Genomic DNA, 57,671 nt, shown 5'->3' with positions numbered 1-57,671 from the left:
TGCGGGTAGTGGCCGTGCTGGGCGAGCGGGCCGCCGAGGCCGGAGCCGAGGGCGCTGCCGACGAAGAGGGAGGCGACGAACAGGGCGACGGCGGTGCCGCGGGCCGCGGGCACCAGTGTGGTGGCCCAGTTCTGCAGTGAGGAGTGGAAGAAGGACCAGCCGCCGCCCAGCAGGATCGCGGCCGCGCCGATTCCTGCCACGTTCAAGCTGGCGGAGGCGACCAGGAAGCCCGCGGTCATCATCACGCCGCCCGCGGCCAGCAGCTGCCACGCCGGGCGCAGCGCCACCCGCTTGAGGAGCCGGGAGAAGCCGAGGGTGCCCGCGCCGTAGAGAGCGGTCACGCCGCCCGCGCCCAGCGCGCCGATGCCCCGGTTCTCCAGGGCGGGGGCCAGGAAGGTGAAGCAGCCCAGCAGGACCGCGCCTTCGATCAGTCCGAAGCCCATGACCAGCCAGGACCACCGCAGCCGCAGCACGGAGGCGAGTTGTTCGGACGGCCGGCGCAGGGTGGTGGCGGTGCGGGACTCGGACAGGCGGCGCAGGGCGAGGAGGGTGATCACGGCGAGTACGGCGGACAGGGCGAGCATCGCCCGCCAGCTGGAGACCGCGGCCACCGCGCCGGCCACCACGGTGGCGGCCGCGGTGCCGATGGCGAGGGCCACCTGCAGGTCCGACAGGGCCCGCTGGCGCAGGGCCGCGGGGACGGTGTCTCCGACGTAGGTGAGGGAGGCGGGTACGACCGCTCCGAAGAACGCCCCGGTGACGATGCGCAGGATCACCAAGGCGGTCAGGGTCGGGGCTGCTGCGGAGGCCAGTGCGCACACGGCTGCGGCGCCGAGGGTGAAGCGGATGACGCGCATGCGCCCGTAGCGGTCGGACAGCATGCCCCATAACGGCTGGGCGCATCCGTAGGCGAAGAAGTAGCCGCTCGCCACGAGTACGACCTGGCCGAGGCGTACGTGGAAACCGGTGGCGATGGCCATCAGCAGGGGGGTGATGGCGAAGCGGTCGAAGTTGCTGAGGAAGCAGGCCGCAGCGAGAGCCGGTGGCACCCGCGCGGCCGTCTGCGGCTGCGGTGGCGCGCCGGCGGCCGGCACGTCGGCCGGCACGCCGGATCCGGTCGTGGCGGGCTGTACGTCTTGGGACATCGCTGGGCCTTTCTGCGGCGTGCGCTTGAGGGGGCTGACTCAAGGGTCGGGTGTCGGGGGGCCAACAGCCAGGAGACAAAAACTCCCCGCCTTGCGGCAGTTGCGGGAAGCGGTCTTGCGGGGGGGCGGGCCGGCGTCCTGGGACCGTTCGGCTTCGGCCAGGTATCCGCTTTTTTGCGCCACCTGAATTCATTCGCCAAAAGTGCACGCCAAAGCGATGCAAACGTTCGGCAATGAATCATTGTGTTTGCGGGCGGTCTCATCTGTTCAACCGCTCATAAAGAACAGTTGAACAAGCGCGGAACGCTTTCGGTGGCCCTGCCCGCGCATTTCGGAATGATTCTCCTGGCCGGATCGGATTCGGTCCTGCCGGGCGTTCCGGGACGGCCCGCCTTCGGCTGCTAGCCTGGGCCGATGGCAGCCATGACGGGTTTTGCGGACACCGGCCGCCGTACGCTCGGGGCGTTCGTCAGGTCACGGCGCGAGCGTCTGTCGCCCGACGAGGTGGGCATCTGCGACTCCTCACGCCGGCGCACTCCCGGGCTGCGCCGCGAGGAGGTCGCCTCGCTGTCCGGGGTGAGCCTGAGCTGGTACACGTGGCTGGAGCAGGGCCGGGACATCAAGGTCTCCCGTCAGGTCCTCGCCTCGCTCGCGCGGGCGCTGAAGCTGTCCGCACCGGAGATCCGGCACCTGTACCGGCTCAGTGACGAACTGCCCCCGGACATCGGCGAGGTGCGCGGCTGCCCCGGCCGCGACGAGCAGCTCGAAGCCATGCTGCACGCCCTTGAGCCCAACCCGGCGCTGCTGCTGGACCACCACTGGGACGTCGTGGCCTGCAACGCGGCGGAGGCGGCCTTGTTCACGGACTTCGACGCGCTGCCCGTCGAGCGCCGCAACATGCTCTGGGTCATCTTCGGCTGGCCGCCGGCGCGTTCCCTGATGACGGACTGGGAGGCCCAGGCCACGCAGGTGCTCGCCCAGTTCCGGATGCGCGCCGACGAGGAGCCCGCGGACCCCCGCTACCGGGCGGTGGTGGCCGATCTGCTGGCCCACGCACCCGACTTCGCCCGGTTCTGGCAGCGGCACGAGGTCGCCGACTACCGCAGTGTCCACAAGCGCTTCGCGCACCCGAGGGCAGGACGGCTCACCCTGCGCCAGTCGAAGCTGATCGTCGCGGACGACCCCCGCCTCCACCTGCTGGTCCGCCTGCCGGCCGACGAGGCGACGAAGGACGCGCTCGCGCTGCTGCGTTGACGCGGTGGGACGACGGGGAGCGCGCAAGAGCCCCCTCGGACCGGGTGCGGTCGAGGGGGCCCGGGTGCGGGTGCGGGGGTCACTGCTCGTGCAGGAACTCCCGGATCGGGTAGCCGACATGACGCTGGTCGGTGAGCGCGTAGCCGAGGATGACGTCGCCCGGCTTCAGCTCGGTGATGTTGTGGACGCTGCCGCCGGGGCCGAGCACCCGCACATGCCAGTCGTCCTGGGCGATCACGTTCACCTTGGCGCCCGAGGGCGACTCGGCCTCGATCAGCAGCATCGGGCGGCTCTCCATCTTGATGCGGCCGACCACGACACGCCTGGTGCGGCCGTCGGTGTCCACGGCCAGCAGCTCGGAACCGGAGCGCAGTTCGGCGAGGTAGCGCGTGCGGTTGGCCGGGGTGAGGCTGTAGGAGTGCAGCGCGGCCGCGTTCACCCGGAACGGGCGGGTGGGCATGTAGGGCAGGGGGTGCGTCTCGCTGCTCACCAGGATCATGCCCGTGGCGTGCGAGCCGACCAGGATGCCCTCGTTCTGCCTGAAGTGGGAGCAGGTGTCCACGCACACCCGGTCGCCCAGGCCCACATGGGCCAGCCGGGTCACCGTCAGCTCCTCCAGCTGGAGCTGCTCGGTGCTCTCCTGGCAGATGTCGGTGAGCCGGGTCGCCTCGCCCACCGCGGCGGGCTTGAGCAGGACGCCCTCGGGGCCGCGCTCCAGCACGGTGAGGGTGATCTCGGCGTCCTCCAGGTCGGTGACCACCGTGATCAGGTTGCCCTCGGCCTTGTCGGTGGCGCCGAGCAGGATCTCCAGGGGGATCTTGCTGGGGTCCTGCTGGAACTCCACCACCGTCCAGGCGGCGCCGGAGGCCACCTGGCAGGCCACGTCGAGGGACTCCTCGCCGGTGACGGTGACGAAGACACCCTTTTGCGCGTCGGGCGAGGCGGGCTCGTACTGTCCGGCCAGGGTGTGGTCGACGATCAGCAGGTCGGCGGTCTGCGCCAGCTTCTCGGCGGCGGGCTTCGGGGTGTCGGGGAGGATCAGGCCGACCCTGCGCTTGTTCGGCGGAATCGAGACCAGCAGTTCCGGGTCGTCGGAGACGAAGGCGTCGACGCCGACGTGCACGGCCTCCTCGATCACGGGGGCGGTGATGTCCTTGAGACCACGGACGTCGATCCAGGTGAGCTTCACTGCGAACTCCTCGGCAACTCGGTCAGGTCTGGACTGGCTCGGGAAGGGGCGCGGTGCGCACCTGCGCGGCGGGGGCGTGGGCACGCTCGCCGGTGCGGCCCGCGGCCGGCTGGTGCAGGGCGGCGGCGATCCGGCGCACGGTGGCCGCGACGTCCGGCGAGGCCCACACGTTGCGGCCCATGGCCACACCGAGCGCACCCGAGGCCACGACCTCGCCGACGGTCCGGGTCAGCTGCCGGTCGCCCACCGGGGCACCGCCGGCGGTGATGACGCCGATCGGGCAGCTGCGCACGACCTCGGCCATCGTGACCGGCGAGCCGGTGTAGGGGACCTTCGCGATGTCGGCGCCGATGTCGGCGGCCAGGCTCGCGGCATGCGCCACCAGCGCGGGGTCCCTCGGGTCGCCCACCCGGGGCCCGCGCGGATAGACCATGGCGATCAGCGGCAGGCCCCAGCGGGTGCAGCCGTCGGCGGCCCGGGCCAGGTCGCCCAGCTGCTCGGCCTCGGTGTCGGAGCCCATGTTGATGTGGATGCTGACCGCGTCGGCCCCCCGCTCCAGGGCTTCTTCGACCTCGGCGAGCCGGACCTTGGCGTTGGCGTCGGGGGCGTGCCGGGTGATGCCGTTGAGGTGGATCACCAGGGCCGTCTCGCGCAGTACGTCGGTCGGCAGGAACCGGATGCGGCCCTTGTGGACCAGCAGGGCGTCGCCGCCGTTGCGGGACACCGCGCGGGCGATGTCGCGAAAGGCCGGCGCGGAGGCGACCGGGCCGTCGGCGACCGAGTGGTCAAGAGGCACCACGAAGGTCCGGCCGGACACCGGATTGATCAGGCGGCTCAGCCGCAGGCTCTTTCCGGAGGAGTGGTGGACCACTTCCATGGGGACTCCTCTCACGCCGGACAGGACCGCGTGGCGCAATTGAGGCCGTCGCGGCGGCAGATGGATGCGAGAACGTCCCGGAACGGTGCGCACGAACGCCTGGTCGACGGGACGTGCCTCAAGGAAGTCGTAATGATTGAGGAAAGTCAAGTTCCCATCAATGGCGTCGAGTTGAGCGTCCGGGAGGCGATTGACACGGTACTTGGCGTCCGTATCGTTGGTCCCTGCCGAATTGCGCTGCACTGGCCGCCCCTCCCCCATTGGCAGCCGTTTGGAAAACGACGTGCAGGAGATCTCGATGAGTGCGTTTGCGCAGAACTATTGGTATGTCGCCGCCTGGAGCAAGGAGGTGGGCCGGACGCTGGTGAGCCGGACGATATGCGGCGAGCCGATCGTGCTCTACCGCAGCCGGGACGGACAGCCCGTGGCCCTGGCGGACCGCTGTGTGCACCGCCGCTACCCGCTGTCGCTGGGCCGGCTGACGGACGACTCCATCGAGTGCGGCTACCACGGCTTCGTCTTCGACTGCTCCGGAACCTGCACCTTCGTGCCGGGCCAGGACCGTGTTCCGCGCACCGCGCGGGTGCCGCGCTACCAGCTGGTGGAGCGGGACAAGTGGATCTGGATCTGGATCGGCGACCAGAGCAAGGCCGATCCCCGCCTGGTGCCCGACGCGCACTGGCTCGACGATCCCGCGTGGGCGTCGGTCGAGGACATGGCGCACTCACCGTTCCGCCACAGCCTGCTGGTGGACAACCTCATGGACCTGTCCCACGAGACCTACCTGCACGCCGGCCTGATCGGCACACCGGAGGTCGCCCGCACCCCGTTCACCACCCACGTCGACGACGAGCGTGACCAGGTCACGTTCTCCCGCCACATGGAGGCCGTGGCGTGCCCGCCCTTCTACGAGAAGACCACCGGGTACACCACACCGATCGACCGCTGGCAGGACGTGTTCTTCCAGCCGCCCGCGTTCTGGGTGAACAACGTGCGGGTCGCGCCGCACGGCACACCGGTCGGCCCCAGGGGGGACGAGGGCGGCGCCCACGTCAAGATCGTGCACGGTCTGACCCCCGAGACCGAGAACAGCACCTGGGACTTCTGGGCGGTGGTCCGCGACTTCGCCCTGGACGACGACTCCGTGAGCCAGGCGCTGCTGACGATGAACAGGGAAGTGGTGCAGCAGGACCTGGACGCCCTGACCGTCCTGGAGCAGGTCGTGGCCGGCGAGCCGGCGGGGACGCAGGAACTGAGCGTCGCGATCGACGCGGGCGGCCTGGCGGCACGCGAGATGATCCGCAGGATCAGCCGGTAGCCGGCCGGCGGACGGCCGGCGGGGAGCCCCGAAGGGGTGGGTGGAGGACATGGCCGACGACACGTTCGAGGTTAGGGTCGGCGAACGCGGCGAACTCGCCGCGGGCGTGGTGGGGCTGGAGCTCGTGGCCGCCGACGGCGGCGCACTGCCCGCGGCGCCGGCGGGAGCCCATATCGATCTGGTGCTGCCCTCCGGGCTCGTGCGCCAGTACTCCCTGTGTGCCCGGGAGGACCGGCCCGGCACCTGGCGCATCGCCGTGCTGCGCGAGGCCGGCGGGCGCGGCGGGTCGGCGGAGCTGCACGACGAGGTGGTCGAGGGGACGCGGCTGCGGGCCGCCGGCCCGCGCAACCGCTTCCCCCTGCTGCCCGCGGACGACCTGCTGTTCATCGCGGGCGGCATCGGCATCACCCCGCTGCTGCCCATGCTCGCGCAGGCCGAGCGCGACAAGAGCCGCTGGCGGCTGGCCTACGGCGGCCGGACCCGGGCGTCCATGGCGTTCCTGCCCGAACTGGCGGCCTACGGCGAGCGTGTCACGGTCCATCCGCAGGACGAGTGCGGACCGCTCGACATCGACGCGCTGCTGTCCCCGGCGCCTGCGGGTGCGCGCGTGTACTGCTGCGGCCCCGAGCCGCTGCTCGCCGCCGTACGGGAACGCTGTGCGGCCCTGCCCCGGCTGACGCTGCACACCGAGCGGTTCGCCGCCGCGGCGCCCGCCGCCGCGCCCGCGGGGGCCGACGCGGGCTTCGAGGCCGTCCTCAAGCGCAGCGGCACGTCGGTGCTGGTCCCTGCCGGGACCTCGGTGCTCAGGGCGGTCCGGGAGGCGGGGGTGGCCGTGCTGGCCTCGTGTGAGGAGGGCACCTGCGGTACCTGTGAGACCACCGTGCTGGAGGGCGCTGTGGAACACCGCGACAGCCTGCTGACCGAGCAGGAGCGGGCGGCCGGTGACCTGATGCTCATCTGCGTCTCCCGCTCCCGCGGACCCCGCCTGGTGCTGGACCTGTGACGGGGTGTGCGGGGGTCTTCGGGAGGGGCGGCGGCCGGGCGGGGCCGGCTCAGGTGGTGGGCAGCAGGCCCTTGTCCGGGTCACCGGTGGGCACCGGCTCCAGTACCGCGACATCCGTCGGGCCGGCCAGCTCGCCCGCGATCTCCCCGCCCAGGGCGGCCAGCGCCGCTCCGGCCGAGTGGGCGTCGAGGGCGGCCTGGTCGGCCCAGTTCTCCACGACGGTGACACGGTCCTCGCCGGCGTGGACGGCGTAGAGCAGGCAGCCGGGCTCGGCGTGCACGGCGGGAGCGTGCCGACGGAACGCCGCGAGCACTTCGTCCCGGCGGCCGGGCTTGGTCCGCAGGGTGGCGACGACGATGGGCACGAAGACTCCTCGGGTTCCTGCCTGTCCGCGTCACGGACATGATCGAGTCGGTCAGCACCACCCTATGCCAGGCACGCGCCGGGACCGGTCTGTGGTGCGGCGTGGGAGAAGTCGTACACGGTCCATGCGGCGACCGGGACGTATCCGATGCGCTGGTAGAGGGCGTTGCTGGTGGGGTTGGCCGGGTCGGCGAAGAGCACGACGTCCTTCGCGCCGGCGGCCAGCGCGGCCCGGCTCACCTCCGCGGTCACGGCGCCTGCGTAGCCGCGGCCCCGCAGGTGGGCGGGGGTGTAGACGGGGTCCACCCGGACCATGCCGGCGATCATCGACGTGGCGGCGGCCATGGAGACGGGGGTGCCCTGCGGTGTCTGCCAGAAGGTGAAGTGGCGGTCGGCGAAGCGCGAGCCGGCCCAGGAGGCGGCGTCGACGGCGGGGACTTCTCCCACGGTGTCGACGAACTCGCCGCACCAGCGTACGAGTTGGTCGTGGTCCTGTGGGCCGGCGGTGCGGGCGCGGCCCTGGGGGGCCGGTTCGGGTGGGGTGAGCGTGTCGAGCCGGTAGAGACGGATCCGTGTGCCGGGTGTGGGCGTTGCGCCTGTGTGCCGCTGCCAGGCGTCGGCGAAGGCGGTGGCGGTGTCGTGGTCCGCGCTGACGCCGCGAACGCGGTGGCCGAGGTGGGCCAGGCGGGTGGCGAGTGTGTCGGCCTGCTCGCGGGTGAGGGGGGTCGGGCTCAGGGGGCCGGTGGGGGTGCGCTGGTAGAAGGTGGCGTGGACTTCGCCTGCGTGCTCCAGGCGGCCGAACAGGGGGGTTTCGGCGGCCGGTGGGTTCGTTCGCAGTTTCTCGGTCACCGTGAGCGGCATGGTGTGCAGGGCGGGGCGCGAGCGCAGGAAGGTGCCGGCTCGGGCGAGGAAGTCGTCGACGTCTTGTGTGAGGTGCCAGTCGTGCGGGCGCATGTCTCATGATGGCTGGTGTGCGCGTGGTGTGGGGGGACTTGGCCGTGGATCGGCGGGGGGTGTGGCTGGTGCGGCGTCTGCCGGCCCGGTGGGGCGGGGCCGGGTCTTGGGGGCGGGTCAGCGGGGCGGGCGGCGGCGGATGGTGGCGAGTTGGGCGAGCACGATGCCCAGGAGCATCAGCAAGGATCCGATCAGCTGTGCCGGTGTCAGGACCTCGCCGAGGACGAGGTAGGCGAGGACGGCTCCGGCCACCACTTCGAGGGTGAGCATCAGGCTGGCCGAGGTCGGCGGCAGGCGGCGCTGTGCGGCGACGGCGAGCGCCAGTCCTGCGGCCATGCCGATCGCGCCCACCCAGATCACCAGCACCCACAGGGGCACGGACCAGCCGTTGAGGGGGGAGGTGCGGTCAAGGGCGTCGAAGGGGAAGGGGTCGAAGAGTCCGACGAGTGTGAGGGTCGCGGCGCCCACGGTGGTGCCCCATGCCGACATCACCAGCGGTTCGTATCTGCGCAGGCCTCGTTCGGCGAGCAGGAAGCGGCCGGCCAGGGTCAGTGCGGCGAGCAGCGCCAGCGCCAGGCCGAGGCGGTCGGGGCCGCCGCCGGAGAAGACCTTCCCGGTCAGCGCCAGGCCGCCGAGGGTGAGCGCGATGCCCGCCCAGACGAGGCCGGAGAGCTGTTTGCGCTGGACGAGCCGTACCCAGAGGGCGACCAGCACCGGGGAGAGGTACTCCACCAGCAGGGCGATGCCCACCGGGAGCCGGGTCACGGCCATGGTGAAGGCGACCTGGTTCAGGGCGAGGCTGACCGTGCCGTACAGCAGGACCAGCCACCAGTCGCGCGGGTGGATGCGCAGGCGTTTGCGGTGCACCGCGGCGGCGAGGAGCATCAGCAGCGCGGCGCCCACGACCGCCCGGGCCTGGATGATGTTGACTGCCGACAGACCGGCCGCGCCCAGGGCCTTGAGCGCCGGTGCCGCGCCGCCCATCGCGACGGCGGCCGCGACCGCCAGGGCGAGCCCGGGGAGGGTTTGGCCCTCTTCGGGCTCGCCGCGGGTGCCCACGGGCGAGGGGGGTGTACCGGTGTGTGTCTTCGAAGCCGTCACCGCGCTGTTGCTTCCTCGGGTCTTCGTGGGCCGGGTCAGCCGGCGGCCACGGGCGCCAGGCGGCGCGCTGCGGTCACGAACGTCTCGTCCAGCTGGTCCACCGTGGTGATGCCCAGCTGCAGCAGGGCGTCGCTGAACTCGGCGTGCAGGATGTCCAGTACGCGTTCCACCCCGTGCCGGCCGCCGAGTCCGAGGCCCCAGAGGTAGGGTCTGCCGATGCACACGGCCCGTGCGCCGAGCGCGATCGCCTTGGCGAGGTCGGTCCCGGAGCGGACTCCGCCGTCCAGGAGCACCGGGTGATCTTCCGGTACCGATTCGACGACCGCGCGCAGGGCGAACAGGGCGGGTACGACGCCGTCCAGCTGGCGGCCGCCGTGGTTGGAGACGATGGTCGCGTCCGTGCCCAGTTCGAGGCAGCGCTTGGCGTCATGGGGGCGCAGCACGCCCTTGACCAGCAGGGGCAGGCGGGTGCGGCCGCGGATCCACTCCAGGTCGGCGAAGGTGAGGGGGAGCTTGTCGTGCCGTCCGCCGGCCGGTGGGGCGCCCTGCAGGATGCCCAGGGTGCGCAGGGTGCCGTAGTCGACCGTCTCGGGCAGCCGGTACCCGGCCCGGCGGGTGGTCAGCCGGCGCGCTGCGAACGACGCGTCGACGGTGACGACGATCGCCGAGGCCCCGCAGGTCTCGGCGTACTCCAAGGTGGCCTCGACGTCTCTGCGGGAGCGGTAGGCGAACAGCTGGAACCAGGTCCGTCCGGGTGCCGCCTGGGTGATCTCGGCGTAGGGGTAGTGCGAGTCGGTGCTGACGAGCGAGAGCAGGCCGTGCCCGGCGGCTGCGCGGGCGGTGGCCAGTTCGGCGTCCGGGTGCACCAGCCGCTGGGGGCTCGTGGGGGCGAGCAGCAGCGGCATGGTGAGGGTGTGGCCCAGCACCGTGACGGAGGTGTCGAGTGCGTCGGGGCCGTCGTGCAGCCCTCGTGGTTGCAGCCACACCTCGTCGAACGCGGCGGTGTTGGCGGCGACCGCGCCGTCCGAGCCGGCCCCGCCCGCCACGTACTGGGCGATGGGCGGGTCGGCCTCGGCCATCCACCGCTGCTCGAAGTCGGCGAGTGAGAGCAGCGAGTCGAGTTCGTTCACCGGTGTCTCCTGCCCCTTCACCAGATGCCGTTGATCGCCGGGATCGGCGGGATGACGCGCGATCCGTCCATCATGTGCAGCACGGAGCGGGGAATGGACTTGATCGCGTAGAAGCGTCGCAGCCACCGGTCGTGTCCGTCGTAGCGGGGGGTGAACGCCGAGCGTCCGTGGGCGGCGACGTGGTTGTCCAGGAGGGCGCAGTCGCCCGGCTGCATGATGACTTCGTGGCAGACCTCCTCCAGTGCCTCGGCCAGCGCGCGCAGGGCGGTGCGGCCCGCTTTGCTCAGGGAGACGGTGTTGTGGGAGTTGAAGCGCATGAACGGCTTGTCGGCGTTGCCGAAGAGGACCGGGTGGGGGCCGGCCGGTGCGGGTTCGACGGTGGTGTCCCTGGTGAAGGAGCCCGGGTAGTTGCTGTAGAACTGGCACTGCCGCAGTGTTTCGAGCGTTTCGGGTTTGAGCAGTTCGACGGCTTCCCGGCAGGAGGAGATGCGGGTGGCGGCGACGCGGTCGTGGTCCTGTCGCAGGCAGATCAGGCCGATGAAGTCGGGGCGCAGCGCGTGGTGGACGTTTTCGATGTGGAAGTCGAACGCGACCGATCCGGAGCCCTCGATGCGTTGTTCCTCGCCGGGCAGGGGCTGCACGTTGTGGACCAGTTCACCGCTTTTCTCGTCGGCGTAGCCGATCATGGTGCCGAGGGTTTCGGCGATGAGCATGCCCAGGCCGGCGGTGCCGTGGTGCGGCAGGGTGGCGGGGTGGCCGCCCTGGTGGGTGGGCGGGAGCTGGCCGATCTCCAGGCCGCGCAGCAGCAGGTAGCCCGTCTTGCCCGAGTCCTCGCCGAAGCGCTGGACGGTGTGGCGGATCCGTGCGGGCAGGGCGTCGGCGCCGGCGGCCTGGGGGCCGTGGTGTACGACGTCTTCGGCCCGGTCCCACAGGACAGTGCGTTCCTGGTCGGTCAGTTCCAATAGCGGCGCAGTCATCGGGTGCCTCGCAATTCCCCTGCGTCGTCGGCAGGTGGTCAACAACGGGTGCTCCTGGTGCCATGCCGCGGGTGGGTGTGAGGCGGCGTGGTGGCCGACCACCAATCGAAAACCGACCGTGTGGTTCTGTCAACTGGCCGCGCTGCACACTTGATCGGCGTACTTCCGGGCGTTCCGGGGGCGTCCCTGACGGAAACGGCCGGTATCCACCCTGGCGCCTCCTCGGCGAACCTCCCCTGACCCAGGATTAAAACCGACTATCCGGTTGTCTTTTGTGATCGGTCTGACTACCGTCAGCTGGCGGCGGAGCGCCACAGGGGTGCGACGACGCGGAGGGGAAGGCCCGGCCATGGCACGCTTATCACCCGTTCTCAAACAGGCGACCCCGGTGACCGTCAGCCGTGCCAGAGGGCTGGAGGTGTTCGGGGAGGACGGACGGCGGTATCTGGACTTCACCGCGGGGATCGGCGTCACCAGCACGGGACACTGCCACCCCGCGGTGGTGAGCGCGATAGCGGAGCAGGCCGGCAAGCTGATCCACGGTCAGTACGTGACCGTGCGGCACCGCCCGCTGCTCGATCTGTGCGAGCGGCTGGGACAGGTGCTTCCGGCCCGCCTGCAGTCCCTGTTCTTCGCCAACTCCGGCAGTGAGGCCATGGAGTCGGCGCTGCGGCTGTGCCGGCAGGCCACGGGGCGTGCGAACGTCATCGTGTTCCACGGCGGTTTTCACGGCCGTACGGTGGGCGCCGCGTCGATGACCACGTCCAGCCCGCGTTTTCGCACCGGATACGCGCCGCTGATGGGCGGGGTGAACATCGCGCCGTTCCCGGCCGCCTACCGGTACGGCTGGAACGAGGAGGAGGCCACCCGCTTCGCGCTGCAGGAGCTCGACTTCCTGCTGGCGACGGTGACGGCCCCCGAGGACACCGCGGCCCTCATCGTGGAGCCGGTGCTGGGCGAGGGCGGGTTCATCCCGGCCAACAGCGCCTTCCTGCAGGGGCTGCGCGAGCGCGCCGACCGCCACGGATTCCTGCTCGTGATGGACGAGGTGCAGACCGGGTTCGGCCGCACCGGACGGTTCTGGGGGCACCAGCACTTCGGTGTCGAGCCCGACATCCTGGTGGCGGCCAAGGGAATGACCAGCGGGCTTCCGCTGTCCGTGATGGCCACCTCGGACAAGCTGATGAGTGCGGCACCCGCGGGCTCCCAGGGCGGGACGTACGGCGGCAACGCGGTGGCGTGCGCGGCGGCGCTGGCCACGCTGGACGTCATCGAGCAAGAAGAGCTGGTGGCGAACGCGGCCCTGAGGGGCCGCGCGCTCGCCGACGGCCTCAGGCGTATCGCAGCCGACCACGACATCACCGGCGATGTGCGCGGGCTCGGCCTCATGCTCGGCTGGGAGCTGTCCACCGCGGACGGGCAGCCGGATCCCGCCGCGGCGCTGCGCGTGCAGCAGGAGGCGATCGGCCAGGGGCTGCTGCTGCAGATCGGCGGGCCGGTGCGCAACGTGCTGCGGCTGCTGCCCGCGCTGACGGTGAACGCCGACCAGGTCGACGAGGCCCTGCGGGCGCTTGGCCGGGCCGTCGCCACAGCCACCCCACTCCCCCACGCGCACCGGGCGAAGGAGCGAGCATGAGCGTGCAGGCCACCACCACGCGAGCGATGAAGATGCGGGCGGTCCCCGGAGCACGGCTGGCCAGGCTGCCGCAGGTGCAGCGGCTGGATGACGCCGTCCGCCGGGACATCGAGATCGTCAGCTCCGTCCTGCCGTTCAAAGTCAACAACTACGTCCTGGAGGAGTTGATCGACTGGGACCGGGCTCCGGACGACCCCCTCTACCGGCTCACCTTCCCCGACCGCGGCATGCTGCCGGAGCCGGTCTACGAGGAGATCGCCGCGCTGGTCGGCAGGGGGGCCGGCCGGGAGGAACTGCGCGGCGCGGTCGACCGGGCACGCCGGCAGCTCAATCCGCATCCCGGGGACCAGCTGCAGGCCAACGTCCCCCAGTCGCAGAGCGGGGCGCTCAACGGCCTGCAGCACAAGTACCGGGAGACCGTGCTGGTCTTCCCCGGACAGGGCCAGACCTGCCACGCCTACTGCGGATACTGCTTCCGCTGGGCCCAGTTCATCGGCGTCGCGGAACTCAAGCAGGCCGTGTCCGGACCGGAACAGGCGCTCGGCTACCTCGCCCAGCACCCGGAGGTCTCGGACGTGCTGTTCACCGGCGGCGACCCGATGATCATGTCCACCGACCGGCTGCGGGCCTACCTCGCGCCGCTGCTGGAGCCCCGCTTCGAGCACATCCGCAACATCCGCTTCGGCACCAAGGCGCTGTCCTACTGGCCCTACCGGTTCACCACCGACGACGACGCCGAAGACCTGCTGCGGCTCATGGAGCAGGCGAGCGCGCGGGGCAGGCACGTCGCCGTGATGGCGCATTTCTCCCACCACCGCGAGCTGGAGACCGACGCCTGCCGGCAGGCCGTCCGGCGCATCCGGGACACCGGTGCGGTCATCCGGGCGCAGGCGCCCCTGGTGCGTCACGTCAACGACGACGCCTCGGTGTGGGCACAGATGTGGCGGACGATGACCGGCCTCGGTGTGGTGCCCTACTACATGTTCGTGGAGCGGGACACCGGGGCCAGCCAGTACTTCGAGCTGCCGCTGCACCGGGCGGTGTCCGTCTACCGCGACGCGATCAGCCAGGTCTCCGGGCTGGAGCGCACCGCACGCGGGCCGGTCATGTCCGCCTCACCGGGCAAGGTGGTCATCGACGGCATCGTCCAGGTCGCCGGCCAGGACGTCTTCTGCTGCCGGTTTTTGCAGGCACGCAACCCCGACTGGGTCGGGCGGCCCTTCTTCGCGAAGTTCGACGAGCACGCGGTGTGGTTCGACGACCTCAAGCCCGCCTTCGACGAGCCGTGGTTCTGGCAGAGCGACGCGCCCGCCGGCGCCGGGGCGCCGCTGTAGGAAGGACACCGAGAAGGTGCAGGACGAAAGGCCCGGGCCGTGCGGCCCGGGCCTTTCGTCCTGCACCTTCTCATTGCGCCGGTACCGGTTCGCTGTGCATGTCGGGGACCGGTGTGCGCCGGACCGTCACCGCGAAGCGCACGAACGCGGCCACCAGCAGGGCCACCGCGATCCACAGTCCGGTGCGCGCGCCGAAGAGCGAACCGAGGCCGCCGCCCAGCAGCGTGCCGGCGCTGAGCGGCCCGTAGGCGACGAGCCGGGTGGTCGCCGCGACCCGGCCGCGCAGCCGGTCGGGGGTCAGGCGCTGGCGGGTGGAGGTGCTGAAGACGTTGTAGACGGTCAGGCCGAAGCCGTACAGCACGAAGGAGGCCGACCAGATCGTCACGGTCAACGGGGTCGGGTCGGCGGCGAGGGGGATCAGCACCGGCGCCAGGGACGCGATCGCCATGCTCGCCACCACCACCCGCCTGAGCCCCCATCTGCGTTCGGCCTGCGCGGCGGCGACCGCGCCGAGCATGGAGCCGATGGCGCCGAGCGTCACCGTCAGGCCGAGCAGCGCGGGCGTGATCCCGACGACGGAGGCCGCGTACACGGTGTAGAGGGTCAGCATGGCCTGTTCGAAGAAGTTGAACAGCGCCGCCTGCCCGATCAGGGTCCGCAGCAGGGGCGCGGACAGCAGGAACCGTGCTCCCGCCGCGATCTCGGCGCTGATCCGCTCACGCGTGGGCGGTGCGAGGACGGGGGGCTCGCGTCTGGTCACGCTGACCAGGATCAGCGCGGCGACCAGGTAGAGCACCGCGCCGGTCAGCACCGCGCCGGAGCCGCCCAGCCAGTTCATCAGCAGGCCGCCGAGACCGGGCGCGGCGACCACGACCAGGGTGAACACCGCTTCCAGCCGGCCGATCGCCGAGACCAGGTCGGACTCCTCGACCAGGCTGGGCAGATACGCCTGCGCGCAGACCTCGGCGATCGCGACCAGCGACCCGAAGGCGAACGCGACCGCGTACAGCACGCCGATACGGAACTGGTCCAGGCCGCTGAGCACCGGTACGACCAGCAGCGCCGCCCCGCCGGCGACGTCGGTGAACAGCAGCGTGGGCCGTCTGGGCCGCCGGTCCAGCCACATCCCGATGAACAGGGTCACCACCAGCACCGGCACGTACTGGGCGGCCGCGACCACGCCCACCTCGAAGGGCGAGGCCGCGAACGAGAGGGTGGCCAGCAGCGGGAAGACCATCGTCATGCTCTTCGAGGCGACGCTGGTCAGCACCTGGCTCACCCAGAAGCGGCCGAAGTCCCGGTTGAGCAGCAGGCGGGAACTCAACAGAACTCCAGCCAGTCGTCCTCGACCACTGCCTTGGCCACCGCCGTGGAGGACTCGGTCAGCTCGCGCAGCTGCGCGGCGTTGTAGGCGCGCGCCGCGTCGTTGCCGGTGCCGTCGCCGAACACGTCGATCATCCACAGGGGGCGGATCTCGGCGCCGCGCATCGCCTTGGTGTCGGTGGAGGCGATCCCGGCGTGCAGCCGGCGCCGGCCGGCGCGCAGCGCGTCGCGGATCGGCTCGTAGTACACGAGGTTGAAGTACTCCGCGACGCCGACGAGCCGGTCGTAGTGGAATCCGGCGCCCTTCAGGTACGTCGCGTCGCCCCAGCGGTAGAACAGCAGGAAGCCGACCGGGCTCTCGCCGTCACGGGCGCACATCAGCACGCGCGCGGCGTCGCCCATCGCCTCGGCCTGGACCCGCAGGGACTCGGCGAGCACCTCCACGTCCGCGGGCTGTCCGTAGCGGGCCTGGGTGCCGCGGGACATCAGGGCCGCCTCTTCGTAGCACTCCGACAGCGGCTTTTCGAGGAAGTGGTAGCCCGCCTCGTCGAAGCGCCGCTGGTCCCGGCGGATCAGTTCACCGCGCCGCTTGGAGGGCAGCGTGCGCATCCAGCCGTTCCAGTCCTCGCCCTCGGTCCGGATCCAGGCGTCGGCGGCGCACAGGACGGGCTCGGCGCGTACCCCGGCCGCGCGCAGTGCCCGTACGTCGGTGCTGTCGAGGAACATGCCGTGGCACGGGATGCTCTGCGGCCGGGCGTCGTCGAACAGCCGCTGCGCGCCGGCCTGTCTGCGCAGTGCGGCGAGTTCGTCCAGCAGGGCTGCGGCCGCTTCGGTCCGGTCGGTGCCCTCGCTGACGAGCAGGTTCGTCTGGTAGCCCCGGTGCGGGCCGACGAGCAGGCCCTGGGGGGCCGCCGGGGGCAGGCCGGCCCGCTCCAGGAGCCGGCTCCACTGGTAGAAGGCGTTGTTCTCCTCCCAGACGGCCGTGACCGGGACCGCCGCCATGCCGCCGTCGGACAGCCGGGTGTGCACGTTCCCGGTGAGCGTGCGCCCGCCGGGATCGTGCACGCAGAAATCCAGCCATCCGCTGGCGGCGTAGAAGTGGTTGCCCGCCAGCCGGTCCCACTCCTCGGTGTCCACTCCCTCGGTCGGGCAGCCGAAGCCCGTCAGGTGCGGCCTGTTCACCGTCACAGCCATCTCGCCCTCCCCCGTCTTCACGCGCTGAGCGCGGTCGCGGGGAGCGTCAGCGTCCGGACCTGCTTGCCGACCCTGGTGCGCAGCACCACCCGTCGCTGCCCGGCCTCGTCGACGACCTGGACGGTGCGTTCGTCGGTCCAGCCCTGGAAGCGGAACTCGTTGTCGCCGGTGTGGACCAGTCCCGCGTAGGGCGCGCCGTCGTAGTGCAGCACCAGGCCGTCGTCCTGGGCCCTGATCTCGGCGCCGACCGTCGGCTGGTCGTTGAGGAACTGCCCGTCCTCCTCCTCCCAGTCGGTGAAGGACTTCGGTACCTCGAAGGCGACCTGGTGCAGCGGGGCCGGCCGCAGGGGCTGCTCCGCGCGGTTGACCATGATCTTGTCGAAGGGCAGTGCGGCGCGGACCTGTGCCGGGAACAGGTCGAACAGCGCCTCGGTCACCTGCACGTCCAGCACGAGGTGCACGCGGTGGGTGCGGCCGCTGTTCTCGATGCGGTGCGTGCGGGCGAAGTTGCCGAACCACAGCGAGCCGGCCTCCCACACGTACGGGGTCTCGCCGAAGAACAGCTTCGCCTCCGGCAGCGTGATCACCGGCACGTGCAGGCGGGCGATGCCCCAGGTGAGCGCGTACTTGTTGTCGAAGTGGTCGGGGCCGTAGGTGTCCGGGCCCAGCGCCATCAGACGTACCGAGCGCAGCGGCGAGGGGATCGCGCGCATCACCGAGTGCAGGTAGGGCGCGTGCTGGACGTGGGCGGTGTCGGCGAACGGGGCCAGGCCGGGGCCGCCGGGGTCGGTGCGCGTCTTGTCGCCGCCGGTGCTGCGCAGCGGCATGATGTGCCAGTCGAGTTCGGTCTCGATCAGGTGGTCATCGGTGACGAAGGTGTTCTGCAGTTTCCAGTCGGCGGCCTGTTCCGTGCGCAGCGACTTGACGTCGCGTACCAGGCAGGCCACGTCGAACTTCGGGGTCAGGCGGACCACATCGGGGATCCCGGCCTGTGCATCCGCAACGGTTTGAGCAGACACGGCTGTTTCCTTCCATCGCTTCCTGCGACTGACAACGCTCGTGAAATAGCTGTTCGAGGCGACCGACCCCACTCCCACATAAAAACCAACCAAGTGGTTTGTGTCAATCGGTTCGACTTGCGGCCGGCCCGGCAACTTGTCCTGCATGTCGGGTCATTGACGGGAACTTCGCAGGCATTTACCCTTTTATTTAAACCGACCATCCGGTTGTGTATGGGGGCGGTGTGGTGATGATCAGCAGGCCAGGCAGGCGGGGAGGACGCCCCCGTTGTGCTCCGCCATCTCCGCGAAGACCGGCGGCAGTTCCAGGGGCCTGCCCAGCGCGCCGCCGTCGAGTTCGGCGTAGGCGCGGTGCAGGTTGCCGACGATGCGCTCGGCGTCGAGCAGATGGCCGAAGTCGCCCGCTCCGGCCTCCCTGGCGGTCTCCATCGGGGTCAGCCCCTGCTGCCAGCCCTCCATCGCGATGATCTGGACCCAGCGCAGATAGGCCTCCGTCTCGTCGAGGACCTCCGGGCCGCAGACGGGACCGCGCCCGCAGACGATCGTGCGGGCGCCGAAGGCCCGCAGGGTCGCCACGGCCCGCAGCGCCCCCTCCACCGACCCCGCCAGGGTGCACGGGGTGGCCCCGGACAGCGCCACGTCCCCGGTGAACAGCACCCCGTCGTCCGGCAGCCACGCGACCACGTCGTTGGTGGTGTGCGCCGGTCCGCAGAAGACGAGTTCGATCCGGCGGTCCCCGCTGTACAGGGTCAGGCGCTCGTCGAAGACGACCGACGGCAGGACCAGACGGATCTCGCCCCACTCCGCGTCGGGCCACAGCTGCGTCAGGGCCAGGCCGCTCTCCGCCATCTCGCTGCGGGCCAGCGAGTGCGCGATGACGGTCGCGCCGGGGAAGAGCGCGTTGCCGAAGGTGTGTCCGCCGTGATGGTGGGTGTTGACGACGGCGCGGACCGGGCCCGCGCGCAGCGCCTCCGCGAACGCGCGCAGGGCCAGCGAGCGCGGTGCGGTGGCCACCGTGTCGATGGCGGTCACCCCCTCGGGCCCCGTGATCAGGCCGGCGTTGTTCAGACACCAGCCGTCGCCGGGCGGCGTGCAGGCGAACACCCCGTCGGCGATCTCGGTCCCGCAGGCCTGCGGCACCGGCGAGTGGCGGCGGTGCCCGGTGCACAGCAGTTCCGGCTTGGTCATGGAGGGCCCCTTTCAGTGACGGGCGGGGAAGCACACTGGAAAGCTGCGGGACGTGTCCGGCGAACCCCTCGGCGGCGCCGTCGCCCCTGTCCCGCCGGCCCGGCGGCCGCCCCTTGCGGGCGGGCCCGCGCCGCGGGCCGCGATCCGGTGCGGCCGGCACCGACGCGCGCGGCGGCTGGATCCCCACGGCGGCAGGCACCGGGCTCCGCGTCGGGGCGGGCCGCGTGGAGCCGGCCGCCGCGGTGCGCGGCAACGCCCCGGCGTGCGGCGGGGTGTCGGGCCGGCGCGCGGACCGGGCCGTCACCGGCGGGCGGCGCCTCAGGGTGGCCGCGTGCCCGCGGCCGCGGACACCGCCTCAGGCGCGCGGGCCGACCGCGACGGTCGCCGGGCGCATCGCCTCCCGCAGGACGGGGCCGGACAGGAACTCCTCGTGCAGGACCGTCACGGCGCGGGCGCAGTCCGCCTCGGCCACCGTCGCGGAGATACGGCTCTGGGAGGTGGCCAGGGACAGCGGGTCGATGCCCCCGGCGAGCAGCGCGTTCAGCATCCGCCCGACGGTGCGCGGGTCGCTCATCAAACCGGCGCCCACGAGCGAGACCTTCGCCACGGCGGCGTCGACGGCGAGGCGGCCGGGCAGGGTGGTGAGCAGGCTCGTCACCGTATCGACGTCCTTGGCCGGGACGGTGAAGTCCCAGCCGTGCCGCCCCGACCTGTCGGTGAACCTGGTCATCACGTCGACCGGCACGGACACGTCGGCCAGCAGGGCGAGGACTTCCGTCCCGCGCAGCGGGGCGTCCGGGCACACGGCGACGATCGTGATCCGGGCGTTGCCCGGCTCGTGGGACACGGCGACCACGCGGTCTTCGGCTTCCAGCATGGCTGTGTCTGCTCCCTCCGGTTCGGAGACCACGACGGTCCCCGGGCGATGGTTGAAGGCGCTGCGTACGTGGATGTCGACGCCCGCGCGGCCGGCCAGTTCCACCGAGCGCGTGTGCAGCACGCGGGCGCCGGCGTAGGCCATCTCCGCCATGACGCTGTTGCGGACGACCGGGAGCAGCCGGGCGCCGGGCACGAGGCGCGGGTCGGCCGAGTAGATCCCGTCGACGTCGGTGTAGATCTCGCAGTCGGCGGCGCCGAGCGCGACGGCCAGGGCGACGGCGGAGGTGTCGGAGCCGCCCCGGCCCAGGGTGGTGACGTCGCCGGCCGCGTTGCGGCCCTGGAAGCCGGCCACGACGGCGACCTCGCCGCGCTCCAGCACCTGGCGGACCCGGGCGGTGTCGATGTCCCTGATGCGCCCGTCGGTGTGCCTGCCGGACACCTCGAAGCCGGCCTGCGCCCCGAGCAGGGAGACGGCGGGCACGCCCGCCTCGTGCAGGGCCATGGCCAGCAGGGCGGCCGAACGTGCTTCTCCGGTGGCCAGCAGCTGGTCGAGTTCCCTGCCCGGCGGTGCGGTGCTCGCGGTGCGGGCCTCGTCGATGAGCCGGTCGGTCATGTCCCCCCGGGCGGAGACGACCACCACGACACCGGCGTGCCGGTGCGCGTCGGCGACGATGCCCGCGATGCGGGCGAGCCGCTCGGGGGTGCTCCCCATCGAGGTCCCGCCGAACTTCAGGACGCGGACCGGCCGTCGCCCGGCGGGGCGCTGGGTGAGGGAGGGTGCGGATGCCACGATGCCCCTTCCTGTCACGTAGTGGTGGTGGCGGTGCGCCGGGCCGCGGGCGCGGCCCCGGCGGTGGCCGCCATGGCGGCGAAGCGGTGGTGGAAGACGGCGGCGAGCACGACGACGGCCGCGGCCGTGCCGGCTCCGGCCAGGAACGGCACGGCGCCGAGCCCGGCGCCGATGAGCCACAGACCCGTCATCACCGCGAGGGATTCGGCCAGGCCCGCGACGAAGGTCAGGGCGCCGACGGCGAGGCTGGTGCGGCCGCCGGCGACGGCCACCGCCAGCGCCTGGTAGACCGGGACGTAGATCATCTCGCCGATGGTGATGGCGATCACGGCCAGGAACATCAGCGCCATGCCGCCCTCGGGGGCCACGAGCAGCGCGGTTCCCGCCCCCAGCGCCAGGTTGGCGGCCACGATGAGGGCCGGCTCCCCGGCGCCGCGCGAGCACCGGGTCACCAGTGACTGCAGCACCACGATGGCGACGGAGGCGAAGGCGAAGAGCACACCCACGCTCTGCGGCCCCAGGCGCGGGCTCGCGTAGGCGGCGAACAGGCCGTAGAACTGCGCGTAGGTGATGGTGGTCAGGAACTTGGCGCCCAGCAGCAGGACCGCGCCGCGCGGCAGGGCCGGGGTGTCCGGCACAGCGGCGGGTGTCTCGGCGGCCGGGCCGGCGGCCGGGGCCAGGCGTGTGGCCAGGACGCCCGCGAGCACGGCGAAGCCGATCGGGGCCAGTGCGTACAGCCGTCCCGTGGCGGCGTAGGCCAGTGAGGACACGAAGGGGGCCAGGCCGCCGGCGGCGTTCAGTGCGACGTTCTCGTAGGAGAAGGCCCGGCGGGCCTCCTGAGGGCCGAACTGGTGGACGATGAGGGTGAGTTGGGCCAGCGTGGCCAGCGAGCCGGCCAGGCCGAAGGCCGCCGAGACCAGCATCCAGCCGATGAGGGAGCGGACGGCGAGCAGCGCCATCGCGCACATCACGGCCGCGGCCAGCCCCATCGCGATCTGCGAACCGATGATGGAGCGGCGCTCCCCGCCCGGCGGCAGCACGCGGACGAACGCCAGCGAGCCGAGCCGGTTGGCCAGCACCGCGGCGCCGGTGACCAGCCCGCAGTCCGCGGTCGAGAACAGCCGCTGGTCCAGCAGCCACACGGTGAAGAACGGGTACAGGACGCCCCAGGTGCTGTAGGTGAGGAAGCGGACGACGTAGATCGTCCAGCCGCCGGGCGGGGCGCCGCGCAGGCCGGTCATGACGGCGCCGCCCAGGCCGGCCGGCGCGGTCCGTCGTCGGTGTGGACCACGACGTTCTCGATCTCCCGGGCCACGTCGCTGGTGAGCCCGGTCAGCATCCCGATCCAGACGGCGTCGCCGGTGCCCACGGGGCCCACGTGGTGGCCGTCCGGGACGACCTGGGTGTGCAGGCAGTTCCCGCCGTCCGGCACGGACACCGAGGTGACGCGCCCGCCTCCTTCGAGGCCGTAGTAGTACGACAGGGTGGACCGGCCGCTGCCCAAGGTGCCGTAGGCGGGTGCCGGGCTGGTCCCGGCGGCCGGCAGGCCCAGGGTCAGCACATGGGCGAGGATCTCGACCGGGTCCAGGCCGTGGGAGAGCGCGAGCTGCTCGACGATGGCGCCGCCGCCGAGGCGTCCGACGTTGGCGTCGATGAGGTACGGCCGTGTGCCGTCGACCAGGAACTCGCAGTGGAAGTAGCCCTGGGACAGGCCGGAGCGCTCGACGAGCGCCGTGACCGCCGCCTTGCACCGGTCCTCGACGCCGCGCGGCAGCCGGCGGTCGGCGGGCAGCAGGTTGCTCACCTCCGTCCAGGCGATGCGCCCGCGCTGGGAGAAGTCGATGAACACGATCCGGCCGTCGCTGACGTAGCCCTCCAGGCTGAACAGCGGTCCGCGGATGTCCGCCTGGACCACCCAGGGCTGGGCCGCGTCCTGTGCCAGGCCGGTGGCGGCCACCGCGTTCCACACGTCCACGGGCCCGGCGCCCTGCGGCAGACGCGTCGCCCCGCGCCCGCCGGCCTGCTCGGCCGGCTTGAGGACGTAGCCGTGGGGCGCCGGGGTCAGGGCGGCCGGGTCGACGGCCAGCCGGGCCGCCTGGGCACCGGTGAAGCGGATGGTCGGCGGGCTGAACTCCGGTATGAGCGCGGCGACTTCGGCCTTGGAGGCCAGGCGCACCGCGACCGGTTCCGGGCCGTGCAGGCCGTAGGTGGCGGCGATCTGCGCAATGAGCGGGAACTTCTCGTCGTACAGGCCGGTGATGGCGAACGCCTCGTCGGTGAGGGACGTGTCGTGGGCCAGCAGGCGCAGGACCGCGGCCCGGTCCTGGATGTCCACCGGGTAGCAGGCGCAGTCGCCAAGGCTCTGTGCGGCCGCTCCGGCGAACGCGTCGGCGTCGGCCAGGAAGACGGGTTCGAATCCCGCCGAACGCAGCGCGGCGGGTACGTACTTGGCGCTTGTCGCGTTGACTCCGAGAATGATGATCTTCTTCATGTCGGGCTTTCTCCTGTCACCGGGCCAAGACGGGCACCGCGGCCGTACGGCCGGCGATCTCTTCGAGGACTCCGATCGCGTAGTCGATCTCCTGGGGCGTCGTGCGCGGGCCGACGGCGAGCCGCACCGCCTGGCGGATGCCGCGGCGCAGCAGGTAGCGGGGGGTGTGCGCGCCGTCGATCAGCCAGCAGGCGACGCCTGCCCGGCACAGTTGCCGCCACAGCGGCTCGGAGGCCAGACGGGCGTGGGTGACGCAGATGATGCCGGTGTGGTGGGTGCCGGGGGCGTGCACCCGCAGTCCGGGGATCTGCCCGGCCCTCTCCCGCAGTTGCCGCGACAGGCCGGCCATCCGGTCGAAGTCGTTGGAGCGGGCCTGCCGCAGGGCCACATCCAGGCCGACGAAGGACGCCACGCTCTTCTCGCCGAGTTCGAAGCGGCGCGCGCTGCCGGTGAGGTGGCGGATGTCGCCGCCGGGGACGAAGGCATGGGTGTGCACATCGACGCTGACCGGTTCGGCCGCCTGGCGAAAGCGCTCGGACATCACCGCGAAGCCGGTGCCGCGCGGGCCCAGCAGCGACTTCTTGCCGGTGGCCGTGAGCAGGTCGACCGGTGTGGCCGCCAGGTCGATCGGGATCTGCCCGGCCGACTGGCAGGCGTCGACGGTGAGCAGGGTGCGCCGGTCGCGGACGAGCTGCGAGAACGGTGCCAGCGGGGTGACGACGCCGGTGCACGAGGGCATGTGTGTCAGCGACAGCAGGGCGACCCGGTCGTCGATGTGGTGCCGGCACCACTCCACGTCCACGTCGCCGGCCTCGGTGAGCGGGATCTCCTGGATCGAGAAGCCGGCCGCTCTTTGCGCGTTCTTCAGGAAGAGCAGGTTGCCGGCCCACTCGTACGGCGTCGTCCACACGATGTCGCGTTCGGTCAGGGACAGACCGGCCACGGCGCTGTGCCAGGCGCGGGTCGCCGAGTCCGACATCGCCACGGCGTCCTGCGGGCAGTTGAACAGCTCGGCCAGGCTGCGGTACACGCCGTCCTCGGTCACCTCCGCGTAGGCGCGTTCGGCGAAGTAGGAGCCGATCACCCCCTCCAGCGTGAGGTAGTCGGCCACCGCCTTGCGGGTCTCGCGGCTCTGCAGGCCGGAGCCGGCCGTGTTGAGGTAGGAACGCCACTCGGTGGTGTAGGTCTGTCCGGTCACCGACGCCTCCCTCACACGCTCTCGGCCGGCTGGGCGTGCGCGAGGGCGAGCACCTCGGCGAAGGTGGGTGAGGCCGCCTGGGGGTCGCCCCCGGCGCGGCGCCAGGCACGGTACTTCGCGGCGTAGGTCACCACCGTCTCCGCCCCGGCCCTGTCCTTGGCGCGGGTGACGATGCCGCCCCACAGGGCGTCCCAGCGGGCGTAGGTGGGGTCGTCGAGCAGGATGCGGTGGGCGCGCTTCATGTTCCAGAACGGGATGCTCATGTTCAGGTGGTGCACCAGGTGGTAGTTGTCGTGGTGCCGGCCCAGCAGGTAGTTCTCGACGGCCCGGCCGTGACGGTTGCGGGTCATCAGCAGCTGGCTGCGCTCACTCTCGGGCATGGGGTAGTGCTCGGCGAGCTCCGACAGCCAGCCCACCGCGACCGCGCTGGTGAACAGCGGCACGAGCCAGAAGAGCAGCAGCAGGTGGAGCGTTGCGGTGGCGGCGCACACGGCCGTGATCAGCAGCCACTGCGCGGCGAAGACCACCCGTTCCGCGCGCAGGCTGATCGGCATGGAGACGTTGGTCGGGGGGCCCTTGTAGAAGATGCGGTCGCGGACGATGTACCTGAGGTACGCGAAGGTGCGCAGGCCCAGGACGGCGAAGGCGATGTTCTCCAGGAAGAACCGCCCGTCCGACTTGTGCGGGTCGTACAGGCCCAGGTCCCGGTGGAACTCGTAGTCCGGGTCCTTGTCCGGGTCGCCCAGGTAGCGGTGGTGGAAGCCGATGTGACTGGTCCGGTAGGGCGAGTACAGGTGGAAGACCAGGTAGCCGGAGAACACCGTGCCCAGCATCAGGTTGAGGACCGGGTTGCGGCTGAGCACCTTGTGCGAGGACTCGTGCAGCAGGTTGACCATCGCGCGCTGCGTCGAGCCGATGAGGATCAGGGCGAGCGGATACAGCCACCAGGAGAGGCTCAGGCAGGCCCAGACCGCCACGGCGACGCCCGCGTAGTCCGCGAGGATCGCGAGGATCGCGTGCCAGTTGTCGAGTGTGCCCAGGGGCCGCAGTCGTTTGCGGACCTCCGGGGTGATCTTGCTGAAGTCGTAGTCGAGGTGTCCTCGCATCGTGGGAGATTGACTCGAGGGCGCCATCGGCATTCCTCCCTGTCATCGGCGGACCTCGCCGGCCCGGGAACTTCAGGAACGTAGGGCGCCTGAACGGTCCCGGACGGCGGTGCTACGACTTCCGGCACACGCCACCGCGCTCAAAGGCACATCCGGGAGCGGCGGCCGGCCGGGTCCGGCAGTATCACGACACAGCCGTATACCCTTGCCCTCGCCTGCCGTTGACGGATCGGGACCGATCCGGGAACCTTTCACAGGTATTGGTGATGTGCGCGTATAGGCCCGCGTAGTGGACGCCACTAACGTGATTCGGGCGCACCGCGGACGTGGAAATCCACGGTTTTCGATGGGGACGCGGGATTCTCCGTCACCCCGATTGGTTTCCGCCCCCGGCCTGCCGGCACCGGCGACGGCCAATTCGATGGGGCCGATTGCCGACGCCGAAGCCAGACCACTCACTCGGAAAACAGGAGTGCTGCCTGCCATGCCCCACGCATCCTTGCGCATTGTGATCGCGGACGAGCAGAGACTGCTGCGCGAGTCCCTGTGCGCGCTGCTGGACACGGAGCCCGGCATCGAGGTCGTGGGCCAGACGGGTCATGTGGCGGAGCTGTTCACCCTGGTCGCCCGGGTGCGTCCGGACCTGGTGGTCCTCGACGTGCAGATGGCCCCCGCCGACGACCGGCAGGCCCTCGTCAACCGCCTTCTGCACGGCATACCGGCCTGTCGGGTGCTGGTGCTGTCCATGCTGGAGCAGCCGCGTCTGGTGCAGTGCCTGCTGGATCTGGGGATCCACGGCTACCTGCACAAGAGCATCGGCTACGGCACGGTCGTGGACGCCGTGCGCGCGCAGCGGGGGGCCCGCCTGTACCAGACGGTGACGCTGCCTCTGCACCAGGGCCCGCTGCGCGCGGCCGGCACCGGCCCGGCGTACGGGGCGGAGCTGTCGGCGCGTGAGGTGGAGGTCCTCACGCATGCGGCGGCGGCCCTGAGCAACCGTCAGATCGCTGTCCGGCTGGGGATCGCGGAGGGCACCGTCAAGCGGCATCTGAGCAACATCTTCGAGAAGCTCGGCGCGGTCAGCCGGCTGGACGCGGTGAACAAGGCCGCCTCCATGCGGCTCATCCACCCCGGTGACACCCCCGGTGCGCGCCGGCTGCGCGTGGCGACCTGAAGGACGTCCGCGGCCACAGCGGGCCACCGGCCCGGCCGGCCGCGGCACAGGGTCACGCTTCGGTGCTGTGGACCGCGTACGGTTCGATGGCGGCCAGTTCCTGCTCGCTCAGCGGTGGGGCGTCCAACGCGGCGACGTTGGCGTCCAGTTGGGCGATGCTGCTGGCCCCGATGACCGCGGAGGTGACCTGCGGCCGGTGCAGCACCCAGCTGAGGGCGAGCTGCGCCAGGCTCTGGCCGCGTTCGCCCGCCAGGGCGTTGAGTGCCTTGGCCCGCTGCAGGTAGGTGTCGGTGATGTCGTCGGCGGACAGGAACATGCTGGTCGCGGCGCGGCTGTCCGATGCCACGGTGCCGCCCAGGTAACGGTCGGTCAGCAGGCCCTGGGCGAGCGGGGAGAAGACGGTGGCGCCGGTGCCGAGCCGTTCCAGTTCGGCGAACAGTCCCTGCTCGGGCGTCCGGTCGAACATCGAGTAGCGGTGCTGGTGGAGTGTCAGGGGCACGCCGCCGGCGGCGAGCGCCTGGGCGGCCTGGCGCGTCTGGTCCGGGGAGTAGTTGGAGATGCCCGCGTACAGGGCCTTGCCCTGGCGTACGGCGTCCGCGAGGGCTCCCATGGTCTCCTCGACGGGGGTGTCCGGGTCGGGCCGGTGGGAGTAGAAGATGTCGACGTGGTCGACGCCGAGCCGGCGAAGGCTGCGTTCGAGCGAGGCCATCAGGTACTTGCGGGAGCCGCCGATGCCGTAGGGGCCGGGCCAGCCTTCGTAGCCGGCCTTGGTGGAGATGACGATCTCGTCCCGGTAGCCGTGCAGGTCGCTCTTGAGGACCTCTCCGAAGCGGGTCTCCGCGTATCCGAACACCGGCCGGCCGTAGTTGTTGGCGAGGTCGAAGTGGGTGATGCCCAGGTCGAAGGCGCGCAGCAGAAGGGCGCGCTGGGTGTCGGCCGGGCGGTCGGGGCCGAAGTTGTGCCAGAGCCCCAGGGAGAGCGGTGGCAGCAGCAGCCCGCTGCGCCCGGCGCGCCGGTAGGACATGCGGTCGTAGCGGCTGGTGTCGGCCGAGTAGGACATCGGGCACCTTTCAGGGGGGTGGGGGGATGTGCGAAGTGCCCGCCACGCTACCCGGCGCCGGGGGTGGCGGTAGGTGTTCGGGGGAAAACCGGTCACCGGGGCGCGGGGTGTGCCTTTGGGGGTGACCTCATGTGACTCAAGTCGTAGACCGGTGCTCCCCCGCATGTCCCGGCTCCTACGTTGGGTGATCGCAGACCGTGATGACCCGACAGCGGGAGGACCCGATGACTGAGCTGACCGTGGGCAGGGGGAGCGAGGAGCTGGCGGAGCGCTCCGCGGAGGTGGTGCGCAGGGCCAGGGGCCGTGCGGTCGGTGTCCTCGTCGACGCCTACGGGACCGGGAACTACCTGCCTGCGGCGTTCAACCGGCTGGGGGTGGAGGTGATCCATGTGCAGAGCTCCGCCGAACCGATCACCCGTATGCAGCCGTGGGACCGCGCCGCCTACCTCGACCAGCTGGTCTACGCCGCGGACGGCAGCACCGAGCGGACGCTCAAGGAGATCGAGCCGCGGTTCGTGCTGCCCGGCCAGGAGCCGGGTGTCCTGCTCGCGGACCGGCTCAGCGAGGCGCTGGACGTGCGGACCAACGGCACGACGTTCTCCGACGCGCGCCGCGACAAGTACAAGATGATCGAGACGGTCTCGGCGGCCGGGCTGCGTACCGCGCGGCAGCTGCTCACCGACGACGCCGAGGAGGCCGTCGCGTGGGCCGAGGCGAACGGGCACTGGCCGTGCGTGGCGAAACCGCTGGCCTCCGCCTCCACGGACGGGGTCACCATCTGCCGCAACGCCGACACGCTGCGCTCGGCGTTCCGGTCGGTGCTGTCCAGCACCACCGTCTTCAACGGGGCCAACACCGAGGTGCTCGTGCAGAGTTATCTGGAGGGCACGGAGTACATCGTCGACACCGTGAGCGTCGACGGTCATGCCTTCGTGTGCGGTGTGTGGCAGTACGAAAAGCGGCTGCTGCCCAACGGGAAGCCGCTGTACAACCGCGACATCCTGCTGCCGTCGACCAGTCCCGTGGTCCAGACGCTGGTCGGCTACACCCGCAGCCTGCTGGAGGTGCTGCGCATCCGTAACGGGCCGGCGCACACCGAACTGATCGTCACCGACGACGGGCCGGCTCTGGTGGAGGTGGGTGCGCGGGTCAACGGGCACCTGCACCCCGCTTTCCACGACACGGCCATCGGCGTGAACAGCGCCGATCTGACGGCCCTGGCCTACCTGCGTCCCGAGGAGTTCCTCGCACGTTACGGGGACGGGGTGTACGACAGGCGTCAGCCGGCCGTCGTGTACAACGCGCCGACGACCCTGTCGGGCACGGTGGTCTCGGTCGACGAGGCGCTGGTGGAGGAGATCCGCGAGCGGCCCTCGGTGGTGGACCTCGTGGTCAAGCGCCGGCCCGGCGACGTCATCGTGCCCACCCATGACCTGCTCACCAGCCCGCTGCGGGTGTTTTTGACGCACGAGGACCCGGTCACGCTGGAGCTGGACTACGTGTTCATCGAGTCCGTGCGGGAATCGCTCTTCGAGGTCCGCACCGCGGGTCCGCGCAGGGTGTGCGGCGTCGTGTGACGTCCTGCCACGACAGCGCACCCCCCTGTCGGGGGCCGCGCGCGAGCGTCGCCGGCGCACCGCGGATCGGCCGCGGGCCGGCGGCGCTCGCGCGCGGCGCCTTGGGCGTCCGCGGCCCCGAAGGCGCGGCGGCGCCCGCAGCAGCACACAGACACCGGACGGCTTTCGGAGGGATCAAGCATGCTCACACAGACGCCACCGCAGACCGTGGCGGAACAACTCGCCGTGCAGATCCGGCGCAAGGTCATCGAGATGAGCGCATCGCCCAACGGTGTGCACATCGGCGGCAGCATGTCGATCGCCGACCTGCTGGCCGTGCTGTACGCGGAGGTGCTGCGCGACCCGGCGGGCGTGGGCTCCTCGCACGACCGTGACCACCTGATCCTGAGCAAGGGTCAGGCGTCCGCGGGGCTGTACGCGGTGCTCGCCTCGACGGGGGTCATCCCGGAGTCGGAGCTGGCCACCTACGCGGAGGAGGACAGCCGGCTGGGCGGGCACCCCATGAAGCGTCTTCCGGGGGTGGACTTCTCCACCGGTGCGCTGGGACACGGGCTGCCGCTGGGTCTGGGGGTCGCGCTCGCCGGGCGGCGCTTCGGCCATGACAAGCGGGCCTTCGTGATCCTCGGCGACGGGGAGCTGCAGGAGGGCTCCAACTGGGAGGCGGCGATGGCGGCGGCGCATCACGGCGTGGACAACCTGATCGCGATCGTGGACCGCAACGGCTGGCAGATCAGCGGCCGTACCGACGAGTGCATGTCGCTCGAACCGCTGGCCGGCAAGTGGGCCGGTTTCGGCTGGCGGGTGCTCACGGTCGACGGACACGACCACGAGCAGATCCGTGCGGCCCTGACCGGGCCGGTGGAGCGGGGCCGGCCGACGGTGGTCATCGCGGACACGATCAAGGCGCGCGGGGTTCCCGGTCTGCAGGACACCAAGCAGAGTCATTCGGCGACCCTCGACGAGCGGGCGCGGCGGGCGGCCCTGGCGGTCCTGGAGGGCGGACAGGCATGAGTTCCGACATCGCCGTGCGCCGCACCGTCGCGGAGGTCCTCGACCATGTCTGGGAGAACCGTTCGACGATCCAGAGCCGTGACGCGTACGCCATGATGCTGCTCGCGCTCGGGCGGGAGAACCCGAACCTGGCGTGTGTGAGCGCCGACATGAACTTCGAGGACCACTTCGCGCTGGAACTGCCGCGCCAGCACGTGGATCTCGGTATCGCCGAGCAGAACATGATCGGTGTCGCCGCCGGGATGACGGTGTCCGCGCGGCCGGTGTTCGCCAACGGCATGAGCCCGTTCGCGATCGCCCGGGCCTACGAGCAGATCAAGATCGATGTGGCCGGCGCGGACCTTCCGGTCAAGATCGTGGGGACGCACGCGGGCCTGGCGTCGGGTCACTACGGGCCGACCCACCACTCGCTGGAGGACATCGGTGTGATCCGGATGCTGCCGAACATGACGGTGGTGGTGCCGGCGGACGCCTGGCAGGCCGCGCAGGCCACGGTGGCGATCGCCGAGGATCCGGGGCCGGTGTATCTGCGGCTGGGGCGGCAGGCCACGACCGCGCTGTACGAGGAGCGCACCGAGTTCGTGCTGGGCAGGGCGAGCGTGCTGCGCGAGGGCGGCCGTGTGCTGTTCATCGCCACCGGCCCCCACCCCAACCTGGTCGCGGCCCAGGCGGCGCGCGAACTGGCCGGGCGGGGTGTGAGTGCCGGGCATCTGAACATGCACACGGTCAAGCCGCTCGACAGCGAGGCGGTGCTGCACGCGAGTGCCAACGCCGAGGTCGTGGTGACCATCGAGGACCACCGCGCCCTGGGCGGCCTGGGGGGCGCGGTGTGTGAGGTGGTGGCCGAGGCCGGGGGCCCGCCGGTGCGGCGGATCGGGGTGCCGGACGTGCACTACGACCTGGTGGGCGGGGAGGAGTACTTGCTGCACCACGCGGGGATCAACGTGGACAACGCGGTCGCGCAGGCGCTGGACGTCCTGGCCTGAGGCGGCCCGCCCGCCGCTCGCAGGGGGCGCGGGCGGGCAGCGGGCGGCCTGGGTGGGGTGCGTGCCTCACAGCTGCTGGTCCACCAGCTGCGCCCGGGTGGGTGCCGGGAGGTGGCCGCCGCTCCTGGCGCCGCCGGCCCACCGGCGCATGACGGGGCGTTCCACGCACGCGTAGAGCAGCCAGCTGAGCAGCTGGGCGGCGACGAAGGCGAGCGCGATGACGGCGAGCCCGGCCGCCGGGTTGAACGTCCGTCCCCGCAGCAGGTCGTGGACGGCGACGAGGACCATGAAGTGCACCAGGTAGAAGGCGAACGACATCTCGCCGAGCAGGGTGGGCCAGCGGCCTCGCAGGCCGGTGCGGCGCCCGGTGAGATCGGCGGTCGCGATCGCCCCCACCAGCAGGGACAGCGGGACGGCCAGGATCACGTTGAACCCGTACTGCCACGGCACGGCCAGGGTGAGCGCGTAGCCGGCCGCGGTCAGGGCCAGGGTGGGTGCGATGCCCCAGGAGATGCGGCGTCCCTGCGCCAGGAGCCGGGCCATGAGCATGCCCAGGACGAACTCGAAGAGGCGCAGCGGCGGGAAGTTGTAGCCGAGCCACGCCTGCGTCTGGCCCATCGGCCAGTCCGGCAGGCGGGGGGTGGGCGAGACCCATGCGTCGATGCTCATCTGGGTGGCCAGCAGTGCCGTGAAGGTGAGGGCGAAGCACATCCACAGACGGCGGGCCGGGATGCCGCGCACCAAGCGCCACAGCAGCGGGAAGAGAAGGTAGAAGAGCAGTTCGCTGCACAGCGACCAGCTGGGCTGGTTGAGGCTGACGACCGTGTCCGGGCGGGGTATCCAGCAGTGGACGAGGAGGAGGTTGGGCCACCACACCATCGGGTGGGCGAGGGCCGTGGTGGAGAAGTACCAGAGCGCGACGGCCCACATCACCACGTGGTTGGGGAATATCTTCAGCATCCGGCGCCGGTAGAAGTCGCGGAGTGTGTCGTTCGGCCGCGCCGACCAGGCCAGTACGAATCCGCTGAGGATGAAGAAGAAGGACACTCCCGCGAAGCCGATTTTCCTGAACGTGTGCGCGTATCCGTCGGCGAATGCCCCGTCCTGGAAGACGCCCAGTATTTCGGGGCGGGAGGCGTGGTAGAGAAACACGAACGCCGCGGCGTGGAACCGCAGTCCGGTGAGCGAGGGCAGTTTCGGTCTGTGCGGTGGTCCGTGTTTCTGTCCGACCTCGCCGGCGTGCTGGATCGGCATGATGGTTCCTCTCGTGAATCAGCGGCGCACCAGGCTCAGCAGCAGCAGCGCGCACAGGCTGGCCCCCGCGGCGACCGCGGTGAGTACGGTGCCCACGCTCAGATGCTCGAACAGCACGCCGGCCACGCCGTAGGCGATCGGGCTCGCGACGAACACGGCGGCGCCGAACACCGGGACCACGTGCGGGCGCAGGTGGGGTGGCGGGCGCAGCATCATCAGTGCGACGGCGGGCGCGGTCACCGCGGGCAGGAACATGCAGCTGGCCGCGACGGTCAGCGCCAGTGTCGTGACCGGCTGGTTCCAGGGCAGCAGCCACAGCACGGCCGCCGCGCCCGCGCCGCCTGCCGCGGCGAGCCGTACGGGTGGGATGCTGCGGGCGAGCCGGGCGACCACGACGGTGCCCAGCGCGGTGCCGCCGCCCCACGCGGCCAGCAGCCAGCCGGCCACATGGGGGTCGGCGTGGTAGCGGCTCTGGGCCATGACGGGCAGTGCGAGCATCACGACGGGCATGAGGGTGCCGTAGCCGAGCGCGGCCAGGGACATGGTGCGCAGCACCGGGTCCTTGAGCAGGTGGCGCACGCCTTCGGCCAGGTGGTGCGCCGAGGACTGGGTGGGGGCCGGCGCGTGGCGGGGCAGCCCGGTCAGCAGGGCGGCCGACACCGCGAAGGAGGCGGCGTCGATCCACAGCACGTTGAGCGCGCCGATCTGGGCGATCAGGAAGCCGGCGATCGCCGGGCCGACCAGGCGCGCGGTCGAGGTGGCGGTCTCGAACAGGGCGTTGCCCGCGGTGACGACCCCTTCGTCGAAGCCGATGGTCTCGGTCAGCAGCAGGCGCTGCGCGGACAGGTAGGCCGAGGCGACACAGCCGACCAGGGCCACGATCGCCGCGAGCGCCCAGAACGGCAGCGTGCCCGCGAGGTACAGGGTGGGCACGGCCGCGGTGAGCACCGCGCTGCACAGGTCGCCGGCGATGGTGACGCGGCGGGCGCCCCAGCGGGCCACGAGCAGTCCGGCGGGCATGCTCAGCAGGGGCACCGGCAGGATCTGGATGAGGAACACCAGGCCCATGCGTGCCGGTGAGCCGCTGGTCATCAGGACGAACCAGGGCAGTGCCAGGGTTGTCATCTGGGTGCCGACGGAGGAGGTGAACTCCGCGGCGACGACTTGGCGGAACGGCCGGCTGTGCAGGGGCGAGCGCACCGCCGTCGCGGTCGTCACCGGGTCGCCCGTGCCGAGGCCGGGCGCATGTCGCTCCAGTGGGAGTCGATGTGGTCGACGCAGGCGTCGCGTGTGTCCGGGCCGAACACCGGTGTCCAGCCCGAGGGTACGGGGATGTGGCGGGGCCACAGGCTGTGCTGCTGTTCGGCGTTGACCAGGACCTGGTAGACGCCGTCGGGGTCGTCGAAGGGGTGGGCCATCGTGCTCTCCTTGTCGCTGCCGGCGCTCACCACGTCACCGGCAGGCGGTGGACGCCGTAGACGGTCATGTCGGAGCGCATCGGGATGTCGTTGGCGTCTGCGGCGATGCGCAGGTCCGAAAAGCGCCGCAGCAGTGCCGTGTAGCCGATGCGCAGTTCCAGGCGGGCCAGTTGCTGTCCCAGGCACTGGTGGATGCCGTGGCTGAAGGTGAGGTGGCTGTGGCCGCCTCGGGTGACGTCGAGGCGGTCGGGGTCGGTGAACTGCCGGGGGTCGCGGTTGGCGGTGGGGAGGTGGATCAGTACCGTCTCCCCCTTGCGGAGCGTCACCCCGTCGATCTCGACGTCCTCGGTGGGGGTGCGCTGCACGCCGACGTGGACGACGGTGAGGTAGCGCAGCAGTTCCTCGACCGCGCTCTCGACGAGCGACTCGTCCGCGCGCAGCAGGTCCATCTGGTCGGGGTTGGTCAGCAGGGCGTAGGTGCCCAGGGAGAGCATGTTCGCGGTGGTCTCGTGCCCGGCGACCAGGAGCAGCAGGGTGGCGCCGATGGACTCCTCCAGGGTGATGTCGTCCCCGGCCACCAGCACGCTCAGTACGTCGTCGGCCGGTTCGGCCTGCTTGCGCAGGAGCAGTTCGCCGGTGAGGTCGACGAGGTCCTTCAGTGCGGCCTGCGCCTGCTGCGGGTCGATGTCCAGGCGCAGCAGGTTCTCCGAGTCGCCCACGAAGCGGTCCCGGTCGGCGACCGGTACGCCGAGCAGTTCGCAGATCACCTGGGAGGAGACCGGCACCGCGTAGTCGGCGACCAGGTCGGCGGGCGGGCCCTTGTGCAGCATCGCGTCGGCGTACTGCGCGGTGATCTCCTCGATCCGGGAGGCGAGCAGGCGCATCCGGCGCAGGGTGAACTGGCCGGCAAGGCGCCGCCGGAAGCGGGTGTGGTCCGGGGGGTCCATGTGCTCGAACAGGCCGGGGATGTCCGCCTCCAGGTCGGAGGGGCGGTCGGAGGGGAACGCCAGGTGTTTGTGCGAGGCGGCCGAGCTGAACCGTTTGTCGGACAGGATCTGCCGGCCCTGTTCGTAGCCGGTGACGAGCCAGCCCTGGTATCCGTCGGGGAAGGTCATCCGGCCGATCGGGCCCTGGGTGCGCAGCACCTGGGGCGGGTCGAGGGGCCGTTCCCTGAGCGTCGGCAGCCCGTGGGTGACGGCATGTGTGGTTTCAGTCATTTTTTCTGCATTCCGCCGTCGGTCGGGGGCAACGGCTGTTCCGGGGGTGGATGAGGCCGGCCGGAGCGGGGTCCGGCCGGCCGGGGTGTGTCAGTGGTCGTGTCCGGTGTCGGTGTCGGTGTCGTGCGGTGTTTCGGCCCGCAGCCGGGTCCGCAGCTGGGAGATCCTCAGCCCAGGGTGGTGGGCGACGAGTTCGAGCAGGCGCGGCCACTGGCGGACGAGTGCGCCCATGACGGGCGGCGCGATGTAGTGGGGTGAGTACACCCACAGGCCGTGCAGCTCGCCCTCGACGTCGCGGGCCACCAGGTAGAGGTCGAGGTTGTGGGGCTCGATGGCGGTGATCAGTTCCGGGAGGGGGGTCACGTCGCCGACCTGCACGCCCAGCGGTGCCACCTGGAGCCCGTTGAGGGTCAGCGTCCTGCTGGGCACGCCGAGCAGGTTGAGCATCACGCGCAGGGGCAGCTGGTTGCCGTCCCCGACGACGCCGTCGTGCACCAGCGCGCGCACCGGCACGTTCTGGTGCGAGTAGGCGTCGAGTTCGCCCTGCAGGACCCGTTGGAGCAGGTCGTGGAAGGTGGGGTCGTCCGCCATCCGCGACCGGTTGAGGATGATGTTGATGAACGGGCCGACCATCGTCTTGGTCTCGGGCCGTTCGCGGCCGGCCAGCGGGTGGCTGACGGCGATGTCGGTGGCGCCCGAGTAGCTGTGCAGCAGTACGTGGAACGCCGCCATCAGCATCATGAACAGGGTGACGCCCTCGCGGCGGGCGGCTTCCTTCACCGCCGCCATGACCTCGGCGCCGACCACGACGCTGTGGCTGAAGCCCTCGATGAAGTCGTCGAGTTGGTGCTCGGGCGCCTCGAAGTCGAGGACGCGCGCGGCGCCGTCGAGCTCGGTGCGCCAGTGCTCGACGTGCTCGTCGAGGGCGCCGCCGGCCAGCATTTCCTGCTCCCAGGCGGCGTAGTCCAGGTGCTGGACGCGCACCTCGGGCAGCTGCGGCCGGCGGCCGGCCGAGTGGGCGGCGTACAGCGTCGACAGTTCGTCGAAGACCACGAGGAAGCCCCAGTGGTCCACCAGGATGTGGTGGGCGACGAGGACCAGCGCGTGTTCCTGGTCGGCGAGCCGGACGAGCAGGGCGCGGACCAGGTTGCCGTCCTCGATGCGGAAGGGCTGCCGGGTCTGGCGGGTGAGCAGGTCGCGCAGCCGCTCGTGCTGGTCCTGGCCGTGGTGGGCGCGCAGGTCGGCGGTCTGCAGCGGCCACTGGGGGCGGCCGTCGGCGAACTGCACGGTCGCCGAGCCGCGTTGGACGTAGCGGGTGCGCAGGATGTCGTGGCGGCGCACCAGGTCGTCCAGGGAGCGGCGCAGGGCGATGGTGTCGAGCTTGCCGTGCAGGCGGAAGGCGGTGATGACGGCGTGGTGGGCGTGGTTGGGGCCGACCGGCTGGAGCAGGAACTCCAGCTGTCCGAAGGACAGGCCGGTGCCGTCGCTGCGGTCGGCCTTGGGGATGGGGGCGTGCAGCAGGTCCACCGCGCCGACGGCGGCGGCGTGCGGGCCGGCGTCGCGGGCCGGTGTGACGGTGCCCTTCTCGACGGCGTCGGCGCAGCGGGCGAGGGCGCGCAGCGCGTCGAACCAGGCGGTTGCGAGCTCGTGGACCTCGTCCTCGGTGAGCAGCGAGCTCGCCCAGCTGAGGTGGGCCACCAGGTGCGGGCCGTCGGGTCCGTCCTGGGTGACGGCGTTGACTTCGAGCGGGTGGGACAGCGGGCGGACCCCGGTGGTGGTGGGCACGTTGTCGTCGCGCAGCGGCAGCCAGGGCGTCTCCTCGTCGGTGACGGGCACCCGGCCGAGGTAGTTGAACAGCACCTGTGGGGCGGGCAGCGCGGCGAGCAGCGGCGCGCTCTGCGGGTCCAGGTAGCGCAGCAGTCCGTAACCGAGGCCGTTGTCGGGGAGCGCGCGCAGTTGTGTGCCGGTGTGCGCGAGGGCGGCCGCGAGCTCGGTGCCCGCCGCGGTCACCTCGTGCCAGGGCAGCGTGGCGCAGTCGAGGCGGACCGGGTGGACGCTGGTGAACCAGCCCACGGTGCGGGACAGGTCGGCGCCGTCGACCAGGTGTTCGTGCCTGCCGTGGCTCTCCACGTCCAGCACCAGCGGGGTGCCGTGGTGGCCGCGGCGGGCGCGCCAGCGTCCGACGGCGAGGGCGAAGGCGGTCAGCAGCACGTCCTGGATGCCGCGGCGGAACACCGCGGGGACCTGTGCGACCAGGGGTGCGGTGTCCTGGGCGGGCAGGGTCAGCGACAGGCGTCCCTCGGTGCCGGTGACGTCGCGTTGCGGGTCCAGGTGCGCGGCCAGCAGCGGTTCGGCGTCGCGCAGGACGTCCTGCCACACCGGCAGCTCGGCGCGGTGGCCTGTGACGGCCTCGCCGGTGGCCACCCGCTGCGCCCAGCCGCGCAGCGACGTCGTCACCGGTGCGAGCAGGGGTTCGCGTCCGGCGGCCACCGCGTCCCAGGCGACGGCGAGGTCGGACAGCAGGATCCGCCACGAGACGCCGTCGACGGCGAAGTGGTGCACGGCGAGCAGCAGCCGGCCCGGGCGGGTGGTCCCGGCGTCGAACCAGACCGGCTGGAGCATCGCGCCGGTGGCCGGGTCCAGGCGCCGCTTGGCCGCGGCCGTCTCCTGGGCGATCAGTTCCCGGGTGTCCGTCTCGGACAGGGCGCTGGTGTCCACGCGGCGCAGGACGTCCGCGATCCGCAGGGTGCCGGGCTCGTCCGCGTGCAGCGACCACTGCCCGTCGGGGGCGGTCACCAGCCGCGTGCGCAGGGCGTCGTGCTGGTCGACGACCGCCTGGAGCGTGGTGAGCAGCCGGGCCTCGTCCATGCCCAGGGGCAGGCCGACGGTCGCGGACAGGTCGAAGCCGGTCATCGAGCCGCCCAGCTGCCGTTGGCGTTCCAGGACGGGCAGCGGGGGGATCCGGCCGGTGCCGATGTCCGTGACGCGGGCCCCGGCGTCCTCGTCGGCCAGCCGCGCCACCTGGGCGATGCCCGCCACCGTCTGGTGGGTGAACACGTCGCGGACGGTGAACACCAGGCCGGCCGTGCGGGACTGGGCGACCAGCTGGGTGGCCTGGATGCTGTCTCCGCCCAGGTCGAAGAAGCCGGCCTCGGCGCCGACCTCCGCCAGCCCGAGCACCTCGGCGAAGACGGTGCACAGGGTCTGTTCGACCGGTGTGCGCGCGGCCCGGGACACGGCGTCGGCGCCCAGGTCCGGTGCGGGCAGCGCACGGCGGTCGAGCTTGCCGTTGCCGGTCACGGGGAACGCGTCGAGGACCATCACGGCCACGGGGACCATGTACTGCGGCAGCCGCTCGGCCACGAACGAGCGCAGTTCGGCGGGCTCGGCGCCGGCGCCGTCGGCGAGCACGGCGTAGCCGACGAGGTCCTTGCCGCCGGAGGGCTTGTCGTGCACCACGACGGCGGCGTTCGCCACGGCGGGGTGCGCCGCGAGGGTGTTCTCGATCTCGCCCGGTTCGATGCGGAAGCCGCGGATCTTGACCTGGTCGTCGGTGCGGCCGAGGTAGTCGATCCGTCCGTCCGTGCGCCAGCGCGCCAGGTCACCGGTGCGGTACATGCGTTCGCCCGGGGCACCGTAGGGGCAGCTGACGAAGCGCTGGGCGGTCAGGCCGGGTTGTGCGAAGTAGCCGCGGGCCAGGCCCGATCCGGCGAGGTACAGCTCGCCGGGGACGCCGACCGGGACCGGTCGCAGCCGCTCGTCGAGGATGTAGGCGCGGGTGTCGTCCATCGGCGTGCCGATCGGCACGGTGCCGTCGGGCACCTCGCGGGTGCTGTGCAGCACGGCGAAGGTGGTGGTCTCCGTCGGGCCGTAGCCGTTGGTGAGCACGGTCTGCGGCCACGCGGTGAGCGCCTTGGCGACCACGGGGGGCGAGAGCGCCTCGCCGCCGGCCAGCACCTCGCGCATCCCGGCCAGGGCGCCGGGGTCGCGTTCGATGAGCAGGTTGAAGAGTGCGGCCGTGAAGAAGGCCGAGGTGACGTGGCGTTCGCGGATGGTGCGTACCAGGGCGTCCGGGTCGAGCTCTCCGGGCGGTGCGAGGACCACCTCGCCGCCGTTGAGCAGCGGTACCCACAGCTCGTAGGTGGAGGCGTCGAACGCGGTGGGGGCGTGCATGAGTACGCGGCTGTGGTTGCCGCCGCGCCATACGTGGTCGGCGGCGAGGCTCGCGATGTTGCGGTGGGTGACCGCCACGCCCTTGGGGCGTCCGGTGGAGCCGGAGGTGAACATGATGTACGCCATCCGGTCGGGGCCGCCGGCGGGCGGCGGGCCGGTGACGTCCGCCGCGTCGGGGGCGGCGGACAGTTCGGCGGTGACGTCGAGCACGTCCACCGCGTCGGCGTCGGGGTGTTGCAGTCCCCCGCCGTCCACGAGGAGTACGCCCGCCCCGGTCTCGGCCATGATCAGCCGCATGCGGGAGGCGGGGTAGCGGGGGTCCAGCGGCACATACACGCCGCCGGCCTTGAGGACGGCCAGGATCGCCACGGGCACCCGCACGGAGCGTTCCATCAGCAGGCACACCGCGTCCTCGGCGCCGTCGGCGCCGATCCCCCGTGCGCGCAGCCGGGCGGCGAGCCGGTCGGTGAGCGTGCAGAGCTCGCGGTAGGTCAGCCGCTCGTCGCCGCAGCTGACCGCGACGGCGTCGGGGGTTCGGGCCGCCTGCGCCCGGAACAGTTCGGGCAGGCCGGCCGTGGGCTGCTCGCCGGCGGGGCCGTTCCACTGGGTGAGCACGCGGTGCCGCTCGGCCGGGGTGAGCAGGTCGACGTCGCCGATCGGCTGGTCCGGGTCGGTGATCATCGCCAGTACCACCTGGCGGAGCCTGCGCAGCATGGTGCGGACCGTCTCCGGGTCGAAGACGTCGGCGTTGTACTCGATGCCGCCGTCGATGCCGCCCGGTGTGCCGTCGCCGGCGAGGTGCTCGTGCGCCAGCAGGACCAGGTCCATGCGTGCCGTGCCGGTGCTCCGCACCACCGGGGTCGCCTGGATGCCGGGCAGGTCCAGGGCCTCGTCGGTGACGCTCTGCCAGGACAGCATGACCTGGACGAGCGGGTGGTGGGACATCGAGCGGGTGGGCCGCAGGCTGTCCACGAGGGACTCGAAGGGGATGTCGCGGTGGGCGAGCGCGTCGAGGGTGCGTTCGCGTACCGCGGCGAGCAGGTCCCTGAACGTCTGGCGGTCGCAGACCTGTGTGCGCAGCACGAGGGTGTTGGCGAAGAAGCCGATCAGGTTCTCGGTGGCCTGGTCGTCGCGTCCCGCGGTCGCCACGCCGATGGGGATGTCGGGGCCGGCGCCCAGGCGGCTGAGCAGTACGGCCAGTGCCGCGTCGAGGACCATGAACATGCTGACGTCGCAGGCGCGGGCCAGCCGGGCCAGGCCCTCGTGCAGGTGGGCGTCCCACTGGAAGGTGAGGGTGTCCCCGTCGTGGGAGGCCTCGGCCGGGTGCGGGCGGTCGACGGGCAGGGCGATCCGCTCGGGCAGGCCGTCCAGCGCGCCGCGCCAGTAGCGCAGTTGACGCGACCAGGTGCTGTCGGGGTCGTCCTGGTCGCCGAGGTGGTCCCGCTGCCACAGCGCGTAGTCGGCGTACTGCGCGGGCAGCGGCGTCCAGGTGGGTGCGTGGCCGGCCAGCCGTGCCCGGTAGGCGGTGGCCAGGTCGAGTCGCAGCGGTGCCAGCGACCAGCCGTCCGCGGCGATGTGGTGGACGACGACGGCCAGCACGTGCACGTCGTCGCCGAGGGAGAACAGCTCCGCCTGCAGCGGGATCTCCCGGGTCAGGTCGAAGGAGTAGCGGACCGCGGCCGCCACCGCCTCCTCCAGGCCGGCCTCGTCGACCTCGCGCACCGCCAGCGCGGGGCGTGCCTGGTGGGGGTCGAGGATCTGCTGGCAGGCGACCGCGCCGGTGTCCGGGAAGACGGTCCGCAGCGCCTCGTGGCGGGCGACGACGTCGGCGAGGGCGGCCCGCAGGCAGTCGACGTGCAGTGCACCGGTCAGGCGCAGCACCACGGGCAGGTTGTAGGTGGGTGAGGGGCCTTCCATCTGGTGCAGGAACCACAGCCGGCGCTGGGCGAAGGACAGCGGCAGCGGGTCGGGCCGGGTCATGGGGCCGAGTGCGGGCCGTGCGTGGCCCGCGTCCTGGCGCAGCAGTTCGGCCAGTTCGGCCACGGTCTGTTTCTCGAACAGGGCGCGCACCGGCATCTCGACGCCGAGCGCGCCACGGATCCTGGCCACCAGGCGGGTGGCGAGCAGCGAGTGCCCGCCCAGGGCGAAGAAGCTGTCGTCGATGCCCACCCGGGGGACGCCCAGTACCTCGGCGAACACCTCGCACAGGGTTTCTTCCTCGGTGTCGCGGGGTGCGGCGTAGGCCGCCGCCGTGCGGGTCTCCTGTCCTTCGGGCGCGGGCAGCCGGCCGCGGTCGGTCTTGCCGCTGGGGGTCAGCGGCAGTGCGTCGAGGAAGACGAACGCGGACGGGACCATGTAGTCGGGGAGTTTCTCGGCCAGTGCCGTGCGCAGGTGGCGGCGCAGTTCGTCGGTCGCGCCGAGGGCCGGGCCGGGCACCACGTAGGCGACCAGCCGCTGGTCGCCCGGCTGGTCCTCGCGGACCACGACGACCGTGTCCTTGACCTGTTCCTGGCGCATCAGCACCGACTCGATCTCGCCGAGTTCGATCCGGTAGCCGCGCAGCTTGACCTGGTGGTCGAGTCTGCCGAGGTAGTCGACGGTGCCGTCCACCCGGCGCCGTACGAGGTCGCCGGTGCGGTACAGGCGGTCGGTGAGGCCGGAGTCGAAGGGGTTGGCGATGAACTGCTGTGCCGTCAGCTGCGGCCGGTTGATGTAGCCGCGGGCCAGTCCGCTGCCGCCGATGCACAGTTCACCGGGGACGCCCGGCGGTACCGGCCGGCCCTCGGGGTCGAGGATGTGCACCTCGGTGTTGGCGATCGGCCGGCCGATGGTGATCGTGTCGTCCACGATGCGGGTGCCCAGGGAGTAGATGGTCGTCTCACTGGGGCCGTACATGTTCCACAGGTCCACGCCCTTGGCCAGCAGGCGCCGGGCCAGGTCGGGGGGCAGTGCCTCGCCGCATATCAGTCCGCGCAGTCCCGGGCGGCCGGGCCAGCCGGCGTCGAGCAGCATCCGCCAGGTGGAGGGGGTCGCCTGCATCATGGTCGCGCCGGTGGTGGCCATCTCCTGGGCCAGCAGGGTGCCGTCGGTGGCCACCTCGCGGGTGGCGAGCACCACGCGGGCGCCCTCGACGAGCGGCAGCAGCAGCTCCAGTGTGGCGATGTCGAACGACAGGGTGGTGACGGCGAGGAGGCTGTCGCCGGCGTCGATGCCGGGCCACTGCTTCATCGCCCAGAACAGGTTGCGCAGTGCCCGGTGGGGCAGTTGGACGCCCTTGGGACGTCCGGTCGATCCGGACGTGTAGATCACGTAGGCGAGGTCCTGGCCCTGCACGGGCGCGTCGAGGGCCTTGGCGGACTCGGCGGCGAGTTCCTCGCGCAGCTCGTCCACGCAGAGTGTGGTGGCGGCGGAGTGCGGCAGGCTGGGCAGCACCGAGCTCTGGGTGATCAGGACGGGCAGTCCGGCGTCCTCGATCATGAACGCCATGCGGTCCTTGGGCAGTTTCGGGTCGAGGGGTACGTAGGCGCCTGCCGCCTTCAGGACGGCCAGGACGGCGACGACCATGTCGAGCGAGCGTTCCAGGCAGACCCCGACCATCACATCGCGTCCGACGCCGAGGCCGCGCAGCCTGCGGGCCAGCTGGTTGGCGGCCGCGTCGAGCTGGGCGTAGGTGAGGGTGCGGCCCTGGCAGTACACGGCCTCGGCGTCGGGTCGCAGCGCCGCCTGCTGCTCGATGCGCTGGTGGGTGAGCAGCTGGTCGGGCCATTCGTTGCGGGTGTCCGCCCGTTCCTGGTGCTGGGCGCGCTGCTCGTCCTCGGTCAGCAGCGCGACGTCCAGGATGGGCTGTTCCGGGTCGGCGAGCACGTTGTCCAGGAGCACCTTCAGGTGGCCGCTCATGCGGTCGATGGTGGCCGCGTCGAACAGCTCGGTGTTGTACTCGAACCAGCCGCTGAGCTCGTCGCCCTGCTCGAACACCTGCAGTTCGAGGTCGAAGCGTGCGGTGGAGCTCTCCACGTCCATCAGTTCCAGGCGCAACCCGCCGGCGCCGAACTGGGGCACCGGGATGTTCTGGTAGACGAAGGACACCTGGAAGATGGGCGAGCGGGACAGGTCGCGCTCCGGGCGCAGTTCCTCCACCAGCCGTTCGAAGGGTACTTCCTGGTGGGCGAAGGCGCCGAGGGCCGCGCCGCGTACCCGGCCGAGGAGCTCGGTGAAGGTCGGGTTGCCGGAGGCGTCGTTGCGGATGGCGAGGGTGTTGACGAAGTAGCCGATGAGCTGTTCGACCTGGGACTGGCCGCGGTTGGCCACCGGCACGCCGACGATGACGTCCTCCTGGCGGCTGTAGCGGTGCAGCAGCGCGACGTAGGCGGCGAGCAGCGTCATGAACGCGGTGGTGCCGGTGCGCCGGCTCAGCTCGCGCACGCCGCTCATCACGGAGGCGGGCAGGTGGAAGGGCCGGGACGCGCCGGCCGTGCCGAGCACCGCGGGCCGCGGCCGGTCGGTGGGCAGTTCCAGGATGGGTGCGGCGCCCTCAAGGGTCGTCTTCCAGTACTCCAGTTCGGTCGTGAAGCCCGGTCCCGCCAGCTGCTTGCGCTGCCAGGCGGCGTAGTCGGCGTACTGGACGGAAAGCTTCGGCAGTTCGGCCCCGGTGCCGCTGACCGCGCCCTGGTACAGGGCGACCAGCTCGCCGAACAGCACCGAGGTCGACCACAGGTCGGCGACGATGTGGTGCATGGTGAGCAGCAGGACGTGTTCGTCGGCGGCCAGGCGCAGGAACTTCATCCGCATGAGCGGCCCGGTGCCCAGGTCGAAGGGCCGGGCGAACTCCCGGCGCGCCAGTGCCTTGACGCCCTCCTCGCCTTCGGGGCCGCGCAGGTGCTCGCACTCCTCGACGGTCAGTTCCAGCTCGCCGGTCTCGTGCACGACCTGCACGGGCTCGCCGTCGGCCTCCTCGAACGTGGTGCGCAGCGACTCGTGCCTGCGGACGATCTCGGCGAGGCTGCGGCGCCAGAGCTCCACGTCGAGCGGGCCGTGCACGCGCACCGCCGCCGGGATGTTGTAGGCGGCGCTGCCCGGGTTGAGCTGGTCGAGGAACCACATGCGCTGCTGGGGGAACGAGGCGGCGAAGCGCCGTTCGCGCGCCGGTGGCCGGTGGCCCTTGCCGCGCCGCAACCGCTCTGCCAGCAGCGCGCGCTTCTGCTCCGGCGTGAGGCTGGTCAGGTCGATGTCGGTCATGCGCCAGTCTCCTGATCGTTGGTCTCGGCGGCGAGGAGTTCCCGCACCTGTGCTGTCGCCCTGGCCGGCTCGCGGTGGTGCCGGCGTCGGTGGGGCGCCCGGCGCCGCGGCGGCACCCGCGGCGCCGGGCCGTGGCGTGCGCGGCGTGTTCGCTGCCGCGAGCAGCGGGTCCGGCCGCGTCGCGCCCTGTTCGACTGGGTCGGTGCGCCGGGGGGCTGGTGTGGGCGAGTGCCTGAGAAGGGATGGAGCCGCCAGGGTGGGGCCACGATCAGCCTTCCGCCCGGAGCTTCACGTGCTTGTCTACCCACCGGTGATCGCTGTGTCCATGTTCGCCACCGCGTCCGCCGGCCGGCCACGGGTCGTGCGCGGGATGGGGTCGAGCTGCGTCAGGGGATGGTCGCCCTGCCGGGCGCGGTGAATCAACTGGCTGCGGTGAACGCGGAGTTGGGGAGGGTGAACGGTCCTTGTGGAGGGTGGCGGGCGTGGACGGCGGACGGCGCAGGCACGGAAGGACCGTGCCTGCGCCGTGCCGTTCTCACACTCGGGTCAGGCGGCGCGCCCCCGTGCCCGGCGCAGGGGCCGCACGATCAGCAGCACCGATCCGGCCAGCACGAGCAGGCCGGCGAGCAGCGAGGCGGCGCCGATCCAGGGCAGCCAGGCGATCTTCGCCGCCACGGTCACATGGCCGGCCTGCCCGCGCGATCCGTCGGCCTTCATGACGACCGCCGCGACGTCGCCCGACTTCACCGACCAGTTCAGCGTCTGCGCACCCTGCCCGCTGGCCTGGGCGACCCAGACGCCGGCCTTGCCGGGCGGCGTGCCGGGCGTGCCGCCGGGGTGCCTGCTCTCGGTGTCGCCCTTGCCGCTGGAGTCGTGGATGGTCACGTGCTGGACGCCGTTGAGGTACTGACGCAGCTTCCCCTCGTCGGCGAGGCCGACGAACACCGGGTCGGAGGGGTTGTCCGGCTTGAAGGTGATCCGGAGGTCGTCGGTCAGGCCGGCCATCTGCTTGTCGGCGCGCCAGCTGTCGGTGGTCATGGCGTAGGTGTCGGTGCGGTGCGCGTAGCGGCCGGTGCCCAGATCGATGTAGCCGCCGTCGTGGGAGGCCAGGTACACAGCGGTGCCGCCCGCACCGACGAGCGTCAGCGCCACGAGGGACAAGATCGCACCGACCACGACGGCGGCGATGCGCCCGGCGGTCCAGCCGGCGGATGTGGTGCGCATGTTCGCCCCCTCCACGAAATCCTTGGCACCCCTGTCGGTCACTGATTCCTCCTCGGTCTCGTCACCCGGGCGGTCAAATCCGGGTGCACGGTGTTTTTTTCCTGAACGGACGGCCGATGCAAGGCGACCCGCAGATCCCCTGTTCAGTCCACCTGGCACACCGTAACCGGACGAAGGCGCTCCGGCATCAGGGGTATCCCCTACACGGATACCAGGGATATCCCCCACGAAGTCCTGCACGCTGGAGAAATACCCGTCCTTCGCTTTACCGGAGGTGTTCAACTGCGTGGATCGCGCAGTTGAACACTCCCGCGCGGGGCCGGCGGGGCGGCGGACCGGAGACGGCGTGCGGTCCGGCGTCCGGCCGGGTTTTTCGGCGCCATGAATGCCGGGGTCCGGCGGGTTTTACGGAAGCCGTCCGGGGGCGTTCAACTGCTCGTATCGGCCAGTTGAACATCTCGGGCGAGTACCCGTGACCGCACGCGTTTTGGCGCACCGTGCGCGAGCCCTTGGCCACTGGACTCGGCCATGGTCCGGGTGCCAGCATGCATCCCGCGCTTGCCTCGGCAATTCGGCAGGCGACGGCGGAGCGGACATCCCGACGTGACTCCCTCACGTTTCTCCCCGCAGGAAACGCGAAACCATCGCGTCCTGTTTTTGCAGACTGAGCCGGAAAGAGGTCCGGAGACAATGCAAAAGATTCTCGACGCGGTCCTCGCGGGCGAACTCGGCGAGGTGGGCCACCTGCCGGTGCCCGAGTTCTACCGGGGGGTGGTCCTGCACGCCGAGGAGACGACGATGTTCGAGGGGCTGGCGGGCCGCGACAAGGACCCGCGCCGCTCGCTGCACCTGGAGGAGGTGGCCACCCCCGAACCGGCCGCGGGCGAGGTGCTGGTGGCGGTGATGGCGAGCGGGATCAACCACAACACGGTGTGGTCGTCGATCTTCGAGCCGGTGCCGACGTTCGGCTTCCTGTCCCGCTACGGCCGCACCTCGCCGCAGGCGGCCCGGCACGACCTGCCCTACCACGTGCTGGGCTCGGACCTGTCCGGTGTGGTGCTGCGCTGCGGCGAGGGGGTGGCGTCCTGGCGCCCCGGGGACGAGGTGGTCGCGCACTGCCTGTCCGTGGAGCTGGACCATCCCGACGGGCATGCCGACACCATGCTCGACCCGCAGCAGCGGATCTGGGGGTTCGAGACGAACTTCGGCGGGCTGGCCGAGCTGGCGCTGGTCAAGGCCAACCAGCTGATGCCCAAGCCGCGTCACCTCACCTGGGAGGAGGCGGCCGCCTCGGGGCTGGTGAACTCCACCGCCTACCGGCAGCTGGTGTCCCCGGCCGGCGCCCGCCTCAAGCAGGGCGACACCGTGCTGATCTGGGGCGCCACCGGCGGACTGGGCTCCTACGCCGTGCAGCTGGCGCTCAACGGAGGGGCGACACCGGTGTGCGTGGTCTCCAGTGCGCACAAGGCGCAGGTGTGCCGGCGGATGGGCGCGGAGCTGGTGATCGACCGCAGCGCCGAGGGCTACCGGTTCTGGAAGGACGAGCAGACCCAGGACCCGCGTGAGTGGCGGCGGTTCGGCGCCCGGATCAGGGAACTGACCGGCGGTGACGACCCGGACATCGTCTTCGAGCACCCGGGCCGGGAGACGTTCGGCGCGAGCGTGTACGTGGCCCGCCGCGGCGGCACCATCGTGACCTGCGCGTCCACCTCGGGGTACGAGCACGCCTATGACAACCGGTATCTGTGGATGAACCTCAAGCGGATCATCGGCACGCACTTCGCGAACTACCGGGAGGCGTGGGAGGCCAACCGGCTCATCGCCAAGGGGCATGTGCATCCCACGCTGTCGCAGGTGGTGCCGCTGGAGGGCACCGCCCAGGCCGTGCACGACGTGCACCACAACCTGCACCAGGGCAAGGTCGGGGTGCTGTGTCTGGCCCCCGGGGAAGGGCTCGGGGTCACCGACCCCGAGCTGCGGGCCCGGCACGAGCCGGCGATCAACCGGTTCCGCGCACAGCCGGCGGGCACCTGAACGGATCCGGTCGCGAAAATGACGCGGCCGCGGCCCGAGGCACCGTCGACCGCACTGCGGCGGCTGTTTCTTGACGGGTCTGCGGGAACTGTTGGATGCTGACGGTAAATGGCGGGATTCCACCGGGAGTTCTGGCCGGCGACGTACCGGCCGACGTTTTCCCGACCGCCTCTTTCGCATCAGGTTCTCTGATTCTCCCGGCCGCCCTACGGCCTCTTCGCTGAGCGCGGCACGCACGAAGCAAATCAGCAGGAAAGCGCGGCACGATCCGCGTCTTCGACATGAGTTCACGCACGTTCGATACTGAGAGGACGGTCGGATGCCGGGCCGGGACGCACGATCGCTTGTCGACCATTTCCGCACGGTCTTCGGCGAGCACTCGCAGGAGCAGATCTTCCGGTTCCTCGTGGACGGCGAGGGTGAGCCGCAGCCCCTGGGCAACGCCGAGCTGGACCTGCGGGCCCGCACGATCGCCGCGGTGCTGCAGGAGCGCTTCCCCGCCGGGGAGCGGGCCCTGATCATGTGCCCGGCCGGACTGGACTACGTCACCTCGTTCTTCGCCTGCCTGTACGCCGACGTCGTGGCCGTGCCGGTCTACCCGCCGGACCCGGCGTTCCCGATGCGCACGCTGCCGCGGCTGACCGCCATCGTCGAGGACGCCGAGCCCGCCGTGGTCCTGGCGCCCGCGGCGACGATCGCCCTCGTCGACCGCTTCGCCGAGCACGCCCCGGCGCTGCGGGACATCGTCTGGATCGCCGTCGACGACCTCGACACCGCTGCCGCCGGCAACTGGCGCGAGCCCGGCACCGGCCGCGACAGCCTCGCGTTCCTGCAGTACACCTCCGGCTCCACCAGCAGCCCCAAGGGCGTGATGGTCAGCCACGGCAACCTGATGCACAACATCTCGGAGATGAACCGGCAGTTCTTCGCCGGCGACCCGCACCAGCACATGGTGAGCTGGCTGCCGCCCTTCCACGACCTGGGCCTGATCATGGGCCTGCTCACCCCCGCCCACGGCGGTTACCCGGTGACCTTCATGTCGCCGTACTCGTTCCTGAAGCGGCCGCTGCGCTGGCTGCGCGCGATCTCCGACACCGGCGCCACCGCGAGCCCCGCCCCGAACTTCGCCTACGACCTCGCGGTGGCCAAGGTCAGCGAACAGGACCGGCAGGGCCTGGACCTGAGCACCTGGCGCGTCGCCCTCAACGGCGCGGAGCCGGTGCGCAGGCAGACCATGGAGCGTTTCTCCCGCACCTTCGCCGAGTGCGGCTTCAGGCCCGCCACCCACGCCCCCTCCTACGGTCTGGCCGAGGCCACCTTGGTGGTCTCCACCGGGGACCCGGCCGCCGAGCCCGTCCACCGCGACCTGCGTCCCGCAGCGCTCCTTACGGGTGCCGCCGAGGACGCGGCCCCCGGCGAAGCGGCGCGCAACCTGCCCAGCTGCGGCGTCTCCCTCAACGACCAGCGTGTGGTCATCGTGGACCCGCACACCCGCACCGCCCTGCCCGACGGCCGGGTCGGCGAGATATGGGTCTCGGGGCCGAGCGTCGCGCACGGCTACTGGCGCCGCCCCGAGGCCACCGAGGAGACCTTCCGGGCCCGCCTCGACACCGGGGAAGGAACGTTCCTTCGTACCGGTGACCTCGGGTTCGCCGACGGGGAGCAGCTCTACGTCACCGGCCGTATCAAGGACGTCGTCATCGTCGCCGGCCGCAACCACTACCCGCAGGACATCGAGCGCACCGTCGAGAGCGCCGCCCCGGGCCTGCGCCAGGGCTGCGGGGTGGCCGGCGCCCGCGAGATCGACGGCGAGGAACGGCTCATCGTCGTCCAGGAGTACCGCGGCAGCCGCTCGCCCGAGGACCGCGCCCACGTCATCGACGCGATACGCGCCGAGGTGGCCCGCGAGCACGGCCTGCAGGCGTACATCGTCGCCCTGGCCCGCACCGGGACGGTGCCGAAGACCTCCAGCGGCAAGCTCCAGCGCGCCGCCTGCATCAGCGCCGTCCTCGACGGCACCTTCGAACCGCTGGCGCTGTGGCGGGCGGACGCGGCGCAGGCCGGCCCGGCGCCGCAGCAGGCGCCCGGGGCGCGGCGCGTACCACAGGCCGTGGCGCAGCCTGACGCGCCGGACGCCGCCACGATCGAGCGGTGGCTGCGCGAGGCGCTGGCCGCCGCGACCGGGCGGCGCGTCGACACCATCGACCCGCAGCTGCCGTTCGCCGGGTACGGGCTGCGGTCGGTGGAGCTGGTCGCGCTGGTCGGCGACCTGGAGGGCCGCCTCGGCATCCCCCTCGCCCCCGGCATCGTCTGGGAGTACCCCACCGCCGCCAAGCTCGCCCGGCACCTGGCCCAGGCGTCCACCGGCCCCGAGGCGCCCACGGCCGCCGACGAGCCCGCCACCACCCTGACGGCCCCGGCGCCCGCAGCCGCCGCGGACGTGCCCGGCGCGGACGAGCCGATCGCCGTCATCGGCATCGGCTGCCGCTTCCCCGGCGGCGTCGACGGCCCCGACAGCTTCTGGCAGCTGCTGAGCGAAGGCCGCGACGCCGTCACCGAGGTGCCCGCCGAGCGGTGGAGCACCGAGGAGTTCACCGACGAGGACCCCGCGGCCGCGGGCCGCACCAACAGCCGCTGGGGCGGTTTCGTCGACGGCGTCGACCGCTTCGACTCGGGCTTCTTCGGCATCTCGCAGGCGGAAGCGGCCCGTATGGACCCCCAGCAGCGGCTGCTCGCCGAGGTCTGCTTCGAGGCCCTGGAGAACGCGGGCGTGCCCACCGGGTCGCTGTCCGGCTCGCAGACCGGTGTGTTCATCGGCATCTCCACCTTCGACTACGCCACCGGCCAGTTGGGCGACCTCGACGCCATCGACGCCTACACCGGCACCGGCAGCGCGCTGAGCATCGCCGCGAACCGCCTGTCCTACCTGCTGGACCTGCGCGGCCCGAGCATGGCCGTCGACTCCGCCTGCTCCTCCTCGCTGGTGGCGGTGCTGCAGGCGTGCGCGAGCCTGGAGCGGGGCGAGTGCGACCTGGCCGTCGCCGGCGGCGTCAACCTGGTGCTGTCCCCGGCCTTCGCCATCAACTTCAGCAAGGCCGGGGTGATGTCCGCCGACGGCCGCTGCAAGCCGTTCGACGCCCGCGCCGACGGCTACGTGCGCTCCGAGGGCGCCGGCGTGGTGATCCTCAAGCCGCTCAGCCGGGCCCTGGCCGACGGCGACCCCGTGCACGCCGTGATCCGCGGCGGTGCCGTGGGCCAGGACGGCGCGAGCAACGGGCTGATGGCGCCCAACCCGAAGGCCCAGGAGGCGGTGGTGCGCGCCGCCCACGCCAAGGCCGGGGTGCGCCCCGCCGACATCGGCTACGTGGAGGCCCACGGCACCGGCACCATCCTCGGCGACCCCATCGAGGCCAAGGCGCTCGGCGCGGTCCTCGGTGACGGCCGCGCCCCCGACCGGCCCTGCCTGATCGGGTCGGTCAAGTCCAACCTCGGTCACATGGAGGCCGCCGCGGGCATCGGCGGTCTGATCAAGGCCGCCCTCATGGTCCGCCACCGGATGGTGCCGCCGACCCTGCACTACCGCTCCCCCAACCCGCACATCCCCTTCGACGACCTGCCGCTGCGGGTCGCCGACACCCTCCAGCCGTGGCCCACCCCCACCCCGGCCCTCGTGGGCGTCAGCTCCTTCGGTTTCGGCGGCACCAACGCCCACCTGGTGGTGGCGGAGCCCCCGCCGGCCGCCGGCACCCCCACCGTGTCCGAGGGCGCCGTGCTGCTGACCGTCTCCGCCCGCGACGAGCAGGCGCTGCGCGATCTGGCCGCCCGCTACGAGGACAAGCTCACCGACACCACGCCCGTCGCCGCCTTCGCCTGCGCCGCCGCCGTGCGGCGCACCCACCACGAGCACCGGCTGGCCTGCGTCGGCGGCTCGGCCGCCGAACTGCGCGGTGCGCTCGCCGCGTTCGGCCGCGGCGAGGACGCCACCGGCCTCAGCTCGGGCGTGCGCCGGGCCGGCCGGCAGGCCAGGGCGGTGTTCGTCTTCTCCGGCCAGGGGCCGCGCTGGTGGCCGCTGGCCGCCGACCTGCTCATCGGTGACCTCGCCGGGGAGAAGGCCGTGCGCGCCGTCCTGGAGCGGGCCGACGCCCTGCTGCGCCGTCACACCGACTGGTCGCTGCTCGACCAGCTCACGGCCGATCCCGCCCGCTCCCGGCTGCTCGACACCGCCGTCGGCCAGCCCGCCCTGACCGCCGTCCAGATCGCGCTGGCCGGGCTGTGGCGCTCCTGGGGCATCGAACCCGCCGCCGTCGTCGGGCACAGCGTCGGCGAGATCGCCGCCGCCCACGTCGCGGGTGCGGTGTCCCTGGAGGACGCCCTGCTGATCGCGCTGCACCGCGGCACCGTCCTGCACGCCGCCACCGGCAAGGGCCGGATGGCCGTCGCGGGCGTGGGCCTGGACCAGGCCCACGCCCTGCTGGCCGAACGCGAGCCGAAAGCGGTGTGGGTCGCCGCCGCCAACAGCCCGCACTCCACCGTCTTCTCCGGCGAGGGCCCCGCCCTGGAGAAGTTCGCCAAGTCCCTGGCCGACGACGGCCTCTACTGCAAGATCCTGGAGTCCGTCGAGTTCGCCTCCCACTGCCCCCTGATGGAGCCCGTCGCCGCCGAACTGCGGCGCCAGCTGGCCCCCCTGCGGCCCCGCCCCACCGCCATCCCGATGATCTCCACCGGCACCGGCGAGCCGGTCCCCGGCGACCGCCTGGACGCCGCGTACTGGGCGTCCAACCTCACCCGGCCGGTGCTGTTCGACACCGCCGTCACCGCGCTCGCCGACACCGGGCACAACGCGTTCGTCGAGATCTCGCCGCACCCGATGCTCACCGACGCCGTCACCGAGCGCCTGTCGTCCTACGACGGCGCGGTCGCCGTCTCCTCGCTGCGCCGGGACCAGCCGGGGCGCGCCACCGTGCTCGCCGAACTCGGCCGTCTCTACAGCAGCGGCCACCCGATCGACTTCACCCGCGTCCACGGCCCCGCCGGCCCCATGGCCGACCTGCCCACCTACCCCTGGCAGCGCACCCGCAGCTGGCACGAGCAGCGGCCGGGACGCCGGGCCGCGCACCGGGGCCATCCGGTCCTGCGCGAGCGCACCGCGTCGGCGCTGCCGCCGCACGCCGTGCACTGGTCGGCGCCCGTCGGCCTCGCCGAGTTCCCCTACCTGGCCGATCACCAGGTGGGGGGCAGCCCCGTCCTGCCCGCCGCCCTGGTGCTGGACGCCGCACTGGCCGCGGCCCGCGCGCACCTGGGTGGCGGCGCCGCCCTGGACGGCGTCTCCTTCACCCGGCTCACCGTGGTGCCCGAGCAGGCCGACGACACCACGCTGCAGCTCGTCCTGCTGCCCGGCACCGCCGACACCGGCACGGTGCGGCTGTTCACCCGCGCCGGCGCCGACGCGCGGTGGAGCGAGGCCGCGCGGGCGGGCTTCGGCCGCGCCGCCTCGCACGCCACCGCCGAACCGCTCGGTGCCGTACGGGCGCGCTGCACCACCGCCGCCGCGGCCGAGGACCACTACGCCGCGCTGCGCCGCACCGGGCTGGCCTACGGGCCCGCGTTCCAGGGCATCGAGGAGCTGTGGCGGGGCCGGGCCGAGGCCGTCGCCCGGCTGCGCGAGCGGACCGCGCTGAGCGCCGACCGGGGCGAGCACCTGGTGCACCCGGCCGTGCTCGACAGCGCCCTGCAGGTCCTCAGCGCCGCTCTCGACGCGCAGGAGACGCCCTTGGAGGGCACGTACCTGCCGGTGGCCGTCGGCGGCTTCACCCTCTTCGCCGACCGCGGCGAGCCCCGCTGGGCGCACGCCGCCGTCACCGCGCCGCGGCCCGGCGCCGAGACGATCACCGGCGCGCGTGTCGTCCTGTACGACGAGGCGGGCGGCGCCGTCGGCGAGGTCAGCGGCATCACCCTGCGGCGCCTGGACCGCGCCGAGGCCGCCGACCCGCTCGGCGAGGCCCTGCTCGACATCGCCTGGCGCCCCGCCGCCGACTCCCCCGCCCCGCAGGGGCCGCCCGGCACCTGGCTGCTGTTCGCCGACACCGGCACCGCCGCCGCCGGCCTGGGCAGCGCCCTGCGCTCGCGCGGCGCCACCTGCCTGACCGTCACCGCCGGCCCCGCCTACCGCAAGGTCGACGCGGCGCACTACGAACTCGGCGCCGAGCGCGAGGACGTCGCCGCGCTGCTGGCCGACCTGGCCGCCGCGGGCGTCCGCCCGGACGGGATCGTCCACGCCTGGCCGCTGGACGCCGGCCTCGGCGAGGAGGACGGCGGCGCCCGGCAGCTGTCCGCCGCCCACGACGCCGTCTGCCTGCCGGTGCTCCACCTCGTGCAGGAACTCGCCCGCGCCGGGCAGGACCCCGCGCCCCGCCTGGTCCTGCTCACCCGCGGTGCCCAGCGCGTCGTGGACGGCGACGAACTGGCCGTCGCGCAGGCGCCGCTGTGGGGTCTGGCCCGGGTGATCGCACTGGAGCACACCGAGCTGCGGGCCACCGTCGTGGACCTGGACCCGGCCCGCCCGCCGGCCGAGGGTGCCCAGCTGCTCGCCGAGGTGCTGCGCCCCGGCGACGACGACCAGGTCGCCCTGCGTGCCGGTGCGCGGCTGACTCCCGCGCTGGAGCCCTGGACACCCGCCGGCCGCCCGGCCGAGGACCACCGCCCCGCCTGGCCCTTCGACGCCGCGCGTGACGGCAACCACCACCTGCTGGCCGCCCGCCCGGGCAGCCTGGCCAGCCTCCGCCCGACCTGGTGGCAGCGCACCGCGCCGGGTCCCGGCCAGGTCGAGATCGAGGTCAGCGCCGCGGGCCTGAACTTCAGCGACGTCCTCAAGGCCCTCGACTCCTACCCCGGCGCCGAAGGCGTCGTGCCGCTCGGCGCCGAGTGCGCCGGCCGGATCACCGCCGTGGGCGAGGGCGTCAGCGGGCACCGGGTCGGCGACCGGGTCATCGCCGCCGGGCCCGGCAGCATGGCGGCCTTCATCACCCTGGACGAGGACCTGGTGGCCCCGGCCCCGCCGTCCCTGGACGACGAGCAGGCCGCCGCCGTGCCCATCGCGTTCCTGACCGCCGTGCACGGCCTGGAACAGCTGGGCCGCCTGCGGGCGGGCGAGAGCGTGCTCATCCACTCCGCGACCGGCGGTGTCGGCCTCGCCGCGCTGCAGGTCGCCCGCCGCCGCGGCGCCCGGGTGTACGCCACCGCCGGCACCCCCGCCAAACGCGAGCTGCTGCGCGGCCTGGGGGTCGAGCACGTCATGGACTCCCGCACCCTCGACTTCGCCGACGAGATCATGGCGCTCACCGGCGGCCGCGGCGTCGACGTGGTCCTCAACTCCACCTCCGGCGAGACGCTGGTGCGTTCCCTGGGGCTGCTCGCGCCCGGCGGGCGCTTCGTGGAGATCGGCAAGCGCGACATCTACGACAACAGCCACATCGGCCTGGAGTTCTTCAAGGACAACCGCGCCTTCCTCGCCGTGGACCTGGAACGCACCATCCGCGAGGAACCCGGACGGATCGCCGAGCTGTTCGCCGACGTCGTCCAGGGCTTCGACCGCGGCGACTTCACCGCCCTGCCCGTCACCGTCCATTCCTTCGGTGACGCCCCCGCCGCGTTCACCGCGATGGCCAAGGCCCGCCACACCGGCAAGCTCGTGCTGGTGCCGGCCGCCGGCGAAGTCGTCACCACCGCGGCGGGCGCCGCTCCGGTACGCCCCTTCGGCACCTACCTGATCACCGGTGGTCTCGGCGCGCTCGGCCTGCAGACCGCCCGCTACCTCGCCGAACGCGGCGCCCGCCACCTGGTCCTGGTCGGCCGCGGCGCCCCCGGCGCGGACGCCGAAGACGTCCTCGCCGACCTGCGCACGCGGGCCCAGGTGCTGGTCGTCGCCGCCGACGTGTCCGCACCGGACGCCGTCCGGGAGCTGCTGGCCCGCATTGACGACAGCCTGCCGCCGCTGGCGGGGATCGTGCACGCCGCGGGCATCCTCGACGACGGCCTGCTCACCGGCCTCGACGCGGACAGGTTCCGCAGCGTCGCGGGCCCCAAGTCGGCCGCGGCCTGGCACCTGCACCAGGCCACCCTCGAACGCGAGCTGGACTTCTTCGTCCTGTACTCCTCGGCCGCCGCCGTCCTCGGCTCGGCCAGCCAGGGCAACTACGCCGCCGCGAGCGCCTTCCTCGACACCCTGGCCCACCACCGGCGCTCGCGCGGCCTGCCCGCGCTGAGCATCAACTGGGGGCCCTGGTCGCACATCGGTCTCGCCGCCCGCCCGGGCCGCGGCAACACCCTGGCCGCCCGCGGCATCCGGAGCATCAGCCCCGAGCAGGGCATCGCCGCCCTCGACCGGGTCCTGAGCGGGGGCGCCACCCAGGTGTGCGTGCTGCCGGTGGACCGCGGCACGCTCCGCGACCACCCCGGCCACGGCCTGCTGCGCACCCTCCTCGACGAGCCCGGCGAGGACACCGGGAGCGGGGCGGGGGCACGCCAGGAGGTACGCCGGCTGATGCTCGCGGTCGAACCCGGCCGCCGCCGCAGGGCCGTGCTGAGCGAGCACTGCCGGGCGGCCGCCGCCGGCCTGCTGGGCACGGACCCCGCCAGGATCGACACCAGCGCCCCCCTCAGCAGCATGGGCTTCGACTCGCTGCTCTCCCTGGAGCTGCGCAAGTCCCTGGAGTCCTCGCTGCACATCCAGCTGCCCTCCACCGTCACCTGGCGCTTCCCGACCGTCGACGCCCTGGTGCCGTACCTGGCCGACCGCATGGAGATCGAGCTGGAGCCCGGCCAGGCGGCGGACGGCGACCGGGCCGAGACACCCGCAGCGCCGGCCGTGAGGGTGGCGGCGCCGGCTCCCCGCGACGGTGCGGGCCCGCCCGCCGCGGACGGCCCGCCGGACCTCGACGCGATGTCCGCCGCGCAACTCGAGGCACTCCTGATGGCCAAGACCACACAGATCGACGAGGGGGACCAGCGATGACACCGGGACAGGATCTGGTAGCGGCCGACACGCTCAAGCGCGCCTACCTGACGATGGACCGCCTCCAGCGCCAGGTCGAGGAGTACGAGCGGGCCCGCAGCGAACCCATCGCCATCGTGGGCGCCGGCTGTCGCCTGCCCGGCGGCGTCACCGACACCGCCTCCTACTGGCGGCTGCTGGCCGAGGGCACCGACGCCGTGGGCGACATCCCCCGCGGACGGTGGGACCACGAGGCGTTCTACGACGAGGAGGCCGGCAAGCCGGGGAAGATCTACACCCGCTCCGGCGCGTTCCTCGACGACCTGGACCTGTTCGACCACGACTTCTTCGGGATCTCCCAGCGCGAGGCCGTGGCGATGGACCCGGCCCAGCGGCTGAGCCTGACGGTGTGCTGGGAGGCGCTGGAGAACGCCGGCCAGGCCCCCTCGGGCCTGGCGGGCAGCCGCACCGGTGTGTTCATGGGCGCCGCCTCCTGGGACTACATCACCGCGCAGCTGCGCCACCCCGACGACGTCAGCGCCTACACCAGTTCCGGCGCCGCCCAGTCCTTCATCCCGGCCCGCATCGCCTACCTCCTCGATCTGCGCGGCCCCAACCTCACCGTCGACAGCGCCTGCTCCGCCTCGCTGCTGGCCGTCCACCAGGCGTGCCAGAGCCTGCGCCTGGGAGAGTGCGACATGGCCCTGGCCGGCGGCGTCAACGTGGTGCTGTCGCCGCTGCTGATGATCTCCCAGTCGCAGTTCGGCTCGGTCTCCCGGCAGGGCCGCGCCATGACGTTCTCCGACAGCGCCGACGGCTACGTGCGCGGCGAGGGCTGCGGCGTCGTCGT

36 protein-coding genes (2 of these 36 cut by a window edge) are annotated in these 57,671 nt (G+C 72.2%); 12 read left to right on the top strand and 24 right to left on the bottom strand.

Features of this window, described 5'->3' with window-relative positions:
- Positions 1–1,145, bottom strand: the 5' portion of a protein-coding gene (locus IE244_RS34400) for an MFS transporter (RefSeq protein ID WP_191877501.1). 88 nt of this gene lie to the left of the window's left edge; only the first 1,145 of its 1,233 coding nucleotides appear in the window; the start codon lies at positions 1,143–1,145; its stop codon lies beyond the left edge, outside the window.
- A 414-nt stretch (positions 1,146–1,559) separates the two neighbouring features.
- Between IE244_RS34400 and IE244_RS34395 the strand changes: the two genes are divergently transcribed.
- Entirely contained in the window at positions 1,560–2,399 is an 840-nt protein-coding gene (locus IE244_RS34395; protein WP_229854567.1) for a helix-turn-helix transcriptional regulator, read from the top strand.
- A 79-nt stretch (positions 2,400–2,478) separates the two neighbouring features.
- Here the strand turns inward: IE244_RS34395 and IE244_RS34390 are convergent, their stop codons facing one another.
- Positions 2,479–3,588 carry a 3-dehydroquinate synthase II family protein gene (locus IE244_RS34390; protein ID WP_191877500.1) on the bottom strand — a complete coding sequence of 370 codons (1,110 nt, stop codon included), beginning with the start codon at positions 3,586–3,588 and terminating at the stop codon, positions 2,479–2,481.
- 22 nt (positions 3,589–3,610) lie between these two features.
- The gene (locus IE244_RS34385) at positions 3,611–4,465 is read right to left on the bottom strand and encodes a 2-amino-3,7-dideoxy-D-threo-hept-6-ulosonate synthase (protein ID WP_191877499.1); all 855 of its coding nucleotides are present in this window, start codon (positions 4,463–4,465) and stop codon (positions 3,611–3,613) included.
- Positions 4,466–4,763: 298 nt separating this feature from the next.
- On the opposite strand from IE244_RS34385, the gene IE244_RS34380 reads away from it, so the two are divergent.
- Both IE244_RS34380 and IE244_RS34375 read left to right on the top strand, forming a co-directional pair.
- Positions 4,764–5,783 (top strand): Rieske 2Fe-2S domain-containing protein, encoded by a 1,020-nt coding sequence (locus tag IE244_RS34380; RefSeq protein WP_191877498.1) that lies wholly within the window; start codon positions 4,764–4,766, stop codon positions 5,781–5,783.
- A 49-nt stretch (positions 5,784–5,832) separates the two neighbouring features.
- On the top strand, positions 5,833–6,786 hold the full coding sequence (locus tag IE244_RS34375; protein ID WP_191877497.1) for a PDR/VanB family oxidoreductase: 954 nt from the start codon (positions 5,833–5,835) through the stop codon (positions 6,784–6,786).
- A 49-nt stretch (positions 6,787–6,835) separates the two neighbouring features.
- Here IE244_RS34375 and IE244_RS34370 read toward each other — a convergent pair whose 3' ends face one another.
- The 5 genes from IE244_RS34370 to IE244_RS34350 all read right to left on the bottom strand — a co-directional run bounded on the left by IE244_RS34370 (position 6,836) and on the right by IE244_RS34350 (position 11,311).
- Positions 6,836–7,150: a putative quinol monooxygenase gene (locus IE244_RS34370; RefSeq protein ID WP_191877496.1), complete on the bottom strand. Its 315-nt coding sequence runs from the start codon at positions 7,148–7,150 to the stop codon at positions 6,836–6,838.
- Positions 7,151–7,212: 62 nt separating this feature from the next.
- Positions 7,213–8,103, bottom strand: a complete 891-nt coding sequence (locus IE244_RS34365) for a GNAT family N-acetyltransferase (protein ID WP_191877495.1) — start codon at positions 8,101–8,103, stop codon at positions 7,213–7,215.
- Positions 8,104–8,220: 117 nt separating this feature from the next.
- Positions 8,221–9,162 carry a DMT family transporter gene (locus tag IE244_RS34360; RefSeq protein WP_191877494.1) on the bottom strand — a complete coding sequence of 314 codons (942 nt, stop codon included), beginning with the start codon at positions 9,160–9,162 and terminating at the stop codon, positions 8,221–8,223.
- 77 nt (positions 9,163–9,239) lie between these two features.
- Entirely contained in the window at positions 9,240–10,334 is a 1,095-nt protein-coding gene (locus IE244_RS34355) for an alpha-hydroxy acid oxidase (protein ID WP_229854565.1), read from the bottom strand.
- A gap of 17 nt (positions 10,335–10,351) precedes the next feature.
- Positions 10,352–11,311, bottom strand: coding sequence for a TauD/TfdA family dioxygenase (locus IE244_RS34350; protein ID WP_191877493.1), 960 nt, complete (start codon positions 11,309–11,311; stop codon positions 10,352–10,354).
- Between the two features lie 349 nt (positions 11,312–11,660).
- On the opposite strand from IE244_RS34350, the gene IE244_RS34345 reads away from it, so the two are divergent.
- Both IE244_RS34345 and IE244_RS34340 read left to right on the top strand, forming a co-directional pair.
- Complete coding sequence (locus IE244_RS34345; RefSeq protein WP_191877492.1) at positions 11,661–12,947, top strand: aspartate aminotransferase family protein; 1,287 nt, start codon at positions 11,661–11,663, stop codon at positions 12,945–12,947.
- Positions 12,944–14,281, top strand: coding sequence for a KamA family radical SAM protein (locus tag IE244_RS34340; RefSeq protein ID WP_191877491.1), 1,338 nt, complete (start codon positions 12,944–12,946; stop codon positions 14,279–14,281). The genes IE244_RS34345 and IE244_RS34340 overlap by 4 nt, the downstream gene beginning before the upstream one ends.
- A 70-nt stretch (positions 14,282–14,351) precedes the next feature.
- Here the strand turns inward: IE244_RS34340 and IE244_RS34335 are convergent, their stop codons facing one another.
- From IE244_RS34335 to IE244_RS34295, 9 genes are all read right to left on the bottom strand, one after another.
- Positions 14,352–15,605, bottom strand: a complete 1,254-nt coding sequence (locus IE244_RS34335; protein ID WP_191877490.1) for an MFS transporter — start codon at positions 15,603–15,605, stop codon at positions 14,352–14,354.
- A complete protein-coding gene (locus IE244_RS34330; RefSeq protein ID WP_191877489.1) occupies positions 15,602–16,798 on the bottom strand; it encodes a peptidogalycan biosysnthesis protein in 1,197 nt (398 codons plus the stop codon). The genes IE244_RS34335 and IE244_RS34330 overlap by 4 nt, the downstream gene beginning before the upstream one ends.
- Before the next feature lie 17 nt (positions 16,799–16,815).
- A complete protein-coding gene (locus IE244_RS34325) occupies positions 16,816–17,817 on the bottom strand; it encodes an aspartyl/asparaginyl beta-hydroxylase domain-containing protein (protein ID WP_191877488.1) in 1,002 nt (333 codons plus the stop codon).
- 234 nt (positions 17,818–18,051) lie between these two features.
- Positions 18,052–19,005 (bottom strand): MBL fold metallo-hydrolase, encoded by a 954-nt coding sequence (locus tag IE244_RS34320; RefSeq protein ID WP_191877487.1) that lies wholly within the window; start codon positions 19,003–19,005, stop codon positions 18,052–18,054.
- A 355-nt stretch (positions 19,006–19,360) separates the two neighbouring features.
- Positions 19,361–20,674 (bottom strand): aspartate kinase, encoded by a 1,314-nt coding sequence (locus IE244_RS34315; RefSeq protein WP_191877486.1) that lies wholly within the window; start codon positions 20,672–20,674, stop codon positions 19,361–19,363.
- Between the two features lie 14 nt (positions 20,675–20,688).
- Positions 20,689–21,915, bottom strand: coding sequence for an MFS transporter (locus tag IE244_RS34310; protein ID WP_191877485.1), 1,227 nt, complete (start codon positions 21,913–21,915; stop codon positions 20,689–20,691).
- Positions 21,912–23,165, bottom strand: coding sequence for an ATP-grasp domain-containing protein (locus IE244_RS34305; RefSeq protein ID WP_191877484.1), 1,254 nt, complete (start codon positions 23,163–23,165; stop codon positions 21,912–21,914). The genes IE244_RS34310 and IE244_RS34305 overlap by 4 nt, the downstream gene beginning before the upstream one ends.
- Positions 23,166–23,181: 16 nt before the next feature.
- Complete coding sequence (locus IE244_RS34300; protein ID WP_031170624.1) at positions 23,182–24,363, bottom strand: aminotransferase class V-fold PLP-dependent enzyme; 1,182 nt, start codon at positions 24,361–24,363, stop codon at positions 23,182–23,184.
- Between the two features lie 11 nt (positions 24,364–24,374).
- Positions 24,375–25,469, bottom strand: a complete 1,095-nt coding sequence (locus IE244_RS34295) for a fatty acid desaturase family protein (RefSeq protein ID WP_191877483.1) — start codon at positions 25,467–25,469, stop codon at positions 24,375–24,377.
- A 484-nt stretch (positions 25,470–25,953) separates the two neighbouring features.
- Between IE244_RS34295 and IE244_RS34290 the strand changes: the two genes are divergently transcribed.
- On the top strand, positions 25,954–26,643 hold the full coding sequence (locus IE244_RS34290) for a response regulator transcription factor (protein WP_191877482.1): 690 nt from the start codon (positions 25,954–25,956) through the stop codon (positions 26,641–26,643).
- 52 nt (positions 26,644–26,695) lie between these two features.
- Here the strand turns inward: IE244_RS34290 and IE244_RS34285 are convergent, their stop codons facing one another.
- Positions 26,696–27,703, bottom strand: coding sequence for an aldo/keto reductase (locus IE244_RS34285; protein ID WP_191877481.1), 1,008 nt, complete (start codon positions 27,701–27,703; stop codon positions 26,696–26,698).
- A 224-nt stretch (positions 27,704–27,927) separates the two neighbouring features.
- Between IE244_RS34285 and IE244_RS34280 the strand changes: the two genes are divergently transcribed.
- From IE244_RS34280 to IE244_RS34270, 3 genes are all read left to right on the top strand, one after another.
- Positions 27,928–29,280 (top strand): ATP-grasp domain-containing protein, encoded by a 1,353-nt coding sequence (locus IE244_RS34280; protein ID WP_191877480.1) that lies wholly within the window; start codon positions 27,928–27,930, stop codon positions 29,278–29,280.
- Between the two features lie 180 nt (positions 29,281–29,460).
- Positions 29,461–30,291, top strand: coding sequence for a transketolase (locus IE244_RS34275; protein WP_191877479.1), 831 nt, complete (start codon positions 29,461–29,463; stop codon positions 30,289–30,291).
- Positions 30,288–31,277 carry a transketolase family protein gene (locus IE244_RS34270; protein WP_191877478.1) on the top strand — a complete coding sequence of 330 codons (990 nt, stop codon included), beginning with the start codon at positions 30,288–30,290 and terminating at the stop codon, positions 31,275–31,277. Before IE244_RS34275 ends, IE244_RS34270 begins: the two co-directional genes overlap by 4 nt.
- Before the next feature lie 66 nt (positions 31,278–31,343).
- On the opposite strand, the gene IE244_RS34265 is transcribed toward IE244_RS34270, so the two are convergent.
- From IE244_RS34265 to IE244_RS34240, 6 genes are all read right to left on the bottom strand, one after another.
- Positions 31,344–32,531, bottom strand: a complete 1,188-nt coding sequence (locus IE244_RS34265; RefSeq protein WP_191877477.1) for an acyltransferase family protein — start codon at positions 32,529–32,531, stop codon at positions 31,344–31,346.
- Between the two features lie 18 nt (positions 32,532–32,549).
- Complete coding sequence (locus IE244_RS34260; protein ID WP_191877476.1) at positions 32,550–33,749, bottom strand: MFS transporter; 1,200 nt, start codon at positions 33,747–33,749, stop codon at positions 32,550–32,552.
- Positions 33,746–33,979: an MbtH family protein gene (locus IE244_RS34255; RefSeq protein WP_373305806.1), complete on the bottom strand. Its 234-nt coding sequence runs from the start codon at positions 33,977–33,979 to the stop codon at positions 33,746–33,748. Before IE244_RS34255 ends, IE244_RS34260 begins: the two co-directional genes overlap by 4 nt.
- Positions 33,976–35,166 (bottom strand): cytochrome P450, encoded by a 1,191-nt coding sequence (locus IE244_RS34250; protein ID WP_191877475.1) that lies wholly within the window; start codon positions 35,164–35,166, stop codon positions 33,976–33,978. Before IE244_RS34250 ends, IE244_RS34255 begins: the two co-directional genes overlap by 4 nt.
- A 90-nt stretch (positions 35,167–35,256) precedes the next feature.
- Positions 35,257–44,574, bottom strand: coding sequence for a non-ribosomal peptide synthetase (locus IE244_RS34245; protein ID WP_191877474.1), 9,318 nt, complete (start codon positions 44,572–44,574; stop codon positions 35,257–35,259).
- A gap of 546 nt (positions 44,575–45,120) precedes the next feature.
- On the bottom strand, positions 45,121–45,798 hold the full coding sequence (locus IE244_RS34240; protein ID WP_191877473.1) for a hypothetical protein: 678 nt from the start codon (positions 45,796–45,798) through the stop codon (positions 45,121–45,123).
- A gap of 690 nt (positions 45,799–46,488) precedes the next feature.
- Here IE244_RS34240 and ccrA point away from each other — a divergent pair.
- The 3 genes from ccrA to IE244_RS34225 form a co-directional block, all read left to right on the top strand.
- Entirely contained in the window at positions 46,489–47,832 is a 1,344-nt protein-coding gene (gene ccrA / locus IE244_RS34235) for a crotonyl-CoA carboxylase/reductase (protein ID WP_191877472.1), read from the top strand.
- Positions 47,833–48,151: 319 nt separating this feature from the next.
- Positions 48,152–56,842: a type I polyketide synthase gene (locus IE244_RS34230; protein WP_191877471.1), complete on the top strand. Its 8,691-nt coding sequence runs from the start codon at positions 48,152–48,154 to the stop codon at positions 56,840–56,842.
- Positions 56,839–57,671, top strand: partial view of a type I polyketide synthase gene (locus tag IE244_RS34225; RefSeq protein WP_191877470.1) — the start only. The gene runs 2,467 nt beyond the window's last position; 833 of the gene's 3,300 nt are visible here — the first part of the coding sequence; its start codon is at positions 56,839–56,841; the stop codon falls past the right edge of the window. The genes IE244_RS34230 and IE244_RS34225 overlap by 4 nt, the downstream gene beginning before the upstream one ends.

The organism is Streptomyces filipinensis, assembly GCF_014649495.1.
GTDB lineage: Bacteria > Actinomycetota > Actinomycetes > Streptomycetales > Streptomycetaceae > Streptomyces > Streptomyces filipinensis.
This window is presented reverse-complemented; position numbering and strand designations above follow the sequence as displayed.

What these genes read in the sequence shown, in the direction of transcription:
- IE244_RS34295 (WP_191877483.1), bottom strand. Translation starts at nt 25,469, where the DNA reads ATGCGAGGACACCTCGACTACGACTTCAGCAAGATCACCCCGGAGGTC.
- IE244_RS34340 (WP_191877491.1), top strand. Translation starts at nt 12,944, where the DNA reads ATGAGCGTGCAGGCCACCACCACGCGAGCGATGAAGATGCGGGCGGTC.
- IE244_RS34320 (WP_191877487.1), bottom strand. Translation starts at nt 19,005, where the DNA reads ATGACCAAGCCGGAACTGCTGTGCACCGGGCACCGCCGCCACTCGCCG.
- IE244_RS34240 (WP_191877473.1), bottom strand. Translation starts at nt 45,798, where the DNA reads ATGCGCACCACATCCGCCGGCTGGACCGCCGGGCGCATCGCCGCCGTC.
- IE244_RS34280 (WP_191877480.1), top strand. Translation starts at nt 27,928, where the DNA reads ATGACTGAGCTGACCGTGGGCAGGGGGAGCGAGGAGCTGGCGGAGCGC.
- IE244_RS34375 (WP_191877497.1), top strand. Translation starts at nt 5,833, where the DNA reads ATGGCCGACGACACGTTCGAGGTTAGGGTCGGCGAACGCGGCGAACTC.
- IE244_RS34385 (WP_191877499.1), bottom strand. Translation starts at nt 4,465, where the DNA reads ATGGAAGTGGTCCACCACTCCTCCGGAAAGAGCCTGCGGCTGAGCCGC.
- IE244_RS34285 (WP_191877481.1), bottom strand. Translation starts at nt 27,703, where the DNA reads ATGTCCTACTCGGCCGACACCAGCCGCTACGACCGCATGTCCTACCGG.
- IE244_RS34245 (WP_191877474.1), bottom strand. Translation starts at nt 44,574, where the DNA reads ATGACCGACATCGACCTGACCAGCCTCACGCCGGAGCAGAAGCGCGCG.
- ccrA (WP_191877472.1), top strand. Translation starts at nt 46,489, where the DNA reads ATGCAAAAGATTCTCGACGCGGTCCTCGCGGGCGAACTCGGCGAGGTG.
- IE244_RS34230 (WP_191877471.1), top strand. Translation starts at nt 48,152, where the DNA reads ATGCCGGGCCGGGACGCACGATCGCTTGTCGACCATTTCCGCACGGTC.
- IE244_RS34290 (WP_191877482.1), top strand. Translation starts at nt 25,954, where the DNA reads ATGCCCCACGCATCCTTGCGCATTGTGATCGCGGACGAGCAGAGACTG.
- IE244_RS34265 (WP_191877477.1), bottom strand. Translation starts at nt 32,531, where the DNA reads ATGCCGATCCAGCACGCCGGCGAGGTCGGACAGAAACACGGACCACCG.
- IE244_RS34310 (WP_191877485.1), bottom strand. Translation starts at nt 21,915, where the DNA reads ATGACCGGCCTGCGCGGCGCCCCGCCCGGCGGCTGGACGATCTACGTC.
- IE244_RS34365 (WP_191877495.1), bottom strand. Translation starts at nt 8,103, where the DNA reads ATGCGCCCGCACGACTGGCACCTCACACAAGACGTCGACGACTTCCTC.
- IE244_RS34395 (WP_229854567.1), top strand. Translation starts at nt 1,560, where the DNA reads ATGGCAGCCATGACGGGTTTTGCGGACACCGGCCGCCGTACGCTCGGG.
- IE244_RS34380 (WP_191877498.1), top strand. Translation starts at nt 4,764, where the DNA reads ATGAGTGCGTTTGCGCAGAACTATTGGTATGTCGCCGCCTGGAGCAAG.
- IE244_RS34250 (WP_191877475.1), bottom strand. Translation starts at nt 35,166, where the DNA reads ATGACTGAAACCACACATGCCGTCACCCACGGGCTGCCGACGCTCAGG.
- IE244_RS34270 (WP_191877478.1), top strand. Translation starts at nt 30,288, where the DNA reads ATGAGTTCCGACATCGCCGTGCGCCGCACCGTCGCGGAGGTCCTCGAC.
- IE244_RS34275 (WP_191877479.1), top strand. Translation starts at nt 29,461, where the DNA reads ATGCTCACACAGACGCCACCGCAGACCGTGGCGGAACAACTCGCCGTG.
- IE244_RS34330 (WP_191877489.1), bottom strand. Translation starts at nt 16,798, where the DNA reads ATGGCTGTGACGGTGAACAGGCCGCACCTGACGGGCTTCGGCTGCCCG.
- IE244_RS34345 (WP_191877492.1), top strand. Translation starts at nt 11,661, where the DNA reads ATGGCACGCTTATCACCCGTTCTCAAACAGGCGACCCCGGTGACCGTC.
- IE244_RS34350 (WP_191877493.1), bottom strand. Translation starts at nt 11,311, where the DNA reads ATGACTGCGCCGCTATTGGAACTGACCGACCAGGAACGCACTGTCCTG.
- IE244_RS34305 (WP_191877484.1), bottom strand. Translation starts at nt 23,165, where the DNA reads ATGAAGAAGATCATCATTCTCGGAGTCAACGCGACAAGCGCCAAGTAC.